We start from the raw sequence: 54,630 nt of genomic DNA on the forward strand, positions 1-54,630 counted from the left end.
GCCGATCAGCTTCTCGAACCGGTACCACTTGACTAACCCCGACAGCCGATCCAGCGCTGCATTGGCACCTGCTCCCTTCGGGAGCCAAGCCTCAACAAAACTCGGCTGCCCCGTCTGCTTCACCGCCATCGTCATTCCTCCAAGGCTTTGCCTTAGAGAATCACAATTGACGGATTACGCAACAAGCCCCCTGTGGGAGAAGGTGGCGCGAAGCGCCGGATGAGGGGTCTCTCTCCGCGAATTCAAAAGCGAAAAGAGTCACACGCGGAGACAGACCCCTCACCCGTCTCGCCGCTACGCGGCGAGACACCCTCTCCCGCAAGGGAAAGAGGGGAAGAGCCTTACTTCGGCAATAGCGCTTTCAGCTTGTCCATATCGCGCACATTCATCTTGAAGCCGCCGGGCATCACGATGTCGCCGGGCTTCTGGTCCGGCTTGCAGGCCCCCAGCCATTTCGCTTCGAGCTGCAGGGTCGTGTCGCGGCCTGCTGCGCCGGCGGCGCCGCCTTGCGCGTGCGACGACGTCTTCACTGTATAGGCCGAATTGAAATCGCCGGTGATCTCGGCATGCGAGGTCGTGCTGATGCCGGCGACATTGCATTCGGAATCGCTGACATAGCCGGTCGCGGTCTTCTTGATGTCCTGCTTGGCGCAAATCTGCTTGGCCATCGGGGAGACGTTGTTGTTCATCTCCTTGTCGACGGTCTCGTCGGTGCAGTGCTGCATGGTCATCTCGGGCACCGGCGTGCCGGTCCTGACCATCTTCAATTCCCACAGGCCCGCCTTGCGCACCGGCAGGTCGTCAGCGCGGGCGCTGCCTGCCGACACGACGAGGCAAAGGGCGGAGCCGAGCAAAGCGAGTTTGCGCGTCATGTGGGAAGCTCCCGGCTGAGAGGTAGCGGCGCTGCGAAAGCGCCTCAGTAGAGCGTGCGGATCGGCTGGTCGGCCGCGCCATAGGGCACCCAGCGGCAGGAGAACGAGATGTAGCCGCCCTCATAGGCCTGCATCGCCAGGAATTTGGCGACCTTGCCGTAGCGCGCGCAGTGATCGACCGCGACCTGCCGCGCATCGACCTGGGTTGCCATCGAATAGGCGATGATACCGCCGGTGTCGTTGCCCTTGAACGGAGGCACCGGAAGCAGATCGGCGCGCGCCGACTGGCTCGCCATCATACCCAAGGCAAGTAGGCCCGCGGCCGCAATGATTCGCATTCCCGTCACTCCGATTGGTTGGCGGCAGTTTACGGTGCCGGCGCGGCGGTGGAAAGAACCGAAGACCCCTCTATTGCAGCATTGCGGTCAACTCGTCGGCAAGTGTTGCCGCGCTGCACTTGACCTCCCCCGGCCTTCACGGCACCGTCGGACCCTCGCAGATCATGCTGTCTGGATTGCCCATGCGCGCCTCGACCTTCCTGAAATCGCTCCGCTTTGCCGCCGTGCTCGGCCTCCTGTTTGGGGCGCTGTCGCTCGGTGAGGCCAGGGCCGCCAATCCGCTGGAGCTGAATTTCTGGCTGAGCGGGCCGCGCTATGACGGCAACGTCTCCGAATGCGACAGGGCGCTGCCGACGATCGCCAGCCAGTTCTGGGAGAAAGAAAGCTCGTTCTGGAATTCCTCGTTGAAGATCACCGGCTTCTCCGCCGTTCACGAGACCGCGTTCCGGCCCTGGGCGTCCGACAACATCCCGCGCCGCTATTGCACCGGCGAGGCTATGCTCACGGATGGCAAGCTGCGCAAGGTGCATTTCTCGATTGTCGAGGATGGCGGCTTCGCCGGCTACGGCCAGGGCGTCGAATGGTGTGTGGTCGGGCTCGACCGCAACTGGGCCTACAACCCGGCCTGCCGCGCCGCCAAACAATAATTGCAAAAGTTCTGATCCGGAGCGATCAGGCGGCCGAACGACGGTCGTCCGAATTTTGTTCTTGAAATGTTCTTACCGCCTGCTAGGCTCTTCTGCACAGTCTAGTTGAGGGGCGTCGCCATGTTTCATTCCAGATTGCATTTTTTCTCCCGCCTTATGATCTCGCTGACGCTTGCAGCCGGGCTGGCTGCGCTGGCCGGCGGTGCCAAGGCCCAGGACAAGCGGCAGAACACGCCCGGCGAATTCGATTTTTATGTGCTGTCGCTGTCGTGGTCGCCCTCCTTCTGCGAGGAGGCGGCGGAGCGCGGCGGCCGCTCGCAGACCCAGTGCAGCGGACGGCCCTACGCTTTCGTGGTGCATGGTCTGTGGCCGCAATATGAGAACGGTTTTCCGGAATATTGCCAGCGGCCGTCGCCGCGGCTGAACCGCAGCATCGTCTCCTCCATGCTCGATCTGATGCCGGCGCCGGGTCTGATCTTCAACGAATGGGACAAGCACGGCACCTGCTCGGGGCTCGCCGACCGCAGCTATTTCGAAACGATCCGGAAGGCGCGCGCCGCGATCAAGATTCCGGCTGAATATCTCGATCTGTCGCAGGCCAAGACCGTGGCGCCGGCGGAGGTGGAGGAAGCCTTCATCAAGGCCAATCCGGGCCTCAGCAATGCCGCCGTCTCGATCACCTGCAACCGGACGCGGCTATCGGAAGTCCGCATCTGCCTCAGCAAGGACCTGCAATTCCGCGCCTGCGAGGAGATCGACCGCCGCGCCTGCCGCCGCGACCAGGTGGCGATGCCGCCGATCCGGGGTGGGTAGTCCAGGCGTCGTGCCTCTTTGCTCAAGCCGCCACGTGGCGTAGTGCTCTTGCATGAATTACCGCCACGCCTTCCATGCCGGCAACTTCGCCGATGTCATCAAGCACATCGTGCTGGCGCGCATCATCACCTATCTCCAGGACAAACCGGGCGCGTTCCGCGTCATCGACACCCATGCCGGCGCCGGCCTCTACGATCTCGAAAGCGACGAGGCGCGCCGCGGCGGCGAGTGGCTGACGGGCATTGCGCGGCTGATGCAGGCGCGGCTGTCGAACGACGCCATGGCACTGACCAAGCCCTATCTCGACATCGTCCGCGCCTTCAATCCGAAAGGCGAGCTCAAGGCCTATCCGGGCTCGCCGCTGATCGCGCGCGCCCTGATGCGGCCGCAGGATCGCCTCGTCGCCTGCGAACTCGAGCCGAAGGCGCGGAAAGCGCTGATCGGCGTGCTGCGCCATGACGAGCAGGCCCGCGTGGTCGACCTCGACGGCTGGATGGCGTTGCCGGCTTTCGTGCCGCCAAAGGAACGGCGCGGGATCGTCCTGATCGACCCGCCGTTCGAGGCAAAGGACGAGTTCGAAAAGCTCGGCGAGGCCTTCTCGACGGCTTTCGCGAAATGGCCGACCGGTATCTATGTAATCTGGTATCCCGCCAAGAGCCGGCGCGCCACCGACGCGCTGGTGCAATCAGTGGCGCGGCTCGCAGCCGCAGCAAAACCGCCGGGAAAATGCCTGCGCCTCGAATTCAGCGTGGCGCCGCAGGCCGACGGTGCAACTCTCACCTCCACCGGGCTCTTGATCGTCAATCCCCCTTACACGCTGCAGGGCGAGCTCAAGACGATCCTGCCCGAGCTGGAAATGCCGCTCGGCCAGGGTGGCGCTGCCAGATTCCGATTAGAGGTGCCGAGACCGTAACACTCCGGCATCTTGGGAAAAATATGCAGGAGCGGTGGTCAATCTGCGGAGAACCGTATTATGCTGTTTCCGTGACTGGCTTTACGTTCCGCTTCCGCGAATGGTTGCGGCGGAGTGAAGGCCTAAGAAAGATCCAGTCGGACCAAATGGTCTGCCCAAGGATGGCCAGCTCCCGGGCTTCGTAAGGCCCGGTCATGTCGTGACGTGCGTCTGCGTCACGACGGAGGAGCAATGAGGGGGAGTTTCCCGATGGCCATGACGGGAACGGTCAAGTTTTTCAACGGTGAGCGCGGCTACGGATTCATCAAGCCGGACGACGGGGGCCGCGACGTCTTCGTACATATTACTGCTGTGGAGCGGGCCGGACTGAAGGACCTTGCCGAAGGACAGCGTATTACTTTCGAAGTCGAACCGGACAAGAAGGGCAAGGGGCCGAAGGCGGTCGATTTGGTCATCCTTCCCTAGCGAGCCTGGCGTAAAAAAAAATCCCGGCCGCAAGCGGCCGGGAGGTTGGTCCGGTATTTTCTTCTTAGCTATCAGAAGTGATAGTTCACGCCTGCGCGCACAACGCTGGCGCTATAGCCGTTTGACACGCCTGTAATCGCGAACTGACTCGTCGACAGATCGATATAGAGATATTCGAGCTTGGCGCTCCAGTTCGGCGCGAATCCGACTTCCGCGCCGGCACCGATGGTCCAGCCAGCGCTGGTGTGCGACTCGGTCCAGCCGAACGTCTGCGCGCGCAGCTCGCCGAAGGCGAGGCCCGCCGTGCCGTAGAACAGCACGTTGCTGAAGGCATAGCCGGCGCGGCCGCGCAGGGTACCGAACCACGGATTGGAGAACTTCCACGGCGCGAAGGTGTCGTCGGCACCGGCGGCCTGGATGTCGCCCTCGACGCCGAACACCCAAGGGCCGGTCTGGAAATTGTAGCCGGCCTGAACGCCGCCGACGAAGCCTGACGGCTTTGCGGGATTGTTGTTCACCGAACCCCATTCATAGCCGAGATTGGCACCGAGATACGGGCCGGCCCAGCTATAGGCATTGAGCGGCTGATTGACCGTATAGGGCGCACGCTGCCCGTAATTGAGATCGGCGGCCTCTGCCGAAGCCGTCCAGCCGACTGCAGCCAACGCGGCTGCGCCCACAACGAGCGCCTTCATCACACACTCCAACGCAACTGCCGTCACCGGTGCGATGCCTGCGCCGCCGCGCGAGGCAAAACCGCATGGTTACGGAACCACCACTTTTTCGCGTAAGATTTATCGAGAGTTTTAAGTTAAAGGCCTGTTAAGTCGGGTTACCGGGCTGTTAACAGGCTTAAGCAAGCGTTACCGGGAACTGCGCCGCCATCCTGTGCGTGCCGCACGGCCGGAACTTCAAATCGGCACCCGCAGCGCCTAAATTCGCACCATGGTTCACGATTCCACCGACAATCCGGACGACGCACGCACGCGCAAACCCGTGCGCGGCAACGCACCCGATGTCCCGGCCCAGGAAACCGAAGCGGCGCCGCCCGACCTCGATCCCGCCACAGCAAACGGCGACGACGAGGACGACGCACGGCTGCCGGACATCCTGGAAGAGAGCGGCACCGTCGGCGAAGAGCCGCTGGCGACCGGCCACGAGGCGATCGAACGCGCGGTCCGCCTCGCTCCCACCTCGCCCGGCGTCTACCGCATGCTCAATGCGAATGCCGACGTGCTCTATGTCGGCAAGGCCAAGAACGTCAAAAAGCGCCTGTCGAACTATGCGCGCCAGAGTGCGCCGCAGCCGGCCCGCATCCTGCGCATGATCGCCGCTACAGTTACCGTGGAAATCATCTCGACCCACACCGAGACTGAAGCACTGCTGCTGGAGGCCAACCTCATCAAGCAGCTTCGGCCGCGCTTCAACGTGCAGCTGCGCGACGACAAGTCGTTTCCCTACATCCTGATCACGGGCGACCATTGGGCGCCTCAGATCCTGAAGCATCGCGGCGCGCAGACGCGGCCCGGTCGCTATTTCGGCCCGTTCGCCTCTGCCGGCGCCGTCAACCGCACCATCACCGCGCTTCAGCGCGCGTTCCTGATCCGCTCCTGCACGGATTCCTTCTTTGAGAGCCGCTCGCGGCCCTGCCTGCTCTATCAGATCCGCCGTTGCGCCGGCCCCTGCACCCGCGAGATCGACTTCCCCGGCTACACGACCCTTGTGCGCGAGGCGAGCGACTTCCTGTCCGGCAAGAGCCATGCGGTGAAACAGGAGCTTGCCGCCGAGATGGAGAAGGCCTCCGGCGAGCTCGAATTCGAGAGCGCCGCGCTCTACCGCGACCGCCTCGCTGCGCTCTCCGCGATCCAGTCGCAGCAGGGCATCAATCCGCGCACGGTGGAAGAAGCCGACGTGTTCGCCATCCACCAGGAGGGCGGCTTCTCATGCGTCGAGGTGTTCTTCTTCCGCACCGGGCAGAACTGGGGCAACCGCGCCTATTTCCCGCGCGCGGAGAAGACGTATACGCCGGAAGAGGTGCTCGGCTCCTTCCTCGCCCAGTTCTACGACGACAAGCCGCCGCCGAGGAATATCCTGCTCTCGCACGAGATCGAAGAGAGCGAGCTGCTCGGCAACGCGCTGTCGATCAAGGCCGGCCGCAAGGTCGAAGTGTCCACGCCGAAGCGCGGCGAGAAGAAGGAGCTCGTCACCCACGCGCTCACCAACGCGCGCGAGGCCCTGGGCCGCAAGCTCGCGGACACCGCGACGCAGAGCCGGCTGCTGGACGCCATGGCCACGACCCTGAGCCTGCCGCATGCGCCGAAGCGGATCGAGGTCTACGACAACAGCCACATCCAGGGTACCAACGCAGTCGGCGCCATGATCGTCGCCGGCCCGGACGGTTTTGTGAAAAACCAGTACCGCAAGTTCAACATCAAGTCGGAAGGGATCACGCCGGGCGACGACTTCGCCATGATGCGCGAGGTGCTCGAGCGCCGTTTCAAGCGCTTGATCAATCCACCCGAGGACAACGCAGCCAAAACCAAGGACGACGACTTCCCGCAATGGCCCGATCTCGTGATCATCGACGGCGGCCGCGGCCAGCTCAACGCGGTCCGGGAAATCTTTGCAAATCTCGGCCTGACCCAGGTGGCGCTGATGTCGGTGGCCAAGGGGCCGGACCGGGATGCCGGCCGCGAGACCCTGTTCATGCCGGAGCGCGAGGCGATCAAGCTGGAGCCGCGCGACCCCGTGCTCTATTTCATCCAGCGGCTGCGGGACGAGGCGCACCGCTTCGTCATCGGTTCGCACCGCAAGCTGCGCAAGAAGGATATCCGCGAGGCCGGCTTGCAGGAGATTCCGGGCATCGGTCCGTCACGCAAACGTGCCTTGCTGCACCATTTCGGAACCCTGAAGGAGATCGAACGGGCTTCGATCACCGATCTCGGCAAGGTTCCGGGGGTGAGCGCCGAGAGCGCTCGCAGGATTTTCGAGTATTTCCATCCCCAGCCGGGGTGAAATAAAGGGGGGCCGCGGTCATATGGCCGTCGCATCCCGCACCCCATTTGGGGAGCGGAACGGTTGACCTTCAGGCTGCAGCGGTATTGGTAGGACGGATGAACATCGCCACGACACGAGGGACCACCAGCCGCGCGATGTCCCTCCCGAACATCCTGACCTACGGCCGGATCGCCGCGATCCCGGTCGTGGTCGGGTGCATCTACGCACAGTCGATCATGGACGGCCCGCTGTGGCTGCGCTGGGTTGCGGTCGCCATTTTCATCGCGGCTGCGGTCACCGATTACCTCGACGGCTATTACGCGCGAATCTGGAATCAGCAATCGGCGTTCGGCCGCATGCTCGATCCGATCGCCGACAAGCTTCTGGTCGCCTCGTGCCTGCTGATGCTGGCCGCCGACGGCATCATTCACGGCTGGTCGCTGTGGGCCGCCATCGTGATCCTGTGCCGCGAGATCCTGGTCTCGGGCCTGCGGGAATATCTTGCCGCGCTGCGCGTCAGCGTGCCCGTGACCAAGCTTGCGAAGTGGAAGACGACGGTTCAGCTGATCGCCATCGGCTTCCTGCTGGCTGGTCCGGCCGGCGATGAGGTGGTGCCCATGGTCTCGATGATCGGGCTGGCGCTGCTCTGGGCCTCGGCGATCCTCACCATGTACACCGGCTACGATTATTTCGGCGCCGGCATCCATCACCTCATCAAGGAGGATGAGGGATGAAGGTGAAGTACTTCGCCTGGGTGCGCGAGCGCGTCGGCAAGGCCGAGGAGACCATCGAGCCGCCCGCAACCGTGCGCACCGTGGAAGAGCTGATCGCCTGGCTGTCCGGCCAAAGCGAAGCCTACGCCTACGCCTTTGAGAAGCCGAAGGTGATCCGCGCCGCGATCGACCATGCCCACGTCAAGTCGGACGCCGCGATCGCGGGCGCTCGCGAGATCGCGTTCTTCCCGCCGATGACCGGCGGCTAGGCCATGCCCGTCACCACCTGCCCGGTCACCATCCGTATCCAGCAAGACGATTTCGACATCGCGCGCGAGATCGCGGTGTTGACCGGGAACCGCACCGATATCGGTGCGGTCGTGAGCTTTTCCGGCATCTGCCGCGGCGACGAGGACAGCGCGAAGATCGCCGCGCTCTCGCTCGAGCATTATCCCGGCATGGCCGAGGAAGAGATCAGGCGCCATGCCGACGAGGCCACCTCGCGCTGGCCTCTCAACGGCGTCACGGTGATCCATCGCGTCGGCCGTTTCATGCCCGGCCAGAACATCGTGCTGGTGCTGACCGCCTCGCAGCACCGCCAGGCCGCGTTCCAGGCAGCCGAGTTCCTGATGGATTATCTCAAGACCAACGCGCCGTTCTGGAAGAAGGAAGAGAGCGCCACCGGCACCGGCTGGGTCGAGGCCCAGGCTCGCGACGACGAAGCGACCGCACGCTGGACCCGATCCTGATGGCAACAACGACCAAAAAGAGCGTGCGCGGCCGCGCCGCGCCAAAGCTCGCGAAAGTGGGCCGCGGCGAGCTTCTCACGCCGATCGATTTTGTCCGCTATGCGGTGAGCCGCTTCAATGAGGCCAAGCTTGCCTTTGCCCATGGCACGCCCGATCCGGTCGCGGAAGCGGCCTTCCTGGTCTGTGAAGCCCTGCATCTGCATCCCGAGCAGTTCGAGATTTTTGCCAACGCGCGCGTCACGGCCGCCGAGGGCAGGATCATCATCGATCTCATTCATCAGCGCGTCACCACGCGCAAACCGGCCGCCTATCTCGTCAACAAGATCTACATGCGCGGCCTGCCGTTCTATGTGGACGAGCGCGTCATCGTTCCCCGCTCCTTCATCGGCGAGCTCTTGGAGTCGCATTTCGGCGGCGACGGCGAAGCCGGCTCGCTGATCGACGATCCCAGCGCCGTCGAGCGCGTGCTCGATCTCTGCACGGGATCGGGATGCCTCGCGATCCTCGCCGCGCATCATTTTCCGAACGCCACGATCGACGCCGTCGATATCTCCAAGGGCGCGATCGACGTCGCCAGACGGAATGTCGGCGAATACGGGCTCGATGACCGGATCAGCCTGCATCGCGGCGACCTGTTCGCCCCGCTCGGTGACGCCAAATACGACCTGATCATCACCAACCCGCCTTATGTCGATGCCGAAGGCATGGCGGCGCTGCCGCCGGAGTGCCGGGCCGAGCCGAAGCTCGCCTTTGACGGCGGCGCCGACGGTCTCGACGTGGTGCGCCAGATCCTGCGCGACGCGCCCGACCACCTGACGCCGGATGGCGGGCTGATCTGCGAGATCGGACGCGGCCGCGAACTGGTCGACGAGGCCTTTCCTGAATTACCGCTGCTCTGGCTCGACACCGAGGACTCAGAGGGCGAAGTGTTCTGGATCGCGGCCGCCGATCTCGGCTGATCCATCACGGCGGGCAGACCTCGTCGGAACAAGTCAAATACCGCCACGTTCATCCCCCGACGAATTTTCTCGCACTCGGAGGATAACCGCATGCTTGCGCCATCGGGCGAATTGCTGCGCGCCGGCGTCGCGCTCAAGCTCAACCATCTCAAGCGCGCTGCCCAGTCCTATGCCCGTGACCGGAGCAACCAGGCCACGGGCCGCATGACGTCGTATGCGGCTGCGGCCGGACTGCTCGCGGTTGCGGGCTTGTTTGTCGTCGCAGCCTTCTTCGTCGGCCTAATTGCCCTGTACCGCTGGATTGCAATCCATTACGGGCAATTCTGGGGGTTCGGCGCCGTCGGCGGCGTGCTCCTGGTCCTGGCCGCCGCCTGCGCCGGCGTGGCCATGGCCCAGATGAAGCGCAAGACCAAGCCGATCGTGCCGCTTGCCAGCCGCCTGCGCGTGGCTATCGCCACCCCGCGCATCCCGCGCGGAACGGTGAAGGAGGCGGTGAAGGAGGTCGCGACCACAATTCCCCTGGCGCCGCTCGCGCCGGGCGAACGCGGACATGAAGGAGGACATGGCGGCAGCACGTGGCCGGCTCGGTCCAACCGGCCCGTGCAACTCGGGCTGATGCTCGCGGCCGTTGGGCTGGTCGGGCTCACGGCAGCGCGCCGGCGGCGTCACGGCCACCGAGCGGATACCTAAAAATGCGTATGCGGCGCGCCGAGCAATTCGACCGCTGGCTGTTAGTGGCAGCCACGACCGTGTTCGTGCTCACCGCGGAACGGTATTTCCAGGATTCTGGCCTGGTCAGGGCGGGACCTCCGCAAGACCACCGCAACGGCGAGGCGAATTCGCCGGAAACGAGCCCGACGGGCGCAGCCTCGCAGCCCGGCCGCGGCCGCCGCGCGAAAAGCCCGTTCGCAATCCCGTGGGCAGGCTGGAAGGACATCCTCTGGCGCACCTATCAGCGCATCGACGAGGATCGCCTGCTCGCGACCGCCGGTGGCGTCGTCTTTTTCGGGCTGCTCGCGATCTTTCCCGCCATCACAGCTCTGGTTTCATTCTATGGCCTGTTCGCCGATCCCTCGACAATCAGTTCCAACCTGCAATCGCTCGCGATGATGCTGCCCGAGGGTGCGTTCCAGATCGTCGAGGACCAGGTGGCGCGCGTCGTGTCGCACGGCGGTGCGACGCTTGGTGTCACCTTCCTGTTTGGCCTCGTGCTCGCGATCTGGAGCGCCAATGCCGGCGTCAAAGCCATCTTCGATGCCCTCAACGTCGCCTATGAGGAGCGTGAAAAGCGCAGCTTCATCCGGCTGAACACGGTCTCGCTGGCCTTCACGGTCGGTGGCATCGTTGCCCTGCTGCTGATGGTGGGCGCCGTCGTCGCCTTCCCGCTCGCGCTCAACCACCTCGGCATGGCGCCCGAAAGCAAGCTGATCGTGGCGCTGGCGCGATGGCCGGTGCTGTTCGTCATTCTCCTTGCGGCGCTCGCCGTCCTCTACCGCTTCGCGCCCAGCCGCGATGCCCCGCGCTGGCAATGGCTGAGCCTCGGCGCGGTGGCGGCCGCGATCCTCTGGATCGCCGGCTCGGCGCTGCTGTCCTGGTACCTTTCGGAGTTCGCCAATTACAATGCGACCTACGGTTCGCTCGGCGCTGCGATCGGCTTGATGATGTGGATGTGGATGTCGGCGATCGTCATCATGTTTGGGGCCGAGCTGAATTCGGAGATCGAACGGCAGACCCTGCGCGACACGACCACCGGGGCACCCAAGCCGCTTGGCACCCGCGAGGCCGTCTCGGCCGACACGGTCGGCGCTGCGGCGCCATCCTGACTCCGCGATTGGGTCGCTATCCCCTCGAATCAACAATGATGTTAAGCTCATGCCGCTTGGGGGAGCATGCGGCGTGACGCGTTCGAGACGCCACCCGTGTTTTCCCGGTCAGGCAGTCAGCTCTTGAGGCGTAACGCGCGGCATGATTCGTATTTCGACGATCTTCATCGCCATCTGCATGGTTCTGGTCGCGGCCTCGCTCGGGCTCGTGCTCTACGCGGTCGCCGGCATCAGCGGAACCGAATCCGCGATCGTGGCGCTAACGGCGCTGACCTTCCTGATCCTCTACAATGCAGTGTCGATGCGGTTGCGCGACCGCAGCGACGTCGGCGGCCAGATCGCCGACCTTTCGCGCGGCACCGCCGATCTCGCCCGCCAGGTCGCCGAGTTCGGCCGCCGGCTTGCCACGATCGAAGCACGCATCGCCTCCTCCAATTCGGCCAACTCAGACCGCATTCAGGCGGTGGTCGGCGAGATCAACGAGCTCGGCGGATTGGTCAGGCAGCTCGCCACCACCGTCTCGGCTCATGAGGATCTGATGGCCGGCAACGCGCCGCTCCCGGCCCCAGCTCCGGTCGCAAGGCAGGAGCAGGACGCGTCGCTCGACCTGATGGCCCCGTTCGAAGAGGAGCGGTCGGCTGCCCCTCCCCCGGCACCCGCGCCGACGCCACGGCCGGCGGCACCGGCGATCCAGACCCAGAGCGCCAATCCGGTTCAGACCGCCAACGGCCGCAACCAGACCCAATTGCTGGCGACGCTCCGCAACGCGATCGACGAGAACCGCATCGACATCTTCCTCCAGCCGATGGTGACGCTGCCGCAGCGCAAGGTCCGCTTCTACGAGGCCGTGACGCGCCTGCGCGACGAGCGTGACCAGCTGGTCGCGGCCGAGGAGTTCATCAGCATTGCGGAGGCCTCCGGCCTGATCGGGCGCATCGACAACATGGTGATGCTGCGGTGCGTGCAGGTGCTGCGACGCCTGATGGTACGCAACAAGGAGGTCGGCGTGTTCTGCAACGTCGCGGCTTCCACGCTCGGCAATTCCACGACCTTCGCGCAATACCTCGATTTCCTCGAGGCCAACCGGGCGCTGGCGCCCTCGCTGGTGCTGGAATTCAAGCAATCGACCTTCCGCAATCTCGGTCCGGCCGAGACCGAGAATCTCGCCGCGCTCGCCCAGCGCGGTTTCCGTTTCTCGATCGACCATGTCACCGATTTGCGGATCGAACCGCGCGAGCTCGCCGATCGCGGCGTGCGCTTCATCAAGGTGCCTGCCTTGCTCCTGCTCGACCCCAGGCAGGCTTCGGCCTCGGATATCCACCCGTCCGATCTCTCCGACCTGCTCGGCCGCTTCGGCATCGACCTGATCGCCGAGCGGATCGAGGGCGAGCGCGCCGTGATCGACCTGCTCGACTATGACGTGCGGTTCGGCCAGGGGTTCCTGTTCGCGCCGCCCCGGCCATTGCGGCCGGAGGGGTCATCTGCTACCGCCGCGCCGAACCAGGCACAGGACACTCAGGGATCCAATGGCTCCGGCATACCGAGCTCAAGCGCAACGTCGGCTGCGTCTGCGCCACAGCGCGTCACCGGCAACGCCGCGCTCGCGCGCCGCATCTGATCGGCCGCACGCATCATGACCACGCTGCATTTCGCTGAAAGCCTGCGTGAACTCGTGGCGGGCGTGGACGTCGTGCTCAGCGACATCTGGGGCGTGGTCCATAACGGCCTCGAATCCTTCCCCGAAGCCTGCGACGCGCTGCACACCTATCGCAGCCGCGGCGGTACGGTCATCCTGATCACCAACGCGCCGCGCCCGGCCGACTCCGTGCAGCGTCAATTGCGCAAGCTCGGCGTCGCCGACGAGACCTACGACGCGATCGTGTCTTCAGGCGATCTGACGCGGCTCTATGTCGCCGACCATCCCGGCCGCAAGATGTTCTGGCTCGGCCCCGAGCGCGACAACTCGATCTACCGCGGCCTCGATGCGGTGACCGCGCCGCTGGAGGAGGCAGACTACATCGTCTGCACCGGTCTCTATGACGACGAGACCGAGACGGCGGAAGACTATCGCGGCATGATGCTGAAGGCGCGCGAGCGCAAGCTGACGCTGGTTTGTGCCAACCCCGACATCGTGGTGGAACGCGGCGACCGCCTGATCTATTGCGCCGGCGCGATCGCGGAGCTCTATCGCGAGCTCGGCGGCGAGGTGATCTTCTACGGCAAGCCGCACCGGCCGATCTACGAGCGCGCGATGGCGCTCGCCGGCGAACGCCATGGCCACCAGATCGACCGCAAAAAGGTGCTCGCAATCGGCGATTCCGTCCGGACCGACCTCACCGGCGCGCGCGAGTTCGGCATCGATTGCCTATTCGTGACCCGCGGCATCCATGCCGAGGAGTTCGAGGGTCTCGACCAGCTCGACCCGGCTTCGGTGCTGGAATTGTTCGGCCATCCGCCAAAGGCGCTGATGCGCGAACTGAAGTGGTAGCGAGTTGATCGTCATTCCGGCTTGATATCGGGCATCGATTCCAGAACGACGAACCAGACGCAGAAAGCCCGGGACAACCGCCCGGGCCTTCCGAATTCAACCGATGGCTTCGAGCGCGCCTTACGCGCTCGCCATGTCCGGGAAGACCGCCTCGATCTTGGTCTTCAGCGTCGCCGCGTTGAACGGCTTGACGATGTAGTTGTTCACGCCGGCCTTCTTGGCCGCGATCACGTTCTCGGTCTTTGATTCGGCCGTGATCATGATGAAGGGCGTGGTGGCGAGGTTCGGATCCGCGCGCACTTCGCGCAGCAGGTCGTAACCCGTCATCGGCTCCATGTTCCAGTCGGAAATCACGAGACCGTACTTCTTGCCACGCATCTTGTTCAGCGCTGCCGAACCGTCGCTTGCATCATCGATATTCTCGAAGCCAAGCTGCTTCAGGAGGTTCCTGATGATACGGATCATGGTGCTGTAGTCGTCAACCACCAGAACCGACATCGACAAATCAACCGCCATCTCGACTCCCCCAACGCAAACCCAGGAAATATTACGATCGGACCTGCCGGGCCGGAGCCCCGCGGTTCCACGCTCCAAGGACTAGCACCAAGGCGTTAAACAGCGCGTTAACTGGGAACGCCCCCGGTGGACTGAAATCACCTTCGATGCGGCCGCCCCCCTCCCGCTTGACTTCATCCGGCCCGTCGCGCCACGGTCCCGGCCGGTCCCGCCGGTTCGAGAATTCCCCTGATGGCTCCGCATTTTACCGTTATCCGCGACACCACACCGGACTCCGCCATTGCAAGGGGGGCCGTGGTCGCCATGGGCAATTTCGACGGCGTTCATCTCGGCCATCGCGCCGTGATCGCCGCAGCCCTGGAAATGGGCAGGATCCATGGCCGCCCTGCGCTGGCATTGACCTTCGAGCCGCATCCGCGGCGGTTTTTCAGCCCCAACACCCCGCAATTCCGCCTGACGGACGAGCGTGCCAAGCTGCGGCTTCTGGCCGGCACCGGACTTGACGGCGCCGTGGTCATGACCTTCGACAAGTCCCGCGCCGGGACCAGCGCGCAAGACTTCATTCACCATGACCTGATCGGGCGCCTGGGCATCGGCGGAATCGCCGTCGGCTACGACTTCCACTTCGGCAAGGGCCGGGTCGGCTCGCCGAGCCTCCTCGTCAGCGAGGCGCCCCGGCTCGGCATCGAGGTCGACGTGCAGCCGCATGTCGACATCGACGAGCGGCCGGTCTCGTCCAGCGCGATCCGGATCGCGCTCGCAGAAGGCCAGATCGACGAGGCCACGGCCATGCTCGGCGCGCCCTGGTTCATCACCGGCGAGGTCATCCACGGCGAGAAGCGCGGCCGCGACCTCGGTTATCCCACCGCCAACATCCGCCTCGATGCCAATTGCGGCCTCAAGCACGGCATCTATGCGGTGCGGGTCGGCCGCGGCGCGGAGCGGCTGGACGGGGTGGCAAGCTTCGGCCGCCGCCCGACCTTCGATAACGGCGCGCCGCTGCTGGAAATCTTCCTGTTCGACTTCAAGGGCGATCTTTACGGACAGACGCTCGACTGCGCCTTTATCGGCTTCATTCGCGAGGAGCTGAAATTCGACGGCCTGGATGCCCTGATCCGCCAGATGGACGACGATTCCGCCCGCGCCCGCGCCATGCTCGCCGCCGCCCCGGACGCGTTTCCGCGGCTTGGCATCATCGATTGAGGCCGGAAACCGGCCCCCCGAACCTTTTGCGCTTCCCTTAGCCCCCTGCTATGGAGAGCCCATGTTTGCGCGGCGCATCATAGGGATTAGCGGCCCGGCTTCCGCCTGAGCCTTCGGCTCGGCGCAAGACCGGGATGTTGTCGTTTCACCCGCGATTCCGCATCGCCATCGTTCCCGCGCCCTTCCGAGCCAGTCAGCCTCATGTCCGACAAGCCACAAAAGTCCCAAAAATCCGAAGCCAAAGACTATTCGAAAACCTTGTTCCTGCCGCAGACCGAATTCCCGATGCGCGCCGGCCTGCCGCAGCGCGAGCCGGAGCTGCTGAAATACTGGAACGACATCGGCCTTTACGACAGACTCCGCCAGGAAGCCCAGGGCCGCGCCAAATTCGTGCTGCATGACGGCCCGCCCTACGCCAACGGCAACATCCATATCGGGCACGCGCTGAACAAGATCCTCAAGGACGTCGTGACCAAGAGCCAGCAGATGCTCGGATTCGACTCCAACTATGTGCCCGGTTGGGACTGCCACGGCCTGCCGATCGAATGGAAGATCGAGGAGGAGAACTACCGTTCCAAGGGCAAGCAGAAGCCCGACTTCCGCGACTCCGCCGCGATGGTGGCGTTCCGGAAAGAGTGCCGCGCCTATGCGACACACTGGATCAACGTGCAGCGTGAGGAATTCAAGCGCCTCGGCATCATCGGCGACTGGGATCATCCCTATCAGACGATGAGCTATCCCGCCGAAGCGCAGATCGCCCGCGAGCTGATGAAGTTCGCCGCCAACGGTACGCTGTATCGCGGCTCCAAGCCGGTGATGTGGAGCGTGGTCGAAAAGACCGCGCTCGCCGAGGCCGAGGTCGAGTACGAGGACTACACCTCCGACATGGTGTGGGTGAAGTTTCCCGTCACGTCCCCGGCACATGGTGTGCTCGCCAATGCTTCGGTCGTGATCTGGACCACCACGCCCTGGACACTGCCCGGCAACCGCGCGATCTCGTTCTCACCGAAGATCGCCTACGGCCTCTACAAGGTGACGGATGCTGCCGCGGACAATTGGGCGAAGACCGGCGATCTCCTGATCCTGGCCGACGCGCTTGCGGCAGAGGTGTTCAAGCAGGCGCGCGTCACGGCCTATGAGAAGCTGCGCGACATTCCCGGCGATACGCTGGACGCCGTGGAGTGCGCCCATCCCTTGCGCGGCCTCGATGGCGGTTACGCGTTTATCGTGCCGCTGCTCGCCGGCGAGCATGTCACCGACGATACCGGCACAGGCTTCGTGCACACCGCGCCGAGCCACGGCCGCGAGGACTTCGACGTCTGGATGGCCAATACCCGCGAGCTCGATGAGCGCGGCATCTCGACCGCGATCCCCTACACTGTCGACGAGAACGGCGCCTATACCGCGCAGGCCCCCGGCTTCACCGGCAAGCGCGTGCTCAACGACAAGGGCGAGAAGGGCGATGCCAATGAGGCCGTGATCAAGGCGTTGATCGAGGCCGGCAAGCTGCTCGCGCGCGGCCGCCTCAAGCACCAATATCCGCATTCCTGGCGCTCGAAGAAGCCGGTCATTTTCCGCAACACGCCGCAATGGTTCATCGCGATGGACAAGGACATCAGCGAAGATGGCCATGCCAAGAAGGGCGATACACTGCGGGCCCGCGCGCTGCATGCGATCTCGGTCACGCAATGGGTGCCCCCGTCGGGTGAGAACCGCATCAACGGCATGATCGCCAACCGTCCGGACTGGGTGATCTCGCGCCAGCGCGCCTGGGGCGTTCCGATCGCCGTGTTCGTGCGCGAGAAGAGCGACGGCTCGGCCGAAATCCTGCAGGACGAGATCGTCAATCAGCGCATCACCGAGGCCTTCATGGAGGAAGGCGCCGACGCCTGGTACATGGAGGGCGCCCGTGAGCGCTTCCTTGGATCGCGGGCGAAGGAAGACTGGAAGAAGATCGACGACATCTGCGACGTCTGGTTCGATTCCGGCTCCACGCACGCCTTCGTGCTCGAGGACCGCCAGAACTTCCCGCAGCTCGGCAACATCGTTCGCAAGGTCGACGGCGGCGACGACACCGTGATGTATCTCGAAGGCAGCGACCAGCATCGCGGCTGGTTTCATTCCTCGCTGCTGGAGAGCGCCGGCACGCGCGGCCGCGCGCCCTATGACATCGTGCTCACCCACGGCTTCACGCTCGACGAGAACGGCCGCAAGATGTCGAAGTCGATCGGCAACACCGTCGAGCCACAGAAGGTGATCAAGGATTCGGGCGCGGACATCCTGCGCCTGTGGGTCTGCGCCACCGACTATGCCGACGACCAGCGCATCGGCCCGGAGATACTGAAGAACACCATCGAGACCTACCGCAAGCTGCGCAACACCGTGCGCTGGATGCTGGGAACGCTGGATCACTTCAAGAAGGAGGACGCTGTTCCATTTTCCGAAATGCCGGAGTTGGAACGGTTGATGCTACATCAATTGGCCGTCCAGGATGTGAGCGTGCAATTTGCTTACAAAAACTTCGACTATAAGCTGGTCGTCGCCACACTTTCCAGTTTCCTGAACACCGAACTGTCGGCGTTCTATTTCGACATCCGAAAGGATACGCTCTACTGCGACCCGCCGTCATCGTTGACGCGTAAGGCGTCTCTGACCACGATCAACATTATCTGCGACGCGGTCCTGCGTTGGCTAGCGCCGATTTTGAGCTTCACCGCTGATGAGGCATGGCGACAATATAAGCCAGACGCCGAGCCATCAGTGCATCTGACTGTGTTTCCCACGGATATCGGCGCATACGGTGATGGTGAGCTGGATGCAAAATGGGAGATCATCAGGAGAGTCCGCCGCGTCGTCACCGGTGCGCTGGAGCTCGAACGCGCCGCCAAGAACATCGGCTCGTCGCTGGAGGCCTCGCCGGTGATCTATGTCGCCGACCGCGACATGCTTGCGACGCTGTTCGACATCGACCTCGCCGAGATCTGCATCACCTCGAACTACGAGGTGCGCGAGGACGAGGCGCCGGCTTCCGCATTCCGTCTCGATGCCGTTCCCGGCATCGCTGTCGTGGTGGAGAAGGCGGTCGGCACCAAATGCGCCCGTTCCTGGAAGATTTCGCCGACGGTGGGTGAAGACCCCGAATACCCCGACGTCACCCCGCGCGACGCCAAGGCGCTGCGCGAATGGAAGGCGCTGGGGGTGAGTGTCTAACTTCGTGTCGTCCCGGCGGAGGCCGGGACCCATAACCACGACCGCCGATTGCAGCGAAGGCTGATGACCACGAGTCCCTCAAACAACTTCCGTCTCGGAGTATGGGTCCCGGCCTTCGCCGGGACGACGGCGGTGTTTGTAGTGGAGATAGAGATCTCGCCTGCATGACCCCGCTCCGCGCCGGCATCCTCGCGGCCCTGCTCACGCTGGTGGCCGACCAGGCTTCAAAGCTCTGGCTGCTGAATGTGTTCGACCTTGCCCGTCGCGGCGCGGTCGAGGTGACCCCGTTCTTCGACCTGGTGCTAGCCTGGAACATCGGCATCAGCTTCGGCTGGCTCCAGAACGACGGCCAGGCTGCGCAAATGGCGCTGATGGCCGTGAAGGTCCTCGCCGTGGTTGCGCTGGCGATCTGGATGGCCCGCTCGCACACCCTGCTGGCAACCATCGCGCTCGGCCTGATCATCGGCGGCGCCATCGGCAATGGGATCGATCGCCTCGCCTATGGCGCGGTGGTCGATTTCGCCCTGTTTCACGTCGAGATCGGCGGAAAGACCTATAATTGGTACGTGTTCAACCTCGCGGACGTGGCCATCGTTGCTGGCGTGGCGGCGCTATTGTATGATTCCTTCCTGGGGGTACCCGCCGCAAAAGCGCCCTGATCCCGGCCGATACGGACCGGCAGGCGGAACCTTGTTTTTGCGAGGGATTATGCCGCGCGAGAGCGGCAAACTGCCACAATTTGGAACAGGTACAGTGATGCGCAGCTCGAAGACCAGCAGTTCGATGGTTGGAGACCCCCGGCAGGGGTTCTGGCGGGCGTTGAAATTGTCCGCTGTCGCACTCGGCATCGGTCTCGTCATGTCGGCTGGCGCTGCCCGCGCCGGTGACGACGGCGAGGACGATGACGATATGACCTTCGAAGAGAAGCTCATCGACAATCTGATGTCGGGCATCGGCGCCAAGAGCATGGAGAAGAAGGGTATTGAGTACCGCGAGCGGTCGCCGCTGGTGGTACCGCCCAAGCTCGACCTGCCGCCGCCCGCCGGCACCGAAGCCAAGAACGCGCCGAACTGGCCGAAGGACCCGGACGAAAAGCGCCGCAAGGAGGCCATCGCCCAGCGGAAAAAGGCCGTCAAGGCGACGGAGAATTGGCAGGCAGGCCGGACGTTGTCGCCCGCCGAGATGGAGGTCGGCAGAACAGCTGCACCCGAGCGCACGAGCAACGACCCCATCCAGCCGGGCACCAACGGCAACCCGTCGCTCAGCCCCGCCCAACTCGGTTTCACCGGCGGTCTGTGGGGCATGATGTCGAACAACAAGGGCGAGGCCAAGCAATTCACGACCGAGCCGCCGCGCCAGTCGCTGGTCGAGCCGCCGCCGGGCTATCAGACGCCGTCGCCGAGCTACGCCTATGGCGCCGGAGAGGACAAGACGAGGCGGACCTATTTCGACATCATGTCCGGGAAGGACAAGGAACAATAACGCTCCTGTCACTTTGCGATATCCCGACAGACGCGGTCCCGCGCCGACGGCTCGTGCGCGCCGGACGCGGTCTTTAATTGCTTATCAGTAACTTGCGCCCGAGTTGAGTTCTCTGCTTCGTGACGCGAAGCGTTTGCCGCACGGTGTACCATGCCGTGCCTCCGAGCCGGACATCCGGGCTCGGCCTTTCATAAGGATCATGATGTCCTCTTACCGATCGGCTGCCCGCCTCCTTGCCGCGCTGCTTTCGACGAGTGTCCTGACGGCCGGCGCATCTCTTGCGCAGACCACGGTGAGATCGGCTCCGCCCGCCAGCTTCACGCTTGGAAACGGCATGCAGGTCGTGGTGATTCCCGACCACCGCACGCCCGTCGTCACGGAAATGATCTGGTACAAGGTCGGCTCGGCGGACGAGACGCCGGGCAAGTCCGGGCTCGCGCACTTCCTCGAGCACCTGATGTTCAAGGGCACATCGAAGCATCCGGTCGGCGAATTCTCCCAGACCGTTCTCCGCGTCGGGGGCAACGAGAACGCCTCGACCTCGGTCGACTACACCAACTATTACCAGCGCGTGCCGAAAGAGCAGCTGCCGACCATGATGGAGTTCGAGGCCGACCGCATGACCGGTCTGATCCTCAAGGACGAGAACGTGCTGCCCGAGCGCGACGTGGTGCTCGAAGAATACAACATGCGCGTCGCCAACAATCCGGACGCGCGGCTGAACGAGCAGATCATGGCCGCGCTCTATCTCAACCATCCCTACGGCCGGCCGGTGATCGGCTGGCACCAGGAGATCGAGAAGCTCGATCGCGAGGATGCGCTCGCCTTCTACCGCCGCTTCTATGCGCCGAACAACGCGATCCTGGTGATCGCGGGCGACGTCGAGGCCGCCGACATCCGCCCGCTGGTGGAGCGCAATTTCGGCTCCATCCCGGCCCAACCCGCGATCCCGGCCCGCCGTGTCCGCCCGCAGGAGCCGGAGCCCGCGGCGCCGCGCACCGTGACCCTTGCCGATCCGCGCGTCGAGCAACCCGGCTTGCGGCGCTATTACCTGGTGCCCTCGGCGACCACGGCTGCGGCCGGCGAAAGCGCGGCCCTCGACGTGCTGGCGCAGCTAATGGGCAGCGGCAACAATTCCTATCTCTACCGTGCGCTCGTGGTCGACAAGCCGCTCGCGGTCTCCGCCAGCGCCAGTTATTCGAGCATCTCGCTCGACCCGACCCAGTTCGCGATCTCGGCTTCGCCCAAATCCGGCGTCAGCTTCGCCGAGATCGAGCAGGTGGTCGACGGCGTCATTGCCGACATCGCGCAGAATCCGATCCGTGCCGAGGATCTCGAGCGGGTCAAGACCCAGCTCATCGCCGAGGCGATCTACGCCCAGGACAACCAGGCGGTGCTGGCACGCTGGTATGGCGGCGCACTGACCACGGGCCTGTCGATCGAGGACATCCGGAGCTGGCCAGATCGCATCCGCGCGGTCACCGCCGAGCAGGTCCGCACCGTCGCGCAGAAATGGCTCGAGAAGAAGCGCTCAGTGACAGGCTATCTGATCAAGGACACCGCGACCACCAAACGCGAGGAGAAGCGTTCGTGACCTATCACTTCCTTCGACGCGTTGCGTTCTCCTTTGCCACCGGCGCGGCACTCGCGCTCGCTACCGTCTCGCCGTCGCAGGCGGCTGCAAAGATCCAGCACTTGACGTCGCCGGGCGGCATCGAGGCTTGGTTCGTGCAGGATGCGACCGTACCGCTGATCGCCATGGAATATTCCTTTGCCGGCGGCTCGGCCCAGGATCCCAAGGACAAGTCGGGCGTCGCCAATCTGGTCGGCGATCTCCTCGACGAAGGCTCCGGCGATCTCGATTCCAAGACCTTCCATGAGCGGCTCGATCGCCGCGCCATCGAGCTCTCCTTCTCCGCCACCCGCGACACGTTCCGCGGCAGCCTGCGCATGCTGCGCGACAACAAGGACGAGGCCTTCGACCTGCTGCAGAGCGCGCTGACCTCGCCGCATTTCGAAACCGCCGATGTCGAACGCATTCGCTCGCAGGTAATCTCGGGCCTGCGCCGCGAGACCACCAACCCGACCTCGCTGGCGAGCCGCAAATTCCTGGAAGTCGCCTTCGGCGAACATCCCTACGGCCGGCAGTCCAACGGCAACCTCGACAGCGTTCCGACCATCACGATCGCCGACATGAAGGACTATGTCGGCCGCGTGCTCGCCAAGGACACGCTGAAGATCGCGGTGGTTGGCGACGTTGATCCCGATACGCTCGGCAAGCTGCTCGACCACACGTTTGGCAGCCTGCCCGCCAAGGCCAATCTCGTGCCGGTCCCCGACGTCGAGGCCGCCAAGCCGCCGCAACGCGCCTTCGTGACGCTCGACGTTCCCCAGACCGTGATCACCTTCGGCGGCCCCGGGGTGAAGCGCAGCGATCCGAACTTCATGGCGGCCTATGTCGTCAACCACATCCTCGGCGGCGGCGGGTTGTCCTCGCGGCTTTATCGCGAGGTGCGCGAGAAGCGCGGGCTGGCCTATTCGGTGTTCGAATCGCTGCTTTGGATGGAGCATTCGGCGGTCTTCATCGGCAATACCGGCACCCGCGCCGACCGCGCAGGCGACACCATCGACGCCATCGACAAGGAAGTGCGTCGGATCGCCGAGGAAGGCCCGACGCAGAAGGAGCTCGATGAGGCCAAGTCCTACCTCAAGGGCTCGCAGATGCTGGCGCTCGATACCTCCTCGAAGCTCGCGCAGGCGCTGCTGCAATATCAGCAGGACAAGCTGCCGATCGACTACATCGAGAAGCGCAACGCCGTCGTCGATGCGGTCACCATGGATGACGCCAAGGCGGCCGCAAAGCGCCTCTGGGGCCAGGGCCTCCTGACCGTCGTCGTCGGCCGCGCTCCGCAGGCGGCGGCGCAACCGGCAGCCGCACCGGTGACGAAGTCGAACTGACGTCTTCCATACGCTTCCTGAAATGGCCGGGCTCGCCCGGCCATTTGCATTCCGGGCGCCATTGCCGAACCTAGGCGTCCGGGATATGTCCGGGCATCACGAATGGTGCCACCATGCTGCGGATATCCCGCGATCTCGTCATCGACGAGGACGACATCGAGATCGGCTTTGTCCGCGCCTCCGGCCCCGGCGGGCAGAACGTCAACAAGGTCGCGACCTCGGCGCAATTGCGCTTCGACACCCGCAAACTGACGCTGCCGGAGGATGCCGCGTTGCGCCTGGCCCGGCTCGCAGGGCAGCGCATGACCAAGGACGGCGTCATCGTGATCCAGGCCCAACGCTTCCGCACCCAGGAGCGCAACCGCCAGGACGCCATCGATCGCCTTACGGAGATGCTCGGCGAAGCCATGATCCGGCCGAAGCCACGGCGCGCGACAAAGCCGACCTTTGGGTCCAAGCAGCGCCGGCTCGAGGGCAAGAAGCGCCGCAGCGACATCAAGTCGAAGCGCGGCGGGCATTTCGACGATTGACCGATTGACGAAAAAACCTCCGGCCGCCATGCGACCGGAGGTTTGCCGTTTCGCTGGCTGCGTCAGTAGCGCTTGCCGGTCGCAGCACCGCCCGACACGGAATCGTCAGCCGTGCCCTTATGCGTCGCGCTGCCGGTGGTGCCGACCGTGCCCTTCGTACCCTTGGTCGACTTCATGCCGACCTTCTCACCCGCGGCTCCCTGCTGTGCGCCGAGATCCTCTTCATCGCCGCTCGAGGCACCGCCCTGCATGGTCTTGCCCTGCGCGCTGCCACGCAACTTGGTGTCCGACGATGCGCCTTGTGCGAGAACCGGTCCCACCAGCAGTGCGGAAAGAGCGCATGCGATTACAGAGGTCTTCACTACCTTCATCCATTTCTCCTGGATTTTATTCGCGATGAGCGGTTGGTGTTTTCGCCGTTCGCCTGGACTGGACCATCCCATCGCGCAGAGAGCCGAACGGCGCAGTCGCCATGCAATCCGGATCGTGTGGTCATCGTTGAGGGATTTCGCGGCGGTTTCGCGGAATTGTGCTCCTCATATGCGGCGGTGCGGAACAAGTATGCGGACCGCGAACGCGACGCTCGGGCTCGCGGGGTCGTCAACGACGGCCCCCGCGACCGGCGCGATCGTCCAATGTCTTCAGTGCGATAGGCCCCCCTTTTCCCCAGGGCGCCACGCGCCTGTTGCTCACCACATGCTTTTGACGCAACACGGCCTAGAATAGCGTCCCGAATCTGAAATCGAACTCATGCCCGTCCGCCAATTGCCAGAACAGATCGTCAACCGCATCGCCGCCGGCGAGGTGGTCGAGCGTCCCGCGAGCGTGGTCAAGGAACTGGTCGAGAACGCCATCGATGCCGGCGCCAGCCGCATCGACGTCTTTACCGATGGCGGCGGGCGCCGGCGTATCGGCATCACCGACGACGGCGGCGGCATGACCGCCAGGGACCTCTCACTGGCGGTCGAGCGTCACGCCACCTCCAAGCTCGACGACGAGGACCTGCTGCAGATCCGCACGCTTGGATTCCGCGGCGAGGCGCTGCCCTCGATCGGCTCTGTGGCGCGGCTCTCCATCACCACGCGGCATGCCAGCGAGCCGCATGCCTGGGCGCTCAATGTCGAGGGCGGCGAGAAGTCCGAGATCATGCCGGCCGCGCTCGCGCACGGCACGCGGGTCGAGGTCAATGACCTCTTCTACGCCACGCCGGCGCGGCTGAAGTTCTTGAAGACCGACCGGACCGAGGCGGAAGCGATCCGTGAGGTGGTGCGGCGCCTCGCGATGGCGCGGCCCGAAATCGCTTTCACGCTCGCGGGCGAAGAGCGCGCCCCGGTGACCTGGGCTGCCGCACTGCCCGGCGTCGCCGGTCGCCTCACGCGTCTCGGCGACATCCTGGGGGCAGAGTTCCGCAGCCATGCCATCGAGGTCCACGCCGAGCGCGAGGGCGTGGCGGTCGCCGGCTATGCCGCAGCGCCCGCGCTGACCAAAGCCAACGCGCTCGGACAATATCTCTTCGTCAACGGCCGTCCGGTGCGCGACAAGCTGATCTTAGGGGCGGTACGCGGAGCCTATGCCGACTATCTGCCGCGCGATCGTCATCCGGTGCTGGCGCTGTTCGTCACGCTCGATCCGCGCGAGGTCGACGCCAACGTGCATCCGGCCAAGACCGAGGTGCGCTTCCGCAACGCCGGCCTCGTCCGCGCGCTGATCGTGCACGGATTGAAGGAAGGGCTTGCACGGGAGGGCCGGCGTACGGCCGCCAACAGCGGCGAGAGCGCGCTGTCGTCGTTCCGCCCCGCATTCACGCCGCGCCCGGCAAGCTGGGACTGGCGGGCGTCGCCATCCGCCCCGGTCGCGCCGATGCCGTCATTCGACGGTGCGGCTGCGCCCACCTTCGCCGAGCGCGCGCAGGCTGCGTTCGATGTCGGTGCGCCCAGTGCGGACGTGCGGATCGAAACGCAGCCCGCCGGCGATCTGGTCCACCGCCCGCTCGGCGCGGCGCGCACGCAAATCCACGAGACCTATATCGTCTCGCAGACCCGCGACGGCCTGATCATCGTCGACCAGCACGCCGCGCATGAACGCATCGTCTACGAGCGGCTGAAGGCCTCGCTGGCTGCCAACGGCGTGCAGCGGCAGATCCTGCTGATCCCCGAGATCGTCGAGATGGACGAGGCCACGGTGGAGCGCCTGCTCGAGCGCAGCGACGAGCTGGCGTCGTTCGGCCTCGCGATCGAATCCTTCGGCCCCGGCGCGGTCGCGGTGCGCGAGACGCCGTCGCTGCTCGGTAAGACTAATGCGGGCGGGCTGTTGCGCGATCTTTCCGAGCATATGGCCGAGTGGGACGAGGCGCTGCCGCTGGAGCGCCGTCTGATGCACGTCGCCGCCACCATGGCCTGCCACGGCTCGGTGCGCGCCGGCCGCAGGCTGCGGCCGGAGGAGATGAACGCCCTGCTCCGCGAGATGGAGGACACCCCGAACTCCGGCCAGTGCAATCACGGCCGCCCGACCTATGTCGAGCTGAAGCTGAGCGACGTGGAGAAGCTGTTCGGGCGGAGGTAATTCGTAGGGGGGGTTAGCGAAGCGTAACCCACCAACTTCGTCCCGCGTACGCGGAAGGGTGGTGGGTTACGCCTTCGGCTAATCCACCCTACGAACCGATTGTGAAGTTACGGCCGCTTCAAAAACACGAACTCCGTGTCGTCATACGCGCGCCGCTCCAATTCCTCGAAGCCTTCCGGCGTGACGAACTGCGCAGCCTTCGCCTCTTCCACGACGAGCAGCGCGCCCGGCGTCAGCCAGCCGCCGTCGCGCAGGCTCGCAAGCGCCTTCTCCGCAAACCCCTTGCCATAGGGCGGATCGAGGAACACCAGCGAGAACGGCTCGACCGGATGCGCAGGCCCGAGATCGGTCGCATCACGACGATAGACTTTTGTCACGCCACCCAAGCCCAGCGTCTCGACATTATTCCGCAGCAGGGCGCGCGCTTCCGCGCCGTTGTCGACGAACAGCACGAATTTCGCGCCGCGTGACGACGCCTCGATGCCCAGCGCGCCGGTGCCGGCGAAGAGATCGAGCACGCGCGCATCCGCAATCGGATCGTCATAGGCGTGCACGAGGATGTTGAACACGGACTCACGCAGGCGGTCCGCCGTGGGGCGGATGTCGCGCGAGGACGGTGAGGCCAGATTGCGCCCCTTCAATCGACCGCCGACGACGCGCAACGTCAGTCCTCCTTCGGCGCCAGATCGCGCTTGCCGTGATAGCCGCGCCTGGGACGGCGCGGCGGGCCGTAGCCGCTGGCCTCAGCCTCGTTGCGCTCGCGCGCTTCCTCGCTGCCGGTGCGTTGCACCAGGACGCGGCGGCCCTTGCGGTCGTTGATCACGCCGCGCTTGCTCGCGGGCTTCTTCTCGCGCGGCGCGTCGTCTCCCTCATGCGAGGCAGATTTCTGCGGCACGTCGAACTGCGCACCCGATTTCTCGATGATCTTTTCGCCGAGCTGGTCGCGCAGCACGCGGGACTTGATCTCCTCGACCTGGCCCTCGGGGACCTCGCCGAGCTGGAACGGGCCGTAGGAGACCCGGATCAGCCGGTTCACCTCGAGTCCAAGATGAGCGCAGACATTGCGCACTTCGCGGTTCTTGCCCTCGCGGATCGCGAAAACCAGCCAGACATTGGCGCCCTGGTCACGCTCCAGCGTCGCGTCGATCGGACCGTATTTGACGCCCTCGATCTCGATGCCGTTCTTCAGCTCGTCGAGCTGCGCCTGCGTGACGTCGCCATGGGCGCGGACACGGTAGCGGCGCAGCCAGCCGGTGTCCGGCAGCTCGAGCGTGCGCGCGAGCCCGCCATCGTTGGTGAGCAGCAGCAGGCCCTCGGTGTTGAAGTCGAGCCGGCCGACGCTGATCAGCCTCGGCAGACCTTCGGGCAAATTGTCGAATACGGTCGGACGCCCCTCGGGATCGTCATGGGTCGTCATCAGGCCGCGCGGCTTGTGATAGAGGAACAGCCGCGTGCGCTCGCGCTCCGGCAACGGCTTGCCGTCGACGGTGACGACATCGTTCGAGGTGATGTCGAGCGCCGGCGAGTTGATGACACGACCGTTGACGCTGACGCGGCCCTGCGTGACCATCTCCTCGGCATCGCGGCGCGAGGCAAGGCCCGCACGCGACAGCACCTTGGCGATACGCTCGCCAGCTTTCTTCGGCTTGACCTCTTCCTCGCGGCGCGGCCGCCGCTCGGAATCACGATCACGGTCGCGATAGGCGCCGCGACCGCCGAAGGCGGGACGTTTCTCGAAGATCCTGCTCTCGTCCTCGTTTTCGCGGCGTGGACGATCGCCGGTGCGAGCTTCGCTGCGGGGATGCTCGTGCCAGTCGGAGCGGCCCTCGGAGCGCTCGCGCGGACGATCGAATTTCGGGCGATCGCCGCCGCGATCGAACCTGGGACGATCATCGCGGGGGCGATCGAATTTGGGCCGCTCGCGGAATGGACGGTCACCCGATGGACGATCGTCGCGCGAACGCGAAAAGCGCGGACGGTCGTCGCCGCCGCCTTGCCGATCGTCGCGCTTCTGCCAAGGCTTGTCCTGACCGCGGTCGCTGCCGCCAAAATCCTTGCGCGGACCCTTGCTGAAGTCCTTGCGCGGCGGCCGGTCGCCGCGTGGGGCCGCATCGCGCTTCTGCCAGGGTTTCGAATCGCTGCGCTCGCTGCGATTGCGGTCCGGTGCGCCGCGCGAAAACTTTCGCTCGCCATCGAACTTGCGTTCCGGACGGTCGCCACGCGGCGCGTAAGGTCGCTTGTCGCCAAACTTCGTGTCACCGGTTCGGCCGGCCGGACGGGAATCGTCGCGATCCCTGCGCGGCGGACGGTCATCACGGCCATAGGACGGGCGATCACCGCGCGGTTTGAACGACCGCTTCTCGCCATCGCGCGAGGGGCGATCAGAAAATGGGCGGTCGCCACGGGGCTTGAAGGGGCGCTTCTCGCCGTCGCGCGACGGACGATCCGAAAACGGACGGTCTTCACGCGGCTTGAAGGGCCGATCGCCACGCGGCTTGAAGCTGCGCTCACCACGATCCTCGCCGCGCGGCCGGTCTTCCCGATTGAACTTCGGACGGTCGCTGAAGTCGCGGCGCGGGGCATCGCCCTCCTCGCGGCGGCGGACCGGTCGGCTGTCACGGTCACCGCGGGGCGGGCGGCTGTCGCCCTTGCCCTCGAAGCCGCGCTTGGCGAACTTCTTCTCGGGGCCCCGCGCCTTGCCGGAACGGCCGCCCTTGGCCGGGCCGCGATCACGACGGCCGCGGGAATCGTTGTCTTTGTCGCTGTCGCGAGGCATGAATAATCTCACTCAGGGGGTGGCCAGAAAGCATTGTGCGCGCTCGTCTCGAGCCGCATGCTCAGGCAAAATCGTAAGCACTTCTGCTGAAGGCGCAGCTACTAGCAGGTTTCTGGCGATGATACGAGGCTTGAAAGCCCCCTCTTTCATGGATTTGGCGCTCAAAACGGCCGAAAACGCCGGAAAGGCGGGCGAAGTTCCGATCGGATGCGTCGTGGTCCGCAATTACGAGGTCATCGCCACCGCGGCGAACCGGACGCTGACCGACTACGACCCCACGGCGCATGCCGAGATCGTTGCGCTGCGCGAGGCGGCCAAAAAGATCGGCAGCGAGCGCCTGGTCGACTGCGACCTTTACGTGACGCTGGAGCCCTGCACCATGTGTGCGGGCGCGATCTCGTTTGCAAGGGTGAGGCGCCTGTATTACGGCGCCGCCGACCCCAAGGGCGGCGCGGTTGAATCCGGCGTGCGGTTCTTCACCTCGCCGACCTGCCATCACGTCCCGGATGTCTATTCCGGGGTCGGCGAAAGCGAGGCGGCGCGGCTGCTCAAGGACTTCTTTCGCGAGCGGCGCTAAGGCGCGGCAAAGAACTCGCGCAGCGCCTTCGCGGTCACATCCGGGTTCTCCTCGGTGAGAAAGTGCCCCGAATCCACCGGCATGCCATCCACGTTGGTCGCCCACTGCTTCCAGATGTCGAGCGGGGTGGCGGCGGCTTGCGCCACGCCGGCATTGCCCCACAGCGCCAGCATCGGAATGGTGATCTTCTTGCCGGCCTCGAAATCGGCCTTGTCGAGATCGTAGTCGAAATAGGCGCCGGCGCGATAATCCTCGCACATCGCGTGGACGCGGGCGGGATCGCGGAACGGGGCGATGTAGTGTTCGAGCGCGCGCTCGTCGATGGCCTCCAGCGTCTTCGATCTGGTCTGGCTCGCCATCTTGAAGCGGAGGAAGAACTCGCCATTGCTCGCGACCAGCGTCTCCGGCAACGGGGCGGGCTGCGCCAGAAAGGTCCAGTGATAGATCTTCAGCGCGTAGGCGCGGTTCATCCGCTCCCAGTAATTATAGGTCGGCAGGATATCGAGCACCGCGAGCTTCGACAGCCGGCCGGGATGATCGAGCGCCAGCCGATACGAGACGCGGCCGCCGCGATCATGGCCGGCGAGCGCGAAGTGCACATGGCCGAGGCGCTCCATCGCCTCGACCATCGCCTTGGCCATCGCGCGCTTGCTGTAGGGCATGTGCAGCGCGTCGCTCTCGGGCATGTCGGACCAGCCATAGCCGGGCAGATCGGCGATGATCAGCGTGAACTGGTCGGCCAGCTGCGGCGCGACGCGGTGCCACATCACGTTGGTCTCGGAGAAGCCGTGCAGCAGCAACAGCGGCGGTCCCTTGCCGCCGACGCGGGTGAAGATGCGGCCGAGGGAGGTGTTGATCCATTCGGAGGCGAAGCCGGGATAGAGGTCGGCGAGATCGGACATCTTCTGCATCCTTATCTGTCAGTGCTGTTCGGTCTTGAGAATGCCCCAAAACAAAAAAGTCGAAAAACAACCCCATGCACAGTAGCTAAGTCCAACAGCCGCCTACACAATTTCGGAGTGCCGACGGCGCGGGCGGAAATTGCGCACGCGTGCGAAAAAAGCCTGTCAGCCCTTGGACTTCTCGGCGTCCACCGCCTGCCAGCCGATGTCGCGGCGGCAGAAACCTTCCGGCCATTTGATGCGGTCGACGGCTTGATAGGCGCGCGCCTGCGCTTCCGTCACGGTCTTGCCGAGCGCGCAGATATTGAGCACGCGGCCGCCATTGGCGAGGATGGCGCCGTCCTTCTCGACCGTGCCGGCGTGAAAGATCTCGGCGGTCTCGACCTTCGCGGCGTCGTCGAGCCCCTCGATCCGCGTACCCTTCTGATAGTCGCCGGGATATCCCTTCGCCGCCATCACCACCGTGAGTGCGGCTTCCGGATACCAGCGGAGGTCAAAGTTCTTCAGCTGCCCGTCGCAGGCGGCGAGGAAGGCCGGCACGATGTCCGACATCATCCTGAGCATCAGCACCTGGCACTCGGGATCGCCGAAGCGCACGTTGAACTCGAACAGTTTCGGGCCCTGCGTCGTCAGCATGATCCCGGCGTAGAGGATGCCGCGAAACGGCGTGCCGCGCTGCTTCATGCCGGCGACTGTCGGCAGGATGATCTTGGCCATGATCGCGTCATGGACCGCCGGCGTCACCAGCGGCGTCGGCGAATAGGCGCCCATGCCGCCGGTGTTCGGACCGACGTCATGGTCGAACACGCGCTTGTGGTCCTGCGCGGAGGCCAGCGGAATGGCGGTCTCGCCGTCGCACAGCGCGAAGAAGCTGATCTCGCGGCCCGGCAGAAACTCCTCGATCACGACCTCGGCGCCGGCCTCGCCAAAGCCGCCCTCGAACATCATGGCGATGGCGTCCTCGGCCTCGCGCACCGACTTGGCGACGACGACGCCCTTGCCGGCGGCAAGGCCGTCGGCCTTGACCACGATCGGCGCGCCCTGGCTCTGGACGTAAGCGCGCGCATCGGCGGCGTTGGTGAATCGCTTGTAGGCGCCGGTCGGAATGCCGAACTCGGTGCACAGCGCCTTGGTGAAGCCCTTCGAGCTTTCGAGCTGGGCGGGGATCCTGTCCGGCCCGAACGCCTTGATGCCGGCGGCGGTGAGGTCATCGACGATCCCGGCCGCCAGCGGCGTCTCCGGGCCGACCACCACGAGCTCGACCGCATTCGTCTTGCAGAAGTCGATCACGGCGGCATGGTCGGCAACGTCGAGCGCCACGCATTCCGCCTCGCGCGCGATCCCGGCATTGCCCGGCGCGCACCAGAATTTGGTCACCAGGGGAGAGGCCGCGATCTTCCACGCCAGCGCATGTTCGCGGCCGCCGGAACCAAGCAGGAGAATGTGCATCGAAGGCTCAGAATGAGGGGTTTGCTGAGGGCGGAGGTCGCACGAATCGGGGTGGGGCTCAAGGGGTGTTGGCCCACCTCCTGTCATTCTGGAGCGCGCCTGTTGGGCGCGAGCTCGGATTCATATGCCGTCCCATGTGCGGACCGGTTGGCGACGCTTGCGAATTATGCCGCTTTCGGCTGAATCCGAACATTGCCGAAGCTGCTACTGTCCTCGCCCGGCCTTGATGACCCAAGGGCGATCGCCCCTTTTATCGCGGTTGCGGGACGTCTCGTCAGCATCTCAACGGATGGAGTACGCCTGCACAAGATCGCCGCAGGGCTGGACGCCCAAGGTATTCCGACGCCGCGCGGTTCGGAGCGTTGGCGCCCGGCCCAAGTGGCTTGCGTCCTCGGCGGGAGCGGCTCCTAAGGAACTAGCTAGTTGAAAAATGCCTCACCAAGGTAGTTGGGCGCAACTAGACCGGTGCGGATTTATACCACCTGAGGACTAGGTGCTGATTCTACTCTAGCCTATGGGCAGACAATCTTGTAACCGCAGGTAGTCCGGCTAGGATAGCTCCATGGCAAGGGTTTGAGATGGCGCGCGTCGTATTTCAGTTTTGTTTTCTGCTGGATTCGGCCCTGCATACCCTGAAGGTAGGAGAGCATTAGAAATGCTGGTGCGGGCGCGAATTGAAATTTCTAGTACCGACGGACCGACCTCTTCGCGTACCATGTTTTGGAGAGAGTTTCTGCGTGGCTCGCCTCTGACACCATCAGCGGACGCCACGTTACGTGATCCTACGAGAGCCGAGCGAGCCATTCGCAATAGGCTGCCCGGTACGTTGGGCTTCTACTTGAATCAAGATCCGGAGGAGTACGGATTCGGTTTCGGGAGACGCCTTCGTCGATATCTCACTCCCGACATTCGCGTAAGGGTAAGAGGCATTTCCTACGGGAGCATGGACCTTCTGCTTGACGTGTTGGGCGTCAGCAAAGAGACGCCCGAAGATGCGGTCTTGTCGTTGCTTGAGATGTACCTGCCCGATGCTGTGAATGAAGTGTTCGATACGTCTGTCGAATTGGGAGCTAGCGCGACGAAAGTGGGCGAGGATGCTGGGGTAGAGGCTACTCGTGCGGCACGTATTCAAAGGCTGATCACGGCGACGCTTCTGGTGCCGCTCGCGCTGACTTTCGCCGTTTGCTACATCGTGTTTTTTGAGATGCGGAAGGACATGGAGAGCATAAAAGCTCGAGAGGACAAAATAATAACTGAGAGTGCAGGCATGTTCCGCGCGCTGTTAGAGCAGAATGAAAAGCTGTCAAAGGTAATCCTGGAGCGCGCGCAAAACGAAAATAACAAGCTCAAACAAGCTCCGAACAGCGGTGATACAAAGCCATGATGGGGCGACGAGCGTTAGCGCGAGTGGATGCGAAGAATGACGATTCGCGCCGATCTTAAGCCACAAACGCGGCTTCTTGTCATGGATATTCTCCGTTCTCTCGGAATGGACGTTTCACATTGGGCGAACATGAAAGGTGGGGCCGCGCGTGCGGCAAGCAACCCCAAGTACTGCTATAACTGGTCTTTCCTACAGCCTGGCGAATTTGTTGCTGCTTGCCTCTGGCATGAAAATCTCAAAGAGCGCGACGGCAAAATCTACTATGAGGTTACCCGGGGGAAGTGGAAGAGACCAAGAACAGAGCCGGGCACGGGTAGTGTAAATAAGAGGGCAAACGACTTTGATCAGCACCTGTGGGTAGCCTACAGCGAAGCATTGCCGCTCCGTGTCATCTTTGTAGATGGTCCTCAGTCGGATGGCACTGGACCGAGCAAAGTCGAAGCGCGTCTGCTCGACCCGGTCCCTTGGGCGATAACGCACTATGACCTAAGCACAGGGCGCTGCTCGATGGTGCGTGGGGCTGAACCGCTTGCAACCAAGCTGGCTGCTCAGGACGCCGAAATATTTGCATTCGAGGGTGAGGAGCGGCGGCGCTTCATAAATCATCGCCGCCGCGAGGGCGCCATGCGCCGAGCAAAGATCAATGAAGCTCTCGGAAGGACGGGCAGGTTAGTGTGCGAAGTGCCCAAGTGCGGATTTGATTTTGAATCGCGCTACGGGGCTTTGGGCAAAGGTTACGCTCAGGTGCATCACTTGACACCACTTCACAAGGCTCCGCCCGCGGGACGCAGGATCACGCTATCTGAGTTGGCGATCGTATGTGCAAATTGCCATGCCATGATACACGCAGGTGGGAGATGTCGCGAACTGGCGAGCCTTATAGAATGAACCTTGCGCATCAGCCTGCAAAGGAAGGAGCGTGGCAACGATCCGCTTTGATGAAGTGGTTTGTGATCGCTACTCTAGGGTTACTCAATTTGTCACCGGCCGCGCTTGCTGAGGGCTCCGAGATCGAGCACCGCTGTACGGCTCTGTATCCAAGTATGACGCAATACTTCGCTCGGAAAGATTGCGTGAAGACCCAAACAGAATACGAGGAGAAGGAAGCCTTTAGACGTCATGGCGAGGAGCGGAAGCGCTCGAACGAAGAGGCCGCGCGTCCGTGCGTAGCCGCCGACATACGGCGCATGGAGAGTCTGGCTGCTAAGGTAAAGGCCGCGGTATTGCCAGACGTCCCGTTGGAAGAGGTGCAAGCGGCAGTCGGTCTCGTCCTCGGAAAGCAAGGCGTCATTGAAATCCCGGACAACGACATACGAGAGCGTGTGCTGATAACATCGATTCCCACGCAGTGCGGGACGGACTTTCATTTTTTGATCAACGTCCGCGAGGGCAAAGATAAAAAGCTGCGTTGGCTTCGTGTCTCGGCAGAGAATGCGCCGTCAGGTTATCCTGCCAAGATACACTCAGAGCTTGGAAACGAGTTTGAGGAGCAACGAGAGCAGGAAAGCAGACGAGCTGAGGAGGCGAAATTTCAACAAAGAATTCAGGCGCGCATGGACGAAGAAGAGCGAAAGGCCAAGGAGGTGCGCCGCGAATTTCTCAAGAGCGTCAAGATCAGTAACGTGCGGCTGACGTGCGATAAACCCGATCGTTGCTCCATTCGCACAATTGAATTCAAGATTACGAACGTTTCGCAGAAACCAGTCAAGGATGTTTCCTTCGGGTGGTTGTTGTTACCGACGAAGACGGCCAATTGCCCAGACGAGCTTGCAACAAACCAACGTAGCGTTGGATCCGTCCTTCAGCCTGGTCAATCCCGGGCAGAGCGCATCATGATTTTAGCGACCCCAGATGATGGCGACGCAAAGCTGTGCCTCAAGGTGACCGATCTGCGTGGATTGGAGCGTTGGGAGCAGTGAAAGCTCCAGGATGAAGCGGTAAGAAGTTACCGCCGGCGTTTAGTATACATTTCTTATCTCAAATGGGTGACGGACCTTGCCGAAAAAGAGTGATGATGCCGAGCAGGACAAGAAGCCCGTTCGCGACCGCGATGGAAAACCTGACGCCGAGAAGGAAGCCGATCCGGCTGACACCTTCGGTAGCGAAACCGAGGAATTGCGGTGACAGTGCACTAAATTCCAAAGCCAACGCACCAGTTGACATGATTAGTGCACTGTCACCGTAATCAGGATCACCCTGGGCTACTGATTCTATTCAAGAAATGCCGCCGCAATTGTGTAATTGTCGTCAGCTCCTCTTTGCTGAATCAACTCTCCCACCCTCTGAACAAAGATAGAAGCAGTCGCTGCGCCGTCGGACACGTCCTTAAGTTCTCGCAAAAATACTTTGCCGTGAACGCCATCCGAGATGATGAAAACGCGGTCATTGGTTGAAACGTCGTGAGTCGCGGAATCGATCTGCGGATGTGTCGGAGCCCCTAACGCGCTCTCCAGCACATTTCTTCGTGGATAGTTCTCAAATTCCTCAGGCGAAAGCTTCCCAATCGAGAGCAATCGATTTGCCTCGGTGTGATCTTTCGTTAACAGCTTAATACCTTTTCCTCGCTGCAGTATAACTCGGGTATCTCCGCAGTGAGCGATTCGCATCGTATCGCCCTTAATATACACGGCAGAAAATGTCGTCGCCATGCGTCGTAGCTCGGGTCTATCTGTTTGGGCTTGCCTTATACGCTGATGGATCTGCCACGCGAGCATCGGCAAATCCAAATTGAGATCCTCGCGCACTGCGTTCACGAACACATCTATCGCCAAGCGGGAGGCGAATTGTCCGCCGATGTGCCCGCCTAACCCATCAGCAACCGCCATCGCGAGCCCGTCCGGCATTCGCCACAAGCCTGCTGAGTCCTCGTTTTCAGGTCGAGGGCCTTTGTCAGACAAGTAGGCGCAATCGAATTTCATCGACAGACTTCAGTCAGAACGGTCTGCAAAGACGGATGCAACTCAACTCTGGACGCGCCGACCGAATTTTCCAAGTGAGCTATCAGATGACAGATGTTATCGCCGGTTGCTCGGAATTCGATACTGAGGCGTCGCGCCATCGTTTCGTCCATCTTGGAACCGCATAGCTGTAAAAATTTGCGCTCAACATACCATCGATTGTGCGAAGTGCCCATTTCAAGCATCGCCATTAATGCATCAGCTTTGGTCTCAATCGAACACAATGAAAAGAAAGCCTCTAAAACGTTGGCGAGGGAATCGCATCGCTCAAAGGCAAACGAGTTCTTCAACACCCACTTGGAGTAAATCTGGCCGAGACGGTCGCCGAGGCCCGTCCACTTACTGCAGAGATCCTGGACTTGCGCCAGCGAAAGACGGTCTAATATCTGGGGTGCGTCGCCGTCGTTGTCTTCGACAAACTGCACCAACGCTTTTGCTGCTTGTTCATCCAACGGCTCGCCCCGGCTTAGTTGATCACCGAAGCCGGGAGTCTTAGTTGCAAGGCTTGTCGGCAGCGCATCAGCGGAAGCCGAATTTATTGCGTCGAGTACCGCACGGACGGACTTGAACCTCCTGTCAGCGTCGGCTCTAGTGCAGTTTCTGAGTATCGCGCCGAAATCACCACCTTCTTTAATCTCTGCGCAAGGAACGCGCGGATCGCTACCGACTATATCGTGCAGTATGCAGCCTAACGAGTAAATATCAGACTGCGCCGTGGCCTTCCGTAGGTCCGAGGTAATTTCTGGGGCAGTGTAATAGTCGGTGCCTTTCGCCATGCCGGTCACTGTAAGAACCGAAAGGCGGCTTTCGTTCATCGCAATCAAGCCAAAGTCGCTTATAGCATAGTACTCTCGAATCTCGCCTCCGGGGACGACTACTTGATACTTGAGAACGTTCTGCGGTTTTAGATCTCTATGATAGATGCCCATGTTGTGCAGTTCGTCTAGCGCTGCGACCATGTCTGTAATCGCGGCGATCCATTTACCGCCTAATGTGCGATCGCGATCCATGTCGTCTTGCAGGCTGCAGATGGCTCTTGGCATCAAGTAATAGGGAGGATTTTCGTCAAGCTCGGTGTGAACGACGGGCACAATGTTTCGGTGCTTGATGCCGGACTGAATTCGGGCCTCGCGCGCAAAACGCTTTCGTACGTTCTCCTCGATTGCAGGCGTCAAGGGTTGAGCAGGACAGAAGGTCTTCTTAGCGTATTCTAGCCCATCGGCTCCCTTCACCAAATCGACGGTCCCAAAGCCGCCGCTCCCGAGATTGCGGATGACGTCCAGCTTCATTAATCCTCCCGATCTGCCGCAAGGCCCGTTAACCAGCGCAGGGGCAAGCTACTGTACGTCTTAGTTGCGGAACTCCAACACAACAACTGGGGATTTGGCAAGTATAGCCTTCCGGCACGGGTCTCAAGGGGCGTCGCCCCAACTCCCCGTCATTCCGGAGCCATGCTCCGGTGTCCCTTCTCCTCTTGTGGGAAGGTGGCGCGAAGCGCCGGATGAGGGGTCTCTTTCTACGGCGAGACTTTTATCGAGGAGCCAACCCCTCACCCAATTGAGCCTGAGTCTACCAGCGGAGGAGCCCTCTCCCACAGGGGGCGAGTGCACAGCAATGCGCATTGCGATCCCGACGCGCGACGAGGGTCAGCCCTGCCTCCCCGCAATAATCTCCTGCAGCGTCGCCACATGCCGCGCGAACGCGCCGCGGCCCGCCGCCGTGGCGGTGACGGTGGTCTGCGGCTTCTTGCCGACGAAGGCCTTGTCCACTGACACGTAGCCCGCCTTGGCCAGCGTCTCGATATGCGCACCGAGATCGCCGTCGGTCGCGCCGGTGAGCTTTTTCAGCCGGGAAAACTCCAATCCTGCGGACACCGGCAGCGCGTTCAGCGCCGCCATGATCTTCAGCCGCAACGGCTGGTGAATGATGTCGTCGAGCTCGGCCATCAGATCCGCCGCATCCATAGGCCGCCGAGGATCAGGCCTCCGCCATTGACGAAGGCCATCCAGAGCGGAAACGCCTCGCCGATGTAGAAGTAGCCGATCAGCGTCAGCGCGGAGATGCCGACACCGATCGCCATGAAGGCATAGCCGAACCAGAGACCCGCCAGCGAATAGAACAGCATGAAGTAGAGCGGCCAGCCCGTAGAATGGGTTGAGCCCTTGCGAAACCCATCGCACTTGTTTCGTGATAACGTCCGTCATGACCTCGTACCGCCGCAACTTCGTTTCGGGTGGGTGTTTCTTCTTCACCGTCAACCTGGCGGAGCGGAAGCTAGCGTTGCTGACGGATCATATCGGGTTGTTGCGCACGGCGTTGCGTGAAACGCACCGACGCCATCCATTCACGACCGATGCCATCGTGGTGCTGCCGGATCACCTTCACACGGTGTGGACGTTGCCAGAAGGTGATGCCGATTTTGGAATGCGCAGGCAGTTGATCAAATCCACCTTTTCGCGCGGTCTGGCGCGCAACGAGAGGATATCCCCAAGCCGCGCGGCTAGAGGTGAACGGGGCATCTGGCAACGCAGATATTGGGAGCATACCATTCGCGACGAAGCCGATGTCGCGCGGCATGTAGACTATGTTCATATCAATCCGGTCAAGCACGGGCTCGTCGACAGAGTCCGTGACTGGGCGCCCTCCTCGTTTCATCGCCACATAAAGCTCGGCAATTACCCGGCCGATTGGGCCGGCGATCAGTCGCATGACGGCCGCGATTTCGGAGAACGGGGATAGAGAAGCGATTGGGTTTCGCAAGGGCTCAACCCATCCTACGAGCTGAAGACGTCAGCTGGGAAGCCAGGAGCGGGCGCTTCCGGAACCATCATCGCTCGATCATCCCGCAGGTCCCGCTCGCCGAGTCGCCCAACGGGCGTGAATAGTATGATGTATGCAAGATCCTGCTTGCGCGGCGAGACGCCGGCAGCGTCTCCGCAAATGTCCGTGCTTGATCTCGACCAATGGCTCTGTTTGGATGGTTGCGTTTCGCGCAACTCGTATTCGGATAATCATAGTGAATGAAAGAGATGGATACCGGCGTTCAATGGATGCTCTTTCACAAGAGAAAGCATCGTGACCCTCTACCGTACCGGCATCGGGAATCGGCTTTTGGCGGCGCTGCCGCCGGCGGATCTCGGCTTGCTCACGCCCCACTTCCGGAAGGTCTCCTTTGGGCCAGATGCCGTTTTGGTGCGCTCGGGCGATGAGATGGACCCGGTCTATTTTCCCCATAGCGGCGCAATCGCCTTCATGCTCGATATGCCGGACGGGCAAACGGTCGCAACCACCTTGATGGGACGGGAAGGCGCTTTGGCCTCTTTCTCCGTACTCGGCCCATCGCTTTCATCCGTGACCGCGATTGCACGCATGGCGGGCACAGCATCATTGATTTCCGCCGCCAAATTTCGGGATGCCTATGCGCAAAGCGCGGCCATCAGGAATGTCGTTCAGCTCCACGCCCGCGCGGTGTTATTGCAACTCCAGCACGTAGCCGCTTGCAACGCGCTGCACCGGGTGGATGGCCGCATGGCGCGGTGGCTTCTGCAGCTTCACGACCGCGTTCCCGATGACCTCCTCCCGGTGACGCAGGAGGCGCTTGCGCAATTGCTTGGGGTGCGGCGGACGACAGTGACTCTGACGATGAGCAAGCTACGCGAGGCCGGAGCCGTCCCCTCCGACCGGCGCGGATTTGTTGAGATCGATCGGGCGCGGCTCGAGAGGGTCGCATGCGACTGCTATGCGCTTATGCAGCGCAAGATCGATCGGATGTATTGCCAGGAATTGTCGGGGCCCCAGCCTACCCGTGCGCCGTTCCGGGAAAGCGCCATCGTCTCGTCCGGCGGAGCGAGGGGCGAATCCAGAGCCGTTTCGCGGGCGGAGAAGTAGAGACCATGCGATGACCGCCTTCGGGCAGAAGCTGCCATTAGGTAGCAGTCGGCGCAGGTCCACAACGGGTCACAAGCCGTCGATCACGCCCGTGGTGGGAGACTTCCCGCTTTGCGTTAGTAAGCCGACGTTTATGAGTACACGTCCTAGCTCTGCTTCCCCGCGATGATCTCCTGCAATGTCGCAACATGCCGCGCGAAAGCGACGCGGCCGGCGGCGGTGGCGGTGACGGTCGTCTGCGGCTTCCAGCCGACGAAGGCCTTCTCCACCGACACGTAGCCCGCCTTGGCCAGCGTCTCGATATGCGCGCCGAGATTGCCGTCGGTGGCGCCGGTGAGCTTCTTCAGCCGCGCGAATTCGGGACGAGGCGAGTCATCTCATGGCTTGACATCGTAGGAATGAATGTCGCTCGCCATATCATTTGACTGTGAAGTTCTCCTTCACACCCTGTGAGTTTTATCTTGGATAGCCCCTGTCGAGCATGCGTCCTATCTCTCCTCCGCAATTTCAAAGCTCTCAAGGAGACACTGAGATGAACGACATCCCCGCAAAGCGCGATGAACTCCACCAGAAAGAAGTTTATTCGCCGCCTTCTCGACGGCTTTCTGAGCAGAACGCGGGCGGAATACATCGCCGAGCGTTTCTAGCTGCAAGTGCAGGCGCCACGGTTCTGCTTGGGGGCCCGAGTTCTGCGCAGGTCCAATCCCCGGTTGCCTCTGCTCCAACAGGTTCGGGCACAATGCCAAGCAATGTCAGAGTGGAACGCGTGGACGGCTCAATTCTGCTGATCGGCATTCGGCAGGAGACCGACGGTGTCGACCTATCAAGCGTCATTGGCTTGGGTCGCCTGATGTATATGCTCGACCACGATGACGCGCTGCGCGTCGCAGTCCTCTACTCCCAAGGCTCCGACTTCGTTGGCGGTGTGCTCGATCCTGACAGCTGGGCGCCAGTCTTGCGCACGGGCAAGTTCCCGGAAATGTCTGAGTTCATCAATCCCGTCGGCACGATACCTCCTCGCAGGCAGAAGCCACTCGTCGTCGCCGTCCAGGGCAAATGCCAGGGTGCAGGCCATGAGCTTTTCCTGGCGGCAGATGTCCGCGTTGCAGCGAGCGATACCGTGTTCGCCCAACCAGAGGTCACCCGCGGACACTTCCCTGCTGGGGGTGCACCGATCACGTTCGTCCGGGAAGCGGGTTGGGCAAATGCGATGCGCTACATGCTGACAGGCGACGAATGGAGCGCCGATGAGGCCTACCGAATGGGATTGGTTCAATACGTGACGCCGCCCGGAAAGCAACTTGATCGGGCGATCGCAGTCGCTCGCAGGATATCGGCCGCGGCTCCGCTTGGAATTCGAGCGACAATCGCCTCGGCCCATCGCGCGCTGAGCGAAGGTCAGGAAGCCGCGTACGCGGCGCTGTTTCCTGAACTGGCTCGATTGGCTCAGAGCGACGATCACCAGGAATATTTCCGGGCGCTTGGGGAAAAGCGTGCTCCCGCCTTCCGCGGGCGCTGACCGCCACACCGGGGCGGCCGAGTGAGTGCAGGCGTCAACGGCGCCGAGACTTGGCGTGATGGTCAATGAAAGCGCGCAGTTTCGGCAAGATTTGGCGCTTGCTCGGATAGTAGAGAAAAAGGCCGGGCGTTGTCGTGCCAAAGCGCGTCAACACCGCCTGCAATCGGCCCTCCGAGATATGAGCCTTAACAGGTGGGCCAGGCACCTGCGCAAGTCCCAGACCCTCCACTGCCGCTTCGATCAGCGTCGGATAATCGTGCGCGACAAGCGGACCCGAGACGACTGCCTCGATCGTTCTGTTGCCGTCGAGAAACGACCACGGCACGACTGATCCGTTCGGCCGGCGCAGACGCAGGCAGGCATGGCCACGCAGGTCGTCGATAAGCTTCGGTCGTGTCCGTGCGCGCAGATAATCGGGACTCCCGACAACGACGAACGGGAAGGGCTGGGAAAGCCTGACCACAATCATGTCGGCGTCGATGAACTGACCCATCCGGATGCCGGCGTCAAATCCTCCGGCGGCGAGATCTACTCGCTCCTCGCTGGCAGCGATCTCCACTTCGATCTCGGGATAAGCCTTGCAGAACGAGAGGATGACCGGCTGCAGGATCAGCGGAACGACCGCTCTGGGAACGGCGAGCCGCAAAAGCCCGACGGGACGTTGCCCGAGTTCGCGCACGGCAGCTCCGGCCGCGATGAGCTCTTCAAAGGCTGGTCTGGCGCGGGACAGGAATTGCTCGCCAGCTTGAGTGAGGCCGACACTGCGCGTTGTGCGAACGAACAGGGCAACGCCCATGCGCGCCTCGAGCGCGCGCACCGCCTGGCTCATCGCCGATGGGGTGATGCCCAGCTCTGCGGCCGCCTTTCGAAAGCTGCGGTGCCGGGCAACGCTGAGGAATGCCTCCACACCATCGATCGTGCCCTGCTTCATTGTGAAGTTCTGCTTCATGGCTTGTCCACTTTATAGCGGATAGTGGACCGACGAAAGCTTTCTTAAGTTCAGTTGCAGAGCGAGACGCCACGCCGGCGGGTGACTTGGTTGCCTATCGCGCCAGAGTCGGAGCCTGAGAACGATGACGCAAGTCCGGAACGCCGCCCTCACCTTCATCCTCATAGGAGCCCTTGCCATGACTGAAGCATCCATTGCCCAAACACAAAACCTATCGCCCGTAACAACTGGGGTGATGGTTATCCTGACGGCCAAGAGCAACGTCACACGCGAACAGGTCATGGCTGTAATGCCGGCCGAAGTCCGACAGACCGTGCAGCTCTACGTCGGCGGGAAAATCCGGGAATGGTTCTCGCGTGCCGATGGCCGCGGTGCTGTCTTCTTGCTCGACACCAGGGATGTCGCGGAAGCGCACGCGATCATGGATGATCTGCCGCTGGCCCGGCAAGGCCTCGTCGATCACGAGTACATCGCGGTCGGTCCGTTGCTGCCCCTTCGGTTGCTTCTGGCCAGCCCGGAACGCCCGCAATAGCGAGGAGGCAGAGAAATGCCCGCCATCAACCTGCCATTTGTTCTGAGCGTCGTCGGCGCCTTCCTGACAAGTTCAGCGATCGGTTACATCTATGTCTGGCCATGGCTGCGTAGCCTGCCGCGATTTGAGGCTTTGCGATTGATTGCGGCCTTTCATGCCTTCAGATTCTTTGGGATGAATTTCCTGGTGACTGGATTTGTGTCGCCGGAATTGAATCCGGATTTCGCCCGTCAGGTCGGATGGGGCGATTTCATCGCCGCGGCCTTGGCCCTTGGCTCGATGGCGGCACTCTCCCGGCGCTGGTCGATCGCCATTCCAGCTGTTTGGGTCTTCAATGTCTGGGGCACGATCGACCTCCTGAACGCATACTACATGGGAGTGACACAACTCAGAGATCCCGGTCTGATGGGCGCAGGGATTTACGTGCCCGCACTTTACGTCCCCTTGCTACTTGTCAGTCACGTTCTGATCTTTCTGCTTCTGTTTAAGGTCGGACCAGCGGAAGAATACTCGTCGACTCCGGCGCCGGCTCGCAACTAAGTCTCTTCGCATCCCGTACAACCCGGTGACGTATGCGCAGCATAGCGATGTGGGCCTGGTGGCAAGCGAACAACGAGCGCGCCAGCTTCGGAAGATCAGACCTATTGGAAGATCAGACCTGCTTCCCCGCAATGATCTCCTGCAACGTCGCGACATGCCGCGCGAACGCGCCGCGGCCTGCCGCGGTGGCGATGACCGTGGTCTGCGGCTTCTTGCCGACGAAGGCTTTGTCCAACGATACGTAGCCCGCCTTGGCCAGCGTCTCGATATGCGCGCCGAGATTGCCGTCGGTGGCGCCGGTGAGCTTTTTCAGCCGGGAAAACTCCAATCCGCCGGTGCCCGGCAGCGCGTTCAGTGCCGCCATGATCTTCAGCCGCAACGGCTGGTGGATGATGTCGTCGAGCTCGGCCATCAGATCCGCCGCATCCAGAGGCCGCCGAGGATCAGGCCTCCGCCATTGACGAAGGCCATCCAGAGCGGAAACGCCTCGCCGATGTAGAAGTAGCCGATCAGCGTCAGCGCGGAGATGCCGACACCGATCGCCATGAAGGCATAGCCGAACCAGAGACCGGCCAGCGTATAGAACAGCATGAAGTAGAGCGGCCAGAACGTGCCGAGCTGGCGCGGGCCGAAGTGACCGATCACGTTGGTGCAGAGATAACCGAAGGCGAAGAACAGCACGAACACCAGAAGCAGTCTGACGTTGAAAGCGGCGCCATGGGAGTGATGCGGCGGATTGAAAATGCGCAGCGCCACCAGACCGCCGGCGCCCAAAGTGTCCGCAGCGACCCAGGCGTAGACCGCATAGACCGGCCAAAGCCAGGTCACGAGATTGGCCGCGAACACCAAGAGGCCCCACCAGACGGCAGCAAAGCTCGCCAGCTCATAGAGCTGCGATTGCTTCACGCGCTGGACGATGTCGTCGATATCGGCCAGCGCCGCGGACGCTTCCTTGCTGTCGATCATGACTGCCTTGCCCCGCGCGTCGCCACATCGTCGGCGATGACCGAAATCGCCTTCGGGTTGGTGACGATGCCCATATGGTTGATGCCGTCGATGATCTTGACATCGACCGACGGTTTGGTGGCCTGCACGACTTCCGCATATTTGTCCGAGATCATCATCTCGTCCTCGGCGCCGCCGAAGATCGTGACCGGACGTGTCGTCGCCGGAAGATCGATGCGATAGCCGCGCGTCGCGAAATTGCGCGTCAGGCGATCGGAATAGGTGGAGACGAGGTACTTTGCCGAAGTCGCGGGCACGGCGAGCGCGAGCACCGGAAGCTGCGAACAGCAGTCGATGCCGAGCTTGCGCAGCGTGGCGAGCGCGAAGAAGCGCGGCAGGTCGACATTGGCCCAGCCGCCGGCATGCGGCTTATTGGTCGGGGCGTCATAGCCGAGATATGGCGCGAGCAGCACGGTGCGCACGAACATGTCCTGCATGATCGGTGTCGCCGCGATGCGCAGCGAGAAGCCGGCGCCGGCGGAATGGCCGATCAAGGTGAGCGGCAGCTCCGGCGCGGTCTTGCGCACCTCGGCGACAAAATCGACGAGGTCGTCCTCGAGCTGGCCGACATAGCCGATGTCGCCGCGCGTGCCGGAGCCGCCATGGCCGCGGATGTCGAGCGCCCAGGTCTCCACTCCGCGCGAGGCGATGGCATGGGTCAGGGCATGATTGACGGTGCCGCTGGAGCCGGACGAGCCATGGATGAAGATCGCGCCGCGGCCGGTCGCGGGGCCGTTGGCAGCGTAGTGGCGGAAACCGATCCAGGTGCCGTCGCGGGCCTGGAAGCGCTCTAGGGGCGGGAGGGTGGACCAATCGATGCCCTTGGCGGAGTCGGAGACCGATCGCATCTCGGGCGGCCGCGTCAGCGGGGTTGCGATCATCGCGGCCAGGATCAGCGCCACGGCGCCGACCGCACAGAGGGCCCATTTCATTCCGTTCAACACGCCGCGCAGCAATCGAACTGCCATGATCCACTCCCCTCAAACCGATCAACTATAGAGAACTCTATATGACAGAGTACTCTCTTGGTCAATCCCCGGATTGGCGCGGCGCCGCAAAAATCCTTAACGTCGGGTCTGATCCCCAAATGCCGAATCGTTTGCCGATGCCTTCAGCGGAACCCCTGCTCAACACACCCGAATTCACCGTTTCCGAGCTCTCGCAGTCCCTGAAACGGACGGTTGAGGACACCTACGGCCATGTCCGGGTCCGCGGCGAGATCTCCGGCTTCCGCGGCGCGCATTCCTCCGGCCATTGCTATTTCGCGCTCAAGGACGAGAGCGCCAAGATCGAGGCGGTGATCTGGAAGGGCGTGCACGGCCGCATGCGCTTCAAGCCCCAGGAGGGGCTCGAGGTCATCGCCACCGGCAAGCTCACGACCTATCCGGGCTCCTCGAAATACCAGATCGTGATCGAGGCGCTGGAGCCGGCCGGCATCGGCGCGCTGATGGCGCTGATGGAGGAGCGCAAGCGGAAGCTCGCCGCCGAAGGCCTGTTCGACGAGGCGCGCAAACAGCTTCTGCCGTGGCTGCCGGAGGTGATCGGCGTGGTGACGTCGCCGACCGGCGCCGTGATCCGCGACATCCTGCATCGGCTGGAGGACCGCTTTCCCCGCCACGTGCTGGTATGGCCGGTGAAAGTGCAGGGCGAAGGCTCGGCCGAGCAGGTCGCGGCCGCGATCCGCGGCTTCAATGCGATTGCCGCGGGCGGCAAGATTCCGCGGCCCGACGTGCTGATCGTCGCGCGCGGCGGCGGCTCACTGGAGGATCTGTGGTCGTTCAACGAAGAGATCGTGGTCCGTGCCGCGGCCGAGAGCATGATCCCGCTGATCTCGGCGGTGGGGCATGAGACCGACATCACGCTGATCGATTTCGTCGCCGACAAGCGCGCGCCGACGCCGACGGCGGCGGCCGAGATGGCCGTGCCGGTGCGCAGCGATCTCTTTGTCGAGGTCGGCGATCTCGGGCGACGCACCCGGTCCTGCTGGCAACGCGGCCAGGAGAGCCGTCGCAGCGAGCTGCGTGCCGCCGCGCGCGCGCTGCCGGCGGCAGGCGATTTGCTGGCGATCCCGCGGCAGCGGCTGGATTCGGCAGGTGCGTCCCTGCCCCGCTGCCTCAAGGCCAATACGCACGCGCATTTCCGCAGGTTCACCGCCGCAGGCGCCAAGCTGACGCTGCGGGTGCTGCATGGCCAGATCGCGCAGGCCGATCATCGCCTCACGGTGTGCGGCGAGCGACTCGGACTGTCCACGCGCTCGCTGCTGCGGCGGCGGCGCGACCGCTTCGCCGGGCTGGAGGTGCGCTTGCGCGCCTCGAAGCTCTCCAATGCGCAGGCGCAGCGCAACGCGATTGCGCGCCAGCGCGAACGCACGCATCGCCTGGCCGAGCGCGCGGGCCGCGCGCTGGTGACGCTGTTGCAGCGGCTCGACGCCCGCGTCGAGAACAGCGGCAAGCTGCTCTCAGCATTGTCTTATCGCGGCGTGCTCGCGCGCGGCTTTGCGCTGGTGCGCGACGAGGCCGGCCATCCCCTGCATTCGGCAGACAGCGTCGGTCCCGGCGCACGGGTTGAGATCGAGTTTGCGGATGGGCGTGTGGGTGCGACCGCGGATGCGGATCGTGCAGCACCGACGGCAAAACGCGCGCCGGCGCAAGCCAAGGCGGCGGCGCAGGAGGCGAAGCCAGCGCCAAAGCGCGTGGGCAAGCCGGTGGATCAGGGGAATTTGTTTTAGAGCGCGAGCGCGTCGCGCCACCCTCGACAGAGTATGTAGGACGCGCGTGCCACACACTTGCCGTCGTCCTGGCGAAAGCCAGGACCCATACCGCGAGGTCTATCGGGTACGCGTGGTGTCAGTCCCGAACGACCAGTCTTCGCCAAACTACTCCCTGGGGTAATGGATCCTGGCTTTCGCCAGGACGACGCTGGGAGAGAGTGCGCCTCACACGCCCGTCGTTGTGCTCGCTGTCGTAGCCCGCATGAGCGTAGCGACATGCGGGACCAGCGGCCCCGGATATCGCTACGCTCATCCGGGCTACAAGACTGCGCGTCTCAGCGGCAGGACAAGCCCGCGTCGATCGTGGTCCAGAAACCGCAATGTTCCGGCGCGAGTTGTGGCGCGCCGGCATGGGCTTCGAACAGATGGGCTTCGAACAGGAAGACCGCGACGGTGAAAACGATCAGGGCGGAGGAGAACAGGACGAAGCGGTTGCGCATGGGACTGCGTTTAATCGACATCATGGTCGAATGATGGCGTCGTCACCGGCTGAAACCATCCCGGCGCGCGATCCGTAGAGTCACGGTCGGCCATTTTCCGTGCAGGGCGGTGGTCGATGCGGGGCTGTCCGCTGTTGTTCCCAAGGGCGGCCCCGCTCGGCACATGTAGCCCGCATGAGCGCAGCGATATGCGGGACGGACCTACCCGGATATCGCTACGCTCATCCGGGCTACGGCACTGCCGTCACCGCGCCAGCCACTCCGCGACTTCCTTCTGCGACTCCGTGCGCGCGACCGCATCGGTGCCGAGATGGCCGTGCTCGGGCGCGGCGGCGTCGGTGCTGCCGGCAGCTGCGTGCAGCGGCGTGTTGGCGCGGTCGAAATCGTGATAGGCGCCGGGATAGACCACGATGCGCGCGAGCGCGCTGCGGCCATGCGCACCATCGACCATCTGGCGGCAGGCCGGCGGCGACGAGACGTCGTCATTGCCACCGATCAGCACCAGCGTCGGCACCCGTGTGCTCCAGCCGAGGCCTGCGGAAATCCTGCAGTCCGGATAGAACGCGATGGCGGCGCGGAAATCCGGGCCGACCTCGCGCGCAAGGTTTTGCGGACGCACGGCCCAGAGCAGCGCGCTGGCGCCATTCGCCCAGCCCATCAGGCTGACGCGGTCGCGCGCAACCCAGCTCTGTTTCATCAACCAGGCGCGCGACGCCGCGATATCGGTGACGCGTTCGCGCCGCGCCTTGACGTGGATGTCCTTGACGCGGCATTGCGGCCCGAGCTCACGCGAGCCGTAGCTGTCAGGGAGCAGCACGGCGTTGCCGGATTTGAGCAGCCGCTCGGCCCAGTCGCGATAGCGCGGCAGCACCGAATCGGCATGGCCACCGAGGCCGCCGCAGCCATGAAGCGCGATCACGGTCGGAAACGGCCCCGCGCCCTCGGGCTTGTAGAGCTGCGCATGCAGCACGCCGGACGCCAGCGGAATCTCGACCGGCTGCGGCGCCGGCGACGCTTGCGCGGCCGAGATCAGGAACGTCAGGAACAGGGCGGTTAACGGAAGGCGCATCGAACTTTGCCGTTGGATCCTTCGCTCAAGCACTATCACGCGGAAACGGCGCCAAAACATCACAAACCGGTGGGTTTACCGGGCGGACAAGCCACCCTATTTATGCTACATCCCGTCCAACACATCGTGCCCTCCAAGGTGACCCCGGAGCGGCCTTCCACGGAGACTTTCGACCGTGCTGAACAAGTTCGGCCCCTCGGGCCATGGCGAAGCGCAGGTGCAATATCTCGACGGCGACTTCCGCGTGATCTCGCCGGGGACCTTCGTGCGCTGCGCGATCACCGATACGCGCATCCCGCTCGACGAGTTGAAATACTGGAGCGTGGACCTGCAGGAAGCCTACGCCACACCCGCCGCCGTGCTCGAGCGACATTACCCGGGCGCGCCCAAGCCGCAAGCCTGAGGCCGCGGGCGCGCGTCTATTGCTGCTCCGCGCCATCCGTGCCCACGCAGGTTTTGATGAAACTCTTCCTGGGCTCGCCGACGATCTTCTGATCGATCGCCTGCTTGAGGCAATCCAGCCGCGCCTGCGCCATGCAGAGCTGCATCTGGTCGCGCTTGTCCTGTCCCTTCAGGTTCTGAGTTGTCGCGAGGCAGGTGACGCGCTTGGTCGCGGGCACCGGCACGGTGGTGGTTTGAGGAGCCGGCGGAGTCGTTTGTGCAAACACCGGCGCAATGATCAGACACACAAGGCTGGCGGCAACGGCGGCGAACGGCAACTTCATCGAACTCTCCTGGTCGTCTGAAACGGTTAGGAGTTTTGCGATGAACGACGCGTGAATGGCAGGCTGCTGTGTCGGATGGGCAAAGCGCAGCTGCCCTGCCGGCACAGCACGAGCGGTGCAGCTTTTTCACGAGGCATGTTCGCACGCACCAGAAATGCTGCTCGCACAGCCGAGACGATTTCCGTTATGCCGATCCGCGTTGCATCGAAGAGTGCTTGCACTCCGTGGTTAGTCATTTCGCGTTGTGGTTGGATTCTTTGTTGCGATTGGCGCTCTTAGGTTGTTTGACGAAGTCTTGGTGAAACAAAGCGCCGCTATGCTTCATCTTAGGTAATTGGCCCTGCTCTTTTTATCGCACAGACAATCAAGTCAACCAAACGGCCACTGAGCTCTGGAATTGGCGCAGTCTGTGAACGGGCTCATATCGAAGAGCCATCTGTCGGGCTACGATCACCTCGAAAATTCGCGGTGGATTATTTGGAAATCGAAAATCAACGATGGGGGTGATCATGCCCACCATATTAGACCTGCTCTATCGTGAATATTGCCGCGCCCGCCTCGCTGAAATGCGGAAACAGCTTCTGATCGCAGCTGAACGCTTTGAAGCTCTCGAAGCGCATCATCATCCGGATCAGGGTGACGATGAGAGGACGGACACACAGCGCAAGACCGGTCGCCGCGCGCCGAATTGAAGCGGCCCGAGACCGGCGATCTCTCCCGCGTAGCAGTGACCAAGCAGTTGGCAACAGTTTGGGAGGCAGCAATGAATACACCCGAGTACTATACCGCCATGGTAGCCTGCGTCTCGTGCCTGACCATTATCGGATTGATGGCCGTTGGGGCGTGGTGAGCATGATTGACTGCTGAACCGCAATCGCAGGCCGTTGCCGAGGTCGCTGGCAAGCACGTCCGGTCGGACGACGGCGCGGACGCAGCACGCAGCGTACAGCATGGTTCGTCAACGGAGGCTGGAAGGCCTTCGCCTCGGCTTGCAAACATTATTCCTGCTGTGAGGTGAGCGTTGCCGCCGCTTCGGACTGCGGCGGCTTCGCTTCAGATCCGGATGTCAGCTTCCGGGCGGGGTATACGAAGAGCGCAGCTTCGCCGCGTTCTGGCGGACCTGCTTGATCTCGTCCTGCGTGAACAGCCGCGTCAGTTTCACGTTCTGCAGGGTGCCCGCCGTGACGGTCAGGCCGGAAATGGCCGGAGCCGCACCCGGATCAGGCACATCGAAAATCACCAAAACGCCTGGGCCGTCGGCCGCAACGCTGAACATCGAAATCAGCTTTCCGCCGGCCGCTTCGATAAGTTTTCTTGCCGCCTCCTGACGATCGGTCTTGGGGTTCTCCAAAATGGCATTGAGAGCGCGTGGTGTGTATTGTCCGGTGAGGCAAAAATGCATGGCATGTTCTCCTCTGGGTTTTTGGCAATGACTTTCCCTGCCGTTCCGAACTCGTCGTTACGGCCGCTGCATCTGAAATGATGAAGGTACTGCCCGCCGTGGGCATAAACGCCGTCGATGATTTCCGGGAGTTCGGCACGTCCCGGTGACGGCTCTCATGAAACGCTACATCAACTCCCGAACGTGCGGAAGAGAATTCGTCAGCCGCGACATGTCACCTCGGTTGCCACATATCGCACCCGCGCATGAAATGCTTTTCGTCACACCGTGCGTCCACAACGAGCGCGGTTCGCCCGCCGTCCGACATTATCGCCTGCCGAATCTTCGCTCGCGCGCCTTGTAGAGATGATCGCTGATCAGTTGCCGGAGCGTAGCCGGGTCGTCGAACTCGAGCTGGACGGCGAACGGCACGATGCCGTCCGGCACGCCTTCGCGGCCGTGCAGACGCGCGAGATCCTTTTCCGTCGTCACCAGTGTTTGCAGCTCGCGCTGCGCCTCCGCGGCGAGAGTTGCGATCTCGTCGTTCGAAAACATGTGATGATCGGCGAAGGCGCGCGTGCGTGCGACTTCGATACCGCCAGCGCGCAAGCTGCGGAAGAACCGTTCGGGATCGCCGATGCCGGCGAACGCGAACACCGGCTTGCCCAACAGTCTAGCGACCGACCCGGCGTCGGGTTTCAGCCGCGCGCGCAGCTCCGGCTTGTTGCGCCTGGCAAGCTCGGCGGCGACAGCGTCGGCGGCGCGGCCGCCGCCGATCAGGACCAGCGCGTCGGTGCGCGCAAGCTGCGCCTTCAGCGGCGCACGCAGGGGACCGGCCGGAAACACCTTGCCATTGCCGAGGCCGCGCTCGCTGTCGATCACGATCAGCGAGGTGTCCTTGAGAAGACGCGGGTTCTGGAAGCCGTCGTCCATCAGGATCACGGTGGCGCCTTGCGACTTCGCCAGCACGACGCCGTCGAGGCGGTCGCGCGCAACTGCAACAGGGACGTCGCGCGCCATCATCAGCGGCTCGTCGCCGACGTCGGACGCGGTGTGACGCATGCCGTCGACCATCACCGGGCCCTTGAGGCTGCCGCCATAGCCGCGGCTGAGCACCACCGGCGTCTCGCCGAGCTCGCGCAGGAGCTTCGTCAGCGCCAGCACGGTCGGCGTCTTGCCGGCGCCGCCGACATGATAGTTGCCGACGCAGATCACGGGGATGCCGGCGTCGACGCCCTCGCGCAGCATCCGCCGTTCCGTGATCGCGCCGTAGAGCGCACCCAGCGGCCCCAATGCGTACGATTCGAGGGAACGTGGCCGGTACCAGAAGGCCGGCTCACGCATTGGCGGCCCCCATCTCGATCCGCAACTGCAAGAGATAAGGCTCGAGCGCGGTCATGGTGCGGTTGAGCGCGCCGCCGAGATCCTCGACCACGCCGGCGCCCGACTGCTGGATCTTCTTGCGCAGGGCAGGATCGGCGAGCAGCTGGCCGAGCTGCTTGATCAGTAGTTCCTGCGTGTCGGCTTGGCGCGCGCCGCCGCTGTGATCGAGCGCCTCGTAGACATCGGCGAAATTGAAGACGTGTGGACCATGGACGATGGCCGCGCCGAGCTTGATCGCTTCGATCGGATTCTGGCCGCCATGATGGATCAGCGATCCGCCCATGAACACGATGTCCGAGAGGCGATAGAACAGGCCGAGCTCGCCCATGGTGTCGGCGACATAAACGTCGGTGGTCGCGGTCGGCAGCTCGTCGCGCGAGCGCAGGGCCGGCTTCAGGCCGGAGGCCGTGATCAGGCCTGTGATCGAGGAGCCGCGATCCGGATGGCGCGGCACGATCACGGTCAGGAGCTGCGGGAAGAAACCGGTGAGGCTGCGATGCGCCGCCACCAGCATCTCCTCCTCGCCCGGATGGGTCGAGGCCGCGACGATGATCGGACGCCCGCGCGTCATCGCCATCAGCCGTTCGAGCTTGGCGGGATCGGCCGGGGGCGCCGGCACGTCGAGCTTGAGATTGCCCGTGGTGACGACGTCGCGGCCGCCGAGCGTCGAGAAGCGCTCGGCATCGGTCTTCGACTGCGCCAGACAAATGTCGAACCGCGACAGCAGCGCCGAGATGGTGCCTTGCATCCGGCGCCAGCGCGGGAACGAGCGCGGCGACATCCGCCCGTTGATCAGCACCATCGGCACGCGGCGCGCGGCGCCGGCCAGGATCAGGTTCGGCCACAGATCGGATTCGATGAACAGCGCCAGCGACGGCTTCCAATGGTCGAGGAAGCGCGCGACATAACGCGGGGAATCATACGGCACGTATTGATGGATCACGTCGGGCGGAAAACGCTTTGCCACAATAGCAGCCGACGTGACAGTGCCCGAGGTGAGCAGAATGCGCAGGTTCAGATCGCGCAAGCGCTCGATCAGCGCCGCCGCGGCGAGGACCTCGCCGACGCTGGCGCCGTGAATCCAGACCAGCGGACCGTGCGGCCGCACGTCCCGGGACAGGCCCCGCCGTTCGCTGACCCGCGCGGGATCTTCCTTGCCCTGCTTCAGGCGCCGCTTGATCAGCACAGGCGCGAGCGGCACCAGGCCACGCGCCAGGCGCCGGTACATCCGCAGCGTCAACGGCAGCGAGCCGGGCAGCGATTTAGGCATCTGCAGGTCCCGGCCGGCCGAGTTGCGCATAGGCTTGGCGGGTCGCCTCGTTCAAGGTCTCCTCCAGCTCGAGCCGCAGCGCTTCCATGGTGGCGGCGTTCGCATCCGGCGGAACGTGGATTTCCTTGATGCCGACCAACGCGCCCCGCCCGAACGGCAGGTTGATGGTGGTGCGGTCCCAGTTCTTGAGCCGGATGAAGCGGCTGGTCGCCATCGCAAAAGGCATGATCGGCCGCCCCGATTCCCGTGCCAGCATGATGATGCCGAGCCCGGCCACGCGCGAGCGCTTGGGGACGTCGGCGGTCAGCGCGACATTACAACCGTCCTGGAGCGTCCGCACCATTTCCTTGAAGGCACCGACCCCGCCTTTGCGGTGAAACGCGCCGCCATGGTCTCCGGACCCGCGGATGGTGCCGATGCCAAGCCGCTCGGCGGCAATCGCGTTGAACTCGCCGTCGCGGTGACGGGAGATCAGGACCCTGGCCTTGTACCAGTCCTTGTTCTTGATGAAGGGGGTGAGGAAATGCTGGCCGTGCCAAAACGCGAAGATCGCCGGGATCTGCGGCTCGACGCGGTCATAGACGTCCGGCGGATCGAACGTGAATTTGTTCGTCCGCCAGACCAGACGCAGATATTCCGCCGCCAGGATTCCGACGGCACGCTGAACGAAGCTGCTCCTCAGCGTATTGCGAAGCAGCTTTTTCAACGCGCCGGTTCTTGATTCGGGTCGAGCAGCCGATGGAGATGGACGATGAAATAGCGCATCTGCGCGTTGTCGACCGTGCTCTGCGCCTTGGCGCGCCAGGCGGCGTGCGCGGTCGCATAGTTCGGATAGAGGCCGACGATCTCGACGTCGTCGAGGTTCTTGAAGGTGTT

At 63.3% G+C, this 54,630-nt stretch carries 58 protein-coding genes and 2 pseudogenes (1 of these 60 only partly in view); 34 read left to right on the forward strand and 26 right to left on the reverse strand.

All coding sequences use genetic code 11. The features are described 5' to 3' along the window. Positions 1-341 precede the first annotated feature (341 nt). Positions 342-872, reverse strand: coding sequence for a DUF3617 domain-containing protein (locus tag ABIB90_RS25720; RefSeq protein ID WP_007596851.1), 531 nt, complete (start codon positions 870-872; stop codon positions 342-344). Positions 873-916: 44 nt separating this feature from the next. Continuing rightward, positions 917-1,210, reverse strand: coding sequence for a hypothetical protein (locus ABIB90_RS25725; RefSeq protein WP_007596852.1), 294 nt, complete (start codon positions 1,208-1,210; stop codon positions 917-919). Positions 1,211-1,392: 182 nt separating this feature from the next. On the opposite strand from ABIB90_RS25725, the gene ABIB90_RS25730 reads away from it, so the two are divergent. The 4 genes from ABIB90_RS25730 (at position 1,393) to ABIB90_RS25745 (ending at position 4,048) form a co-directional block, all read left to right on the forward strand. Next, a complete protein-coding gene (locus tag ABIB90_RS25730; protein ID WP_007596853.1) occupies positions 1,393-1,857 on the forward strand; it encodes a hypothetical protein in 465 nt (154 codons plus the stop codon). 120 nt (positions 1,858-1,977) lie between these two features. Next, positions 1,978-2,670 carry a ribonuclease T2 family protein gene (locus tag ABIB90_RS25735; RefSeq protein ID WP_007596854.1) on the forward strand — a complete coding sequence of 231 codons (693 nt, stop codon included), beginning with the start codon at positions 1,978-1,980 and terminating at the stop codon, positions 2,668-2,670. 52 nt (positions 2,671-2,722) lie between these two features. Further along, the gene (locus tag ABIB90_RS25740) at positions 2,723-3,583 is read left to right on the forward strand and encodes a 23S rRNA (adenine(2030)-N(6))-methyltransferase RlmJ (protein ID WP_219683631.1); all 861 of its coding nucleotides are present in this window, start codon (positions 2,723-2,725) and stop codon (positions 3,581-3,583) included. Positions 3,584-3,832: 249 nt separating this feature from the next. Beyond that, positions 3,833-4,048 (forward strand): cold-shock protein, encoded by a 216-nt coding sequence (locus ABIB90_RS25745; RefSeq protein WP_007614865.1) that lies wholly within the window; start codon positions 3,833-3,835, stop codon positions 4,046-4,048. Positions 4,049-4,119: 71 nt separating this feature from the next. On the opposite strand, the gene ABIB90_RS25750 is transcribed toward ABIB90_RS25745, so the two are convergent. Beyond that, positions 4,120-4,743 (reverse strand): outer membrane protein, encoded by a 624-nt coding sequence (locus ABIB90_RS25750; protein WP_007596857.1) that lies wholly within the window; start codon positions 4,741-4,743, stop codon positions 4,120-4,122. Positions 4,744-4,993: 250 nt separating this feature from the next. Here ABIB90_RS25750 and uvrC point away from each other — a divergent pair, with 250 nt between their 5' ends. From uvrC to ABIB90_RS25795, 9 genes are all read left to right on the forward strand, one after another. After that, positions 4,994-7,063 (forward strand): excinuclease ABC subunit UvrC, encoded by a 2,070-nt coding sequence (uvrC, locus tag ABIB90_RS25755; protein ID WP_354168548.1) that lies wholly within the window; start codon positions 4,994-4,996, stop codon positions 7,061-7,063. A 98-nt stretch (positions 7,064-7,161) separates the two neighbouring features. Continuing rightward, positions 7,162-7,779 (forward strand): CDP-diacylglycerol--glycerol-3-phosphate 3-phosphatidyltransferase, encoded by a 618-nt coding sequence (pgsA, locus tag ABIB90_RS25760; protein WP_007596859.1) that lies wholly within the window; start codon positions 7,162-7,164, stop codon positions 7,777-7,779. Beyond that, on the forward strand, positions 7,776-8,027 hold the full coding sequence (moaD, locus tag ABIB90_RS25765; RefSeq protein ID WP_007596861.1) for a molybdopterin converting factor subunit 1: 252 nt from the start codon (positions 7,776-7,778) through the stop codon (positions 8,025-8,027). The genes pgsA and moaD overlap by 4 nt, the downstream gene beginning before the upstream one ends. Before the next feature lie 3 nt (positions 8,028-8,030). Then, positions 8,031-8,507 carry a molybdenum cofactor biosynthesis protein MoaE gene (locus ABIB90_RS25770; RefSeq protein ID WP_354201597.1) on the forward strand — a complete coding sequence of 159 codons (477 nt, stop codon included), beginning with the start codon at positions 8,031-8,033 and terminating at the stop codon, positions 8,505-8,507. Continuing rightward, positions 8,507-9,466, forward strand: a complete 960-nt coding sequence (gene prmB / locus ABIB90_RS25775; RefSeq protein WP_354201598.1) for a 50S ribosomal protein L3 N(5)-glutamine methyltransferase — start codon at positions 8,507-8,509, stop codon at positions 9,464-9,466. Before ABIB90_RS25770 ends, prmB begins: the two co-directional genes overlap by 1 nt. 90 nt (positions 9,467-9,556) lie before the next feature. Beyond that, entirely contained in the window at positions 9,557-10,156 is a 600-nt protein-coding gene (locus ABIB90_RS25780) for a hypothetical protein (RefSeq protein ID WP_007596868.1), read from the forward strand. Between the two features lie 2 nt (positions 10,157-10,158). After that, positions 10,159-11,289: a YihY/virulence factor BrkB family protein gene (locus tag ABIB90_RS25785; RefSeq protein ID WP_007596871.1), complete on the forward strand. Its 1,131-nt coding sequence runs from the start codon at positions 10,159-10,161 to the stop codon at positions 11,287-11,289. Between the two features lie 142 nt (positions 11,290-11,431). Beyond that, positions 11,432-12,907 carry an EAL domain-containing protein gene (locus ABIB90_RS25790; RefSeq protein WP_354201599.1) on the forward strand — a complete coding sequence of 492 codons (1,476 nt, stop codon included), beginning with the start codon at positions 11,432-11,434 and terminating at the stop codon, positions 12,905-12,907. Positions 12,908-12,922: 15 nt separating this feature from the next. Continuing rightward, on the forward strand, positions 12,923-13,777 hold the full coding sequence (locus ABIB90_RS25795) for a TIGR01459 family HAD-type hydrolase (RefSeq protein ID WP_354201600.1): 855 nt from the start codon (positions 12,923-12,925) through the stop codon (positions 13,775-13,777). 120 nt (positions 13,778-13,897) lie between these two features. On the opposite strand, the gene ABIB90_RS25800 is transcribed toward ABIB90_RS25795, so the two are convergent. Continuing rightward, positions 13,898-14,293: a response regulator gene (locus ABIB90_RS25800; protein ID WP_007596883.1), complete on the reverse strand. Its 396-nt coding sequence runs from the start codon at positions 14,291-14,293 to the stop codon at positions 13,898-13,900. 231 nt (positions 14,294-14,524) lie between these two features. Here ABIB90_RS25800 and ABIB90_RS25805 point away from each other — a divergent pair, with 231 nt between their 5' ends. The 7 genes from ABIB90_RS25805 (at position 14,525) to arfB (ending at position 23,676) form a co-directional block, all read left to right on the forward strand. Then, positions 14,525-15,496 carry a bifunctional riboflavin kinase/FAD synthetase gene (locus ABIB90_RS25805; RefSeq protein ID WP_354201601.1) on the forward strand — a complete coding sequence of 324 codons (972 nt, stop codon included), beginning with the start codon at positions 14,525-14,527 and terminating at the stop codon, positions 15,494-15,496. A 201-nt stretch (positions 15,497-15,697) separates the two neighbouring features. Then, positions 15,698-18,706 carry an isoleucine--tRNA ligase gene (ileS, locus tag ABIB90_RS25810; protein ID WP_354201602.1) on the forward strand — a complete coding sequence of 1,003 codons (3,009 nt, stop codon included), beginning with the start codon at positions 15,698-15,700 and terminating at the stop codon, positions 18,704-18,706. A gap of 164 nt (positions 18,707-18,870) precedes the next feature. After that, positions 18,871-19,365 carry a signal peptidase II gene (gene lspA, locus ABIB90_RS25815; RefSeq protein ID WP_007596886.1) on the forward strand — a complete coding sequence of 165 codons (495 nt, stop codon included), beginning with the start codon at positions 18,871-18,873 and terminating at the stop codon, positions 19,363-19,365. A gap of 97 nt (positions 19,366-19,462) precedes the next feature. Beyond that, positions 19,463-20,188 carry a hypothetical protein gene (locus tag ABIB90_RS25820; RefSeq protein ID WP_354168745.1) on the forward strand — a complete coding sequence of 242 codons (726 nt, stop codon included), beginning with the start codon at positions 19,463-19,465 and terminating at the stop codon, positions 20,186-20,188. Positions 20,189-20,387: 199 nt separating this feature from the next. Further along, positions 20,388-21,782, forward strand: a complete 1,395-nt coding sequence (locus tag ABIB90_RS25825; protein WP_354201603.1) for a M16 family metallopeptidase — start codon at positions 20,388-20,390, stop codon at positions 21,780-21,782. After that, complete coding sequence (locus ABIB90_RS25830; RefSeq protein WP_354201604.1) at positions 21,779-23,146, forward strand: M16 family metallopeptidase; 1,368 nt, start codon at positions 21,779-21,781, stop codon at positions 23,144-23,146. The genes ABIB90_RS25825 and ABIB90_RS25830 overlap by 4 nt, the downstream gene beginning before the upstream one ends. Before the next feature lie 113 nt (positions 23,147-23,259). Beyond that, positions 23,260-23,676 (forward strand): alternative ribosome rescue aminoacyl-tRNA hydrolase ArfB, encoded by a 417-nt coding sequence (gene arfB, locus ABIB90_RS25835; RefSeq protein WP_354168571.1) that lies wholly within the window; start codon positions 23,260-23,262, stop codon positions 23,674-23,676. Between the two features lie 62 nt (positions 23,677-23,738). On the opposite strand, the gene ABIB90_RS25840 is transcribed toward arfB, so the two are convergent. Next, positions 23,739-24,047 carry a hypothetical protein gene (locus tag ABIB90_RS25840; protein WP_219685625.1) on the reverse strand — a complete coding sequence of 103 codons (309 nt, stop codon included), beginning with the start codon at positions 24,045-24,047 and terminating at the stop codon, positions 23,739-23,741. A 379-nt stretch (positions 24,048-24,426) separates the two neighbouring features. Here ABIB90_RS25840 and mutL point away from each other — a divergent pair, with 379 nt between their 5' ends. Beyond that, positions 24,427-26,238, forward strand: coding sequence for a DNA mismatch repair endonuclease MutL (mutL, locus tag ABIB90_RS25845; protein ID WP_354201605.1), 1,812 nt, complete (start codon positions 24,427-24,429; stop codon positions 26,236-26,238). Positions 26,239-26,345: 107 nt separating this feature from the next. Here mutL and rsmD read toward each other — a convergent pair whose 3' ends face one another. Together rsmD and ABIB90_RS25855 are read right to left on the reverse strand one after the other, a co-directional pair. Beyond that, the gene (gene rsmD, locus ABIB90_RS25850; protein WP_027520407.1) at positions 26,346-26,900 is read right to left on the reverse strand and encodes a 16S rRNA (guanine(966)-N(2))-methyltransferase RsmD; all 555 of its coding nucleotides are present in this window, start codon (positions 26,898-26,900) and stop codon (positions 26,346-26,348) included. A gap of 2 nt (positions 26,901-26,902) precedes the next feature. Continuing rightward, positions 26,903-29,014 carry a pseudouridine synthase gene (locus tag ABIB90_RS25855; RefSeq protein WP_354201606.1) on the reverse strand — a complete coding sequence of 704 codons (2,112 nt, stop codon included), beginning with the start codon at positions 29,012-29,014 and terminating at the stop codon, positions 26,903-26,905. A gap of 118 nt (positions 29,015-29,132) precedes the next feature. Between ABIB90_RS25855 and ABIB90_RS25860 the strand changes: the two genes are divergently transcribed. Further along, a complete protein-coding gene (locus ABIB90_RS25860; protein WP_007596901.1) occupies positions 29,133-29,591 on the forward strand; it encodes a nucleoside deaminase in 459 nt (152 codons plus the stop codon). Here ABIB90_RS25860 and ABIB90_RS25865 read toward each other — a convergent pair. Continuing rightward, a complete protein-coding gene (locus ABIB90_RS25865; protein WP_354201607.1) occupies positions 29,588-30,493 on the reverse strand; it encodes an alpha/beta fold hydrolase in 906 nt (301 codons plus the stop codon). The genes ABIB90_RS25860 and ABIB90_RS25865 overlap by 4 nt on opposite strands. 165 nt (positions 30,494-30,658) lie before the next feature. After that, entirely contained in the window at positions 30,659-31,942 is a 1,284-nt protein-coding gene (gene purD / locus ABIB90_RS25870) for a phosphoribosylamine--glycine ligase (RefSeq protein WP_354201608.1), read from the reverse strand. A 943-nt stretch (positions 31,943-32,885) separates the two neighbouring features. Here purD and ABIB90_RS25875 point away from each other — a divergent pair. From ABIB90_RS25875 to ABIB90_RS25890, 4 genes are all read left to right on the forward strand, one after another. Next, a complete protein-coding gene (locus ABIB90_RS25875) occupies positions 32,886-33,326 on the forward strand; it encodes a hypothetical protein (protein WP_354201609.1) in 441 nt (146 codons plus the stop codon). Positions 33,327-33,362: 36 nt separating this feature from the next. After that, positions 33,363-34,214 (forward strand): HNH endonuclease, encoded by an 852-nt coding sequence (locus ABIB90_RS25880; protein ID WP_354201610.1) that lies wholly within the window; start codon positions 33,363-33,365, stop codon positions 34,212-34,214. Beyond that, positions 34,211-35,245, forward strand: coding sequence for a hypothetical protein (locus tag ABIB90_RS25885; protein WP_354201611.1), 1,035 nt, complete (start codon positions 34,211-34,213; stop codon positions 35,243-35,245). The genes ABIB90_RS25880 and ABIB90_RS25885 overlap by 4 nt, the downstream gene beginning before the upstream one ends. Before the next feature lie 76 nt (positions 35,246-35,321). Further along, positions 35,322-35,450 carry a hypothetical protein gene (locus tag ABIB90_RS25890; RefSeq protein ID WP_354201612.1) on the forward strand — a complete coding sequence of 43 codons (129 nt, stop codon included), beginning with the start codon at positions 35,322-35,324 and terminating at the stop codon, positions 35,448-35,450. An 86-nt stretch (positions 35,451-35,536) separates the two neighbouring features. Here ABIB90_RS25890 and ABIB90_RS25895 read toward each other — a convergent pair whose 3' ends face one another. From ABIB90_RS25895 to ABIB90_RS25910, 4 genes and pseudogenes are all read right to left on the reverse strand, one after another. Beyond that, positions 35,537-36,244, reverse strand: a complete 708-nt coding sequence (locus ABIB90_RS25895; protein WP_354201613.1) for a PP2C family protein-serine/threonine phosphatase — start codon at positions 36,242-36,244, stop codon at positions 35,537-35,539. Then, a complete protein-coding gene (locus tag ABIB90_RS25900; RefSeq protein ID WP_354201614.1) occupies positions 36,241-37,572 on the reverse strand; it encodes a serine/threonine protein kinase in 1,332 nt (443 codons plus the stop codon). The genes ABIB90_RS25895 and ABIB90_RS25900 overlap by 4 nt, the downstream gene beginning before the upstream one ends. 357 nt (positions 37,573-37,929) lie before the next feature. Beyond that, positions 37,930-38,229 carry a winged helix-turn-helix domain-containing protein gene (locus tag ABIB90_RS25905; RefSeq protein WP_354201615.1) on the reverse strand — a complete coding sequence of 100 codons (300 nt, stop codon included), beginning with the start codon at positions 38,227-38,229 and terminating at the stop codon, positions 37,930-37,932. Beyond that, a pseudogene (locus tag ABIB90_RS25910) lies at positions 38,229-38,423 on the reverse strand (hypothetical protein); the annotation flags it as partial. The pseudogene ABIB90_RS25910 and the gene ABIB90_RS25905, both read right to left, overlap by 1 nt. Before the next feature lie 62 nt (positions 38,424-38,485). On the opposite strand from ABIB90_RS25910, the gene ABIB90_RS25915 reads away from it, so the two are divergent. Both ABIB90_RS25915 and ABIB90_RS25920 read left to right on the forward strand, forming a co-directional pair. Further along, entirely contained in the window at positions 38,486-39,022 is a 537-nt protein-coding gene (locus ABIB90_RS25915; protein ID WP_354201616.1) for an REP-associated tyrosine transposase, read from the forward strand. A 336-nt stretch (positions 39,023-39,358) separates the two neighbouring features. Further along, positions 39,359-40,171: a Crp/Fnr family transcriptional regulator gene (locus ABIB90_RS25920; RefSeq protein ID WP_354201617.1), complete on the forward strand. Its 813-nt coding sequence runs from the start codon at positions 39,359-39,361 to the stop codon at positions 40,169-40,171. Between the two features lie 146 nt (positions 40,172-40,317). On the opposite strand, the pseudogene ABIB90_RS25925 reads toward ABIB90_RS25920, so the two are convergent. Then, positions 40,318-40,530 (reverse strand): annotated as a pseudogene (locus ABIB90_RS25925) (transcriptional regulator); the annotation flags it as partial. Between the two features lie 173 nt (positions 40,531-40,703). Between ABIB90_RS25925 and ABIB90_RS25930 the strand changes: the two are divergent. Continuing rightward, entirely contained in the window at positions 40,704-41,690 is a 987-nt protein-coding gene (locus tag ABIB90_RS25930) for a crotonase/enoyl-CoA hydratase family protein (protein WP_354168593.1), read from the forward strand. 34 nt (positions 41,691-41,724) lie between these two features. On the opposite strand, the gene ABIB90_RS25935 is transcribed toward ABIB90_RS25930, so the two are convergent. Beyond that, positions 41,725-42,639 (reverse strand): LysR substrate-binding domain-containing protein, encoded by a 915-nt coding sequence (locus ABIB90_RS25935; RefSeq protein WP_007596914.1) that lies wholly within the window; start codon positions 42,637-42,639, stop codon positions 41,725-41,727. A gap of 178 nt (positions 42,640-42,817) precedes the next feature. Between ABIB90_RS25935 and ABIB90_RS25940 the strand changes: the two genes are divergently transcribed. Together ABIB90_RS25940 and ABIB90_RS25945 are read left to right on the forward strand one after the other, a co-directional pair. Then, complete coding sequence (locus ABIB90_RS25940; protein ID WP_354128661.1) at positions 42,818-43,171, forward strand: hypothetical protein; 354 nt, start codon at positions 42,818-42,820, stop codon at positions 43,169-43,171. A gap of 15 nt (positions 43,172-43,186) precedes the next feature. Further along, positions 43,187-43,711, forward strand: coding sequence for a DUF8737 domain-containing protein (locus ABIB90_RS25945; RefSeq protein ID WP_007596916.1), 525 nt, complete (start codon positions 43,187-43,189; stop codon positions 43,709-43,711). Positions 43,712-43,823: 112 nt separating this feature from the next. Here ABIB90_RS25945 and ABIB90_RS25950 read toward each other — a convergent pair whose 3' ends face one another. The 3 genes from ABIB90_RS25950 to ABIB90_RS25960 are packed head-to-tail and all read right to left on the reverse strand — an operon-like array spanning position 43,824 to position 45,684. Next, complete coding sequence (locus ABIB90_RS25950) at positions 43,824-44,123, reverse strand: winged helix-turn-helix domain-containing protein (RefSeq protein ID WP_354201618.1); 300 nt, start codon at positions 44,121-44,123, stop codon at positions 43,824-43,826. Beyond that, positions 44,123-44,677: a hypothetical protein gene (locus tag ABIB90_RS25955; protein WP_007596918.1), complete on the reverse strand. Its 555-nt coding sequence runs from the start codon at positions 44,675-44,677 to the stop codon at positions 44,123-44,125. The genes ABIB90_RS25950 and ABIB90_RS25955 overlap by 1 nt, the downstream gene beginning before the upstream one ends. Next, positions 44,674-45,684 carry an alpha/beta hydrolase gene (locus ABIB90_RS25960; protein WP_354201619.1) on the reverse strand — a complete coding sequence of 337 codons (1,011 nt, stop codon included), beginning with the start codon at positions 45,682-45,684 and terminating at the stop codon, positions 44,674-44,676. Before ABIB90_RS25960 ends, ABIB90_RS25955 begins: the two co-directional genes overlap by 4 nt. Before the next feature lie 137 nt (positions 45,685-45,821). On the opposite strand from ABIB90_RS25960, the gene xseA reads away from it, so the two are divergent. After that, positions 45,822-47,444, forward strand: coding sequence for an exodeoxyribonuclease VII large subunit (xseA, locus tag ABIB90_RS25965; protein WP_354201620.1), 1,623 nt, complete (start codon positions 45,822-45,824; stop codon positions 47,442-47,444). Positions 47,445-47,761: 317 nt separating this feature from the next. Here xseA and ABIB90_RS25970 read toward each other — a convergent pair whose 3' ends face one another. Together ABIB90_RS25970 and ABIB90_RS25975 are read right to left on the reverse strand one after the other, a co-directional pair. Next, entirely contained in the window at positions 47,762-47,950 is a 189-nt protein-coding gene (locus ABIB90_RS25970) for a hypothetical protein (protein ID WP_354201621.1), read from the reverse strand. 220 nt (positions 47,951-48,170) lie between these two features. Continuing rightward, positions 48,171-48,995 carry a dienelactone hydrolase family protein gene (locus ABIB90_RS25975; RefSeq protein ID WP_354201622.1) on the reverse strand — a complete coding sequence of 275 codons (825 nt, stop codon included), beginning with the start codon at positions 48,993-48,995 and terminating at the stop codon, positions 48,171-48,173. 175 nt (positions 48,996-49,170) lie between these two features. On the opposite strand from ABIB90_RS25975, the gene ABIB90_RS25980 reads away from it, so the two are divergent. Continuing rightward, positions 49,171-49,398, forward strand: coding sequence for a DUF2093 domain-containing protein (locus ABIB90_RS25980; RefSeq protein WP_007596922.1), 228 nt, complete (start codon positions 49,171-49,173; stop codon positions 49,396-49,398). Between the two features lie 16 nt (positions 49,399-49,414). Here the strand turns inward: ABIB90_RS25980 and ABIB90_RS25985 are convergent, their stop codons facing one another. Then, complete coding sequence (locus ABIB90_RS25985; RefSeq protein ID WP_007596923.1) at positions 49,415-49,720, reverse strand: hypothetical protein; 306 nt, start codon at positions 49,718-49,720, stop codon at positions 49,415-49,417. Positions 49,721-50,217: 497 nt separating this feature from the next. On the opposite strand from ABIB90_RS25985, the gene ABIB90_RS25990 reads away from it, so the two are divergent. Beyond that, on the forward strand, positions 50,218-50,412 hold the full coding sequence (locus ABIB90_RS25990) for a hypothetical protein (protein ID WP_083869876.1): 195 nt from the start codon (positions 50,218-50,220) through the stop codon (positions 50,410-50,412). 374 nt (positions 50,413-50,786) lie between these two features. On the opposite strand, the gene ABIB90_RS25995 is transcribed toward ABIB90_RS25990, so the two are convergent. From ABIB90_RS25995 to ABIB90_RS26015, 5 genes are all read right to left on the reverse strand, one after another. Continuing rightward, a complete protein-coding gene (locus tag ABIB90_RS25995) occupies positions 50,787-51,122 on the reverse strand; it encodes a GYD domain-containing protein (RefSeq protein ID WP_007596925.1) in 336 nt (111 codons plus the stop codon). Between the two features lie 306 nt (positions 51,123-51,428). Then, a complete protein-coding gene (lpxK, locus tag ABIB90_RS26000) occupies positions 51,429-52,445 on the reverse strand; it encodes a tetraacyldisaccharide 4'-kinase (protein WP_354201623.1) in 1,017 nt (338 codons plus the stop codon). Further along, on the reverse strand, positions 52,438-53,784 hold the full coding sequence (locus ABIB90_RS26005) for a 3-deoxy-D-manno-octulosonic acid transferase (protein WP_354201624.1): 1,347 nt from the start codon (positions 53,782-53,784) through the stop codon (positions 52,438-52,440). The genes lpxK and ABIB90_RS26005 overlap by 8 nt, the downstream gene beginning before the upstream one ends. Continuing rightward, positions 53,747-54,460 (reverse strand): lysophospholipid acyltransferase family protein, encoded by a 714-nt coding sequence (locus ABIB90_RS26010; protein ID WP_007596928.1) that lies wholly within the window; start codon positions 54,458-54,460, stop codon positions 53,747-53,749. Before ABIB90_RS26010 ends, ABIB90_RS26005 begins: the two co-directional genes overlap by 38 nt. Beyond that, on the reverse strand, positions 54,457-54,630 hold the 3' portion of the coding sequence (locus ABIB90_RS26015; protein WP_007596929.1) for a DUF4170 domain-containing protein. Its footprint extends 69 nt past the window's final position; only the last 174 of its 243 coding nucleotides appear in the window; its start codon lies off the right edge, out of view; it ends in the stop codon at positions 54,457-54,459. Before ABIB90_RS26015 ends, ABIB90_RS26010 begins: the two co-directional genes overlap by 4 nt.

This window comes from Bradyrhizobium sp. JR4.1 (assembly GCF_040548605.1).
GTDB classification, from domain to species: Bacteria; Pseudomonadota; Alphaproteobacteria; order Rhizobiales; family Xanthobacteraceae; genus Bradyrhizobium; species Bradyrhizobium canariense.

Excerpts from the sequence above, each read along its gene's own strand:
- ABIB90_RS25720 (WP_007596851.1), bottom strand. The coding sequence starts at position 872 with ATGACGCGCAAACTCGCTTTGCTCGGCTCCGCCCTTTGCCTCGTCGTG.
- ABIB90_RS25725 (WP_007596852.1), bottom strand. The coding sequence starts at position 1,210 with ATGCGAATCATTGCGGCCGCGGGCCTACTTGCCTTGGGTATGATGGCG.
- ABIB90_RS25730 (WP_007596853.1), top strand. The coding sequence starts at position 1,393 with ATGCGCGCCTCGACCTTCCTGAAATCGCTCCGCTTTGCCGCCGTGCTC.
- ABIB90_RS25735 (WP_007596854.1), top strand. The coding sequence starts at position 1,978 with ATGTTTCATTCCAGATTGCATTTTTTCTCCCGCCTTATGATCTCGCTG.
- ABIB90_RS25740 (WP_219683631.1), top strand. The coding sequence starts at position 2,723 with ATGAATTACCGCCACGCCTTCCATGCCGGCAACTTCGCCGATGTCATC.
- ABIB90_RS25745 (WP_007614865.1), top strand. The coding sequence starts at position 3,833 with ATGGCCATGACGGGAACGGTCAAGTTTTTCAACGGTGAGCGCGGCTAC.
- ABIB90_RS25750 (WP_007596857.1), bottom strand. The coding sequence starts at position 4,743 with ATGAAGGCGCTCGTTGTGGGCGCAGCCGCGTTGGCTGCAGTCGGCTGG.
- uvrC (WP_354168548.1), top strand. The coding sequence starts at position 4,994 with ATGGTTCACGATTCCACCGACAATCCGGACGACGCACGCACGCGCAAA.
- pgsA (WP_007596859.1), top strand. The coding sequence starts at position 7,162 with ATGAACATCGCCACGACACGAGGGACCACCAGCCGCGCGATGTCCCTC.
- moaD (WP_007596861.1), top strand. The coding sequence starts at position 7,776 with ATGAAGGTGAAGTACTTCGCCTGGGTGCGCGAGCGCGTCGGCAAGGCC.
- ABIB90_RS25770 (WP_354201597.1), top strand. The coding sequence starts at position 8,031 with ATGCCCGTCACCACCTGCCCGGTCACCATCCGTATCCAGCAAGACGAT.
- prmB (WP_354201598.1), top strand. The coding sequence starts at position 8,507 with ATGGCAACAACGACCAAAAAGAGCGTGCGCGGCCGCGCCGCGCCAAAG.
- ABIB90_RS25780 (WP_007596868.1), top strand. The coding sequence starts at position 9,557 with ATGCTTGCGCCATCGGGCGAATTGCTGCGCGCCGGCGTCGCGCTCAAG.
- ABIB90_RS25785 (WP_007596871.1), top strand. The coding sequence starts at position 10,159 with ATGCGTATGCGGCGCGCCGAGCAATTCGACCGCTGGCTGTTAGTGGCA.
- ABIB90_RS25790 (WP_354201599.1), top strand. The coding sequence starts at position 11,432 with ATGATTCGTATTTCGACGATCTTCATCGCCATCTGCATGGTTCTGGTC.
- ABIB90_RS25795 (WP_354201600.1), top strand. The coding sequence starts at position 12,923 with ATGACCACGCTGCATTTCGCTGAAAGCCTGCGTGAACTCGTGGCGGGC.
- ABIB90_RS25800 (WP_007596883.1), bottom strand. The coding sequence starts at position 14,293 with ATGGCGGTTGATTTGTCGATGTCGGTTCTGGTGGTTGACGACTACAGC.
- ABIB90_RS25805 (WP_354201601.1), top strand. The coding sequence starts at position 14,525 with ATGGCTCCGCATTTTACCGTTATCCGCGACACCACACCGGACTCCGCC.
- ileS (WP_354201602.1), top strand. The coding sequence starts at position 15,698 with ATGTCCGACAAGCCACAAAAGTCCCAAAAATCCGAAGCCAAAGACTAT.
- lspA (WP_007596886.1), top strand. The coding sequence starts at position 18,871 with ATGACCCCGCTCCGCGCCGGCATCCTCGCGGCCCTGCTCACGCTGGTG.
- ABIB90_RS25820 (WP_354168745.1), top strand. The coding sequence starts at position 19,463 with ATGCGCAGCTCGAAGACCAGCAGTTCGATGGTTGGAGACCCCCGGCAG.
- ABIB90_RS25825 (WP_354201603.1), top strand. The coding sequence starts at position 20,388 with ATGATGTCCTCTTACCGATCGGCTGCCCGCCTCCTTGCCGCGCTGCTT.
- arfB (WP_354168571.1), top strand. The coding sequence starts at position 23,260 with ATGCTGCGGATATCCCGCGATCTCGTCATCGACGAGGACGACATCGAG.
- ABIB90_RS25840 (WP_219685625.1), bottom strand. The coding sequence starts at position 24,047 with ATGAAGGTAGTGAAGACCTCTGTAATCGCATGCGCTCTTTCCGCACTG.
- mutL (WP_354201605.1), top strand. The coding sequence starts at position 24,427 with ATGCCCGTCCGCCAATTGCCAGAACAGATCGTCAACCGCATCGCCGCC.
- ABIB90_RS25855 (WP_354201606.1), bottom strand. The coding sequence starts at position 29,014 with ATGCCTCGCGACAGCGACAAAGACAACGATTCCCGCGGCCGTCGTGAT.
- ABIB90_RS25860 (WP_007596901.1), top strand. The coding sequence starts at position 29,133 with ATGATACGAGGCTTGAAAGCCCCCTCTTTCATGGATTTGGCGCTCAAA.
- ABIB90_RS25865 (WP_354201607.1), bottom strand. The coding sequence starts at position 30,493 with ATGTCCGATCTCGCCGACCTCTATCCCGGCTTCGCCTCCGAATGGATC.
- purD (WP_354201608.1), bottom strand. The coding sequence starts at position 31,942 with ATGCACATTCTCCTGCTTGGTTCCGGCGGCCGCGAACATGCGCTGGCG.
- ABIB90_RS25875 (WP_354201609.1), top strand. The coding sequence starts at position 32,886 with ATGGACCTTCTGCTTGACGTGTTGGGCGTCAGCAAAGAGACGCCCGAA.
- ABIB90_RS25880 (WP_354201610.1), top strand. The coding sequence starts at position 33,363 with ATGACGATTCGCGCCGATCTTAAGCCACAAACGCGGCTTCTTGTCATG.
- ABIB90_RS25885 (WP_354201611.1), top strand. The coding sequence starts at position 34,211 with ATGAACCTTGCGCATCAGCCTGCAAAGGAAGGAGCGTGGCAACGATCC.
- ABIB90_RS25895 (WP_354201613.1), bottom strand. The coding sequence starts at position 36,244 with ATGAAATTCGATTGCGCCTACTTGTCTGACAAAGGCCCTCGACCTGAA.
- ABIB90_RS25900 (WP_354201614.1), bottom strand. The coding sequence starts at position 37,572 with ATGAAGCTGGACGTCATCCGCAATCTCGGGAGCGGCGGCTTTGGGACC.
- ABIB90_RS25905 (WP_354201615.1), bottom strand. The coding sequence starts at position 38,229 with ATGGCCGAGCTCGACGACATCATTCACCAGCCGTTGCGGCTGAAGATC.
- ABIB90_RS25915 (WP_354201616.1), top strand. The coding sequence starts at position 38,486 with ATGACCTCGTACCGCCGCAACTTCGTTTCGGGTGGGTGTTTCTTCTTC.
- ABIB90_RS25930 (WP_354168593.1), top strand. The coding sequence starts at position 40,704 with ATGAACGACATCCCCGCAAAGCGCGATGAACTCCACCAGAAAGAAGTT.
- ABIB90_RS25935 (WP_007596914.1), bottom strand. The coding sequence starts at position 42,639 with ATGAAGCAGAACTTCACAATGAAGCAGGGCACGATCGATGGTGTGGAG.
- ABIB90_RS25940 (WP_354128661.1), top strand. The coding sequence starts at position 42,818 with ATGACTGAAGCATCCATTGCCCAAACACAAAACCTATCGCCCGTAACA.
- ABIB90_RS25945 (WP_007596916.1), top strand. The coding sequence starts at position 43,187 with ATGCCCGCCATCAACCTGCCATTTGTTCTGAGCGTCGTCGGCGCCTTC.
- ABIB90_RS25950 (WP_354201618.1), bottom strand. The coding sequence starts at position 44,123 with ATGGCCGAGCTCGACGACATCATCCACCAGCCGTTGCGGCTGAAGATC.
- ABIB90_RS25955 (WP_007596918.1), bottom strand. The coding sequence starts at position 44,677 with ATGATCGACAGCAAGGAAGCGTCCGCGGCGCTGGCCGATATCGACGAC.
- ABIB90_RS25960 (WP_354201619.1), bottom strand. The coding sequence starts at position 45,684 with ATGGCAGTTCGATTGCTGCGCGGCGTGTTGAACGGAATGAAATGGGCC.
- xseA (WP_354201620.1), top strand. The coding sequence starts at position 45,822 with ATGCCTTCAGCGGAACCCCTGCTCAACACACCCGAATTCACCGTTTCC.
- ABIB90_RS25970 (WP_354201621.1), bottom strand. The coding sequence starts at position 47,950 with ATGATGTCGATTAAACGCAGTCCCATGCGCAACCGCTTCGTCCTGTTC.
- ABIB90_RS25975 (WP_354201622.1), bottom strand. The coding sequence starts at position 48,995 with ATGCGCCTTCCGTTAACCGCCCTGTTCCTGACGTTCCTGATCTCGGCC.
- ABIB90_RS25985 (WP_007596923.1), bottom strand. The coding sequence starts at position 49,720 with ATGAAGTTGCCGTTCGCCGCCGTTGCCGCCAGCCTTGTGTGTCTGATC.
- ABIB90_RS25990 (WP_083869876.1), top strand. The coding sequence starts at position 50,218 with ATGGGGGTGATCATGCCCACCATATTAGACCTGCTCTATCGTGAATAT.
- ABIB90_RS25995 (WP_007596925.1), bottom strand. The coding sequence starts at position 51,122 with ATGCATTTTTGCCTCACCGGACAATACACACCACGCGCTCTCAATGCC.
- lpxK (WP_354201623.1), bottom strand. The coding sequence starts at position 52,445 with ATGCGTGAGCCGGCCTTCTGGTACCGGCCACGTTCCCTCGAATCGTAC.
- ABIB90_RS26005 (WP_354201624.1), bottom strand. The coding sequence starts at position 53,784 with ATGCGCAACTCGGCCGGCCGGGACCTGCAGATGCCTAAATCGCTGCCC.